Below are 41,989 nucleotides of genomic sequence, written 5' to 3' on the forward strand. Positions count from 1 at the left end.
CTGCCCGCCGAGCCAGCGTTCGAGATGGTCGAGGACCGCCCGGTCGGCTTCGTCGAGATCCTCGCGGGCCGCCTCTGCGGCATAGCGGAACACCTCGCGATCCTGCACCGAGCGACCGCAGGCCCCGGCGTAGGTACGGTAGACCGGAAAGCGCGCGAGCAACTGGAACAGCGCGCGGCGGATACCGCCCAGGGTCAGGTCGCGGCTGGCCAGGTCGGCCCGCGCCACCCGCAAAAGACCCTGGGCGAGGTTCTCCAGGTCACCGGCGAGGCTTCCCGCCAGGACCAGTTGGCGAGCCTGGTAGACCTCGTCGAGAAACGCCTCCGGGCGTCCGCTGACCCGCTGCCAGAGTTCGCGCAACGGTCGTTCGCCGCGCGGATCGTGCTGCAACAGGCTGACCTGGTTCATGAAGTCGTAGCCGGTGGTGCCGTCGCACAGCCAATCCTCGGGCAGGCGCTCCTCGCCACCGAGGATCTTCTCAACGTACAGCAGCATCGGCGCGCCGCCGCGACGGGCGCGGATCCGCTCGCTGCGGCGGCGCAGGCGTCGGCAATAGCCGCGCGGATCGGCCAGGCCGTCGACGTGATCGATGCGCAGGCCATCGAGCAGACCGTCCTCGAGCAACTGGAAGACCTTGCCGTGCACGGCCTCGAACACCTCGCCGCGCTCGACCCGCAGGCCGACCAGTTCGCTGATGTCGAAGAAACGGCGCCAGTTGATGTCGTCCGCCGCGGTGCGCCAGCTGGCCAGGCGGTAGTGCTGCGCCTCGAGCAGGCGGTGCAGGCGTTGGCGAGCCTCCTCGTGGCGTTCCTGGAGCTTGCCCAGCGTGCGCTCCAGGGCGGCGCGCGGAGCGCTCTCGGCGAGCGCAGCCGCCAGTCGACGCTGCATCTCGCGCAAGGCCTCGCGGTCCTGCCGGCACTCGCGGAAACCGCCGGCCAGGTCTGACAGGCGCGGCTCGCCGCTGTCTTCCAGCAGCTCCGGGTAGCTGCCCGGCCAGAGGGGGAAGCGCTGCTCGCCGTGGCTCGCCAGCAGGCGGCCGGCCTCGCGGTCCAGGCTCAGGCCGATCTCCCCGGCAGCCAGGACCTCGCCGTAGTCGCTGCGCAGGAACGGCAGCAGCACCTGGCCGCGCAACGCGGCGTCGTGGGATTCCCACTGGATGTCGAAGAAACTCGCGTAGGGACTCTCGCGCCCCCATTCGAGCACGTCCTGCCACCAGGGATTGGCGCCGCCGCCGATGCCCATGTGGTTCGGCACTATGTCCATGAGCAGGCCCATGCCGCGTTGCCGCAGCCCCTGGATCAGGCGCAGCAGCGCCGGCTCGCCGCCCAGTTCCGGATTGATCCGGGTCGGGTCGACCACGTCGTAGCCGTGGCTGGAGCCGGGCCGCGCGCGGAACAGCGGCGAGGCGTAGAGATGGCTGATGCCCAGGTCGGCGAAATAGTCCAGCCAGGGCAGGGCATCGTCGAGGGTGAAGCCGGCGTGGAATTGCAGGCGCAGGGTAGCGCGGGGCTCAATCATGGGCGGCCTCCTCGGCATCCCGGCGGCTGCGTTCGAGCAGGCGCAGGCGCCGGTCGACCTGCGGCGTTCCGAGCATCTGCGCGGCGTTTTCCGGCCAGCGCCGCCGCCAGTTCGGGTGGGCGTCGCCGGGGCCGGGCAGGTTCGGCTGCTCCAGGCTGCCCAGGGCGTCCTCCAGGGGCAGTAGCACCAACGGCGCGGGGGTTGCCCCGACATAGCCGATGCAGGCGTCCAGCGGCACGTCGGCGGCGGGGTCGGGATCGACCGGCGGTTCGAGGCTGGCGGCCAGCGCCCGGCGCTCCTCGGCGCGCAGTTCCAGGTCGGCCGCGCATTCCTCGGCGCTGCGGTGTCCGGCGCGGCCGCGCCAGTGGATGTCCTGGCCCCGCCACCAGCCGGACAGGCTCGGCAGGTCGTGGGTGCTGGTGGTGGCCATGGCGTCCGCCGGCCATTGCGCCGGGGGCACGAAGCGTTCGCCGCGCCGCTCGAAGAGCAGCACGCGGGTACCCAGCACCTGGCGGCGTGCCAGTTCCTCGCGCAGGCCTTCGGGCACGGTGCCGAGGTCCTCGCCGATGACCAGCGCCGAGGCGCGGCTGGCCTCCAGCGCCAGCAGGCGCAGCAGCTCGCGCTGCGGGTAGCGCAGGTAGGCGCCGGCGTGGGGCGGCTGGCCGCGCGGGATCAGCCAGAGACGTTGCAGGCCCATCGCATGATCGATGCGTAGCCCTCCGGGCCAGGCCAGGTTGGCCCGCAGCATCTCGCGGAATGCCCGGTAGCCGTGGCGGCGCAGGCCTTCGGGATTGAACGCGGAAACGCCCCAGTCCTGTCCGGACTGGTTGAGGATGTCCGGCGGCGCGCCGACATTCACTTCGGCGAGCAGCTCTTCCTGCCGCGACCAGGCCTGGCTGCCGCCGCCGTCGGCGCCCACCGCCAGGTCGGCGACCAGACCGATGGCCATCCCGGCCTCGCGCGCCTGGCGCTGGGCATGTTGCAGGCAGCGTTGGGTCAGCCACTGGCCGAAGGCGCGGAAGTCCACTTCCTCGGCGTGATCGGCGCAGAACGCGGCCACCGCCGGTTCGCCGGGGCGGCGCAGCGGCTCCGGCCAGCGTCGCCAGTCGGGGCCGGCGCCCAGGTGCGCCTGCAGGGTCTCGAAGCGGCAGTGGTGCAGCAGCGCCTCGCCGGCTTCGCGGCGGAATTCGGCGAGGTCGTGGCGCAAGGGACTGGCGCGCTCGATGAAGTCGCGGTGGAGTTGGCGCAGCAGGCGCATGCGCAGGTCCGCCGCCGCTGTCCAGTCGATCAGCTCCAGGCTCTCCAGGCGGGCCATCTCCGCGGCCAGGCCGGCGCGACGGATCGCCTGTTCCACCGCCGCCGCGCCGAGAATGGTCGCTGGCGCGGCGTGCAGGACATTGAAGAACAGCCGGCTGGACGGCGAGTAGGGGCTGTAGGCATGTCCGTTGGCCTCGGCCAGGGCGTGCAGCGGGCTGATCGCCAGCGCGTCGGCGCCATGCCGCGCGGCGCTGCGCAGCAGGTCCTCGAGGGCGGCGCTGTCGCCCAGGCCGCCGTCGCCGGGGCGGCGCAGGGCATAGACCTGGGCGGCCAGACCCCAGCGACGCGAGCGACCCGGGGCGAGGCTGGCCAGGGACGGACAGCTCGACGGCGCCATCGCCACCGCCCATTCCCGCTGCTCCAGCGACAGCTGCGCATAGCCGCTGCGGGCCTGCGCCGGCAGGCGGCCTTCGGCGTCCAGGCGCAGGGCGATCCGCGTGCCGTCCTCGTAGACCAGTTCGCCCGGGGTGCCGGCGGGGCCGAGCGCTTGCTCCAGCGGCTGGCCGCATTCGCCGACCAGCAGTCCGAGGTTGGCGCTGTCCTCGCGCAGCCGGGCCAGCGCGGCCAGGCTCTGTTCGATCTGTTGCGGACTCTGCGCCGGATAGCCGAGTGCTTCCAGCAGGCCGCGCTGGACCTCCGGGTCGACCCGCTGCGACCGTCCGTTGGCGTCCTGCCAGTCGAGTTGCAGGCCCACGGCGGCGGCCAGTTCGGCCAGGCGTGCGTCACTCATGGGCGGGCTCCAGGCTGACCGCGATGCTGCGGGGACTTAGGCGGCCGCGGCGATACTCGGCACAGGCGAGGTTGTCGAGGAACAGCACCTGGGTGGCGGCCGCCGGCGGCTCGACTTCCGCTTCGAGCGGAGAAGGGTTGAAGTCGATTCGCCAGTCACTGCCGTCACCGAGTCGCCAGCGCGCCGACAGCGCGGCGCCGGCGATGGTGGTCACGCCCAGCGAACGGGCGCCGCGCAGGCGCGGGATCAGGTGTTCGTGACGGATTTCCAGCAGTTGCCGGTAGAAGCCGCGCCAGGCCGGGTCGCAATCGGCCAGGCCGGGACGCGAGCGCTCGAAGGCCTCCACCGCGTTGGGATCGGGGAGCGAAGCCAGGGTGGCGCCCTCGCCGAAGCGGCCGAACTCGCCGAACTCCTTGCGTCGTCCCTCGCGGACCGCGTCCGCCAGTTCGCCCTGGTGATCGGTGAAATACAGGAACGGTTCGCGCGCGGCGCATTCCTCGCCCATGAACAGCAGCGGGATCATCGGCGCGAGCAGTTGCAGCGCTATCGCCAGGCGCAACGCCTGGGGTTCGGCGAGAACGCTGAGACGCTCGCCGAAGGCGCGGTTGCCGACCTGGTCGTGGTTTTGCAGGAACAGCACGAAGGCGTCCGGCGCCAGGTCGGCACTCGGTTCGCCGCGCGGCCGGCCGTGGCGGTTGGCTTCGCCCTGGTAGACGAAGCCTTCGGCCAGGCAGCGCGCCAGGCACCGCAGCGGCTCGGGGTAGTCCTGGTAGTAGCCGTCGCTCTCGCCGGTGAGCAGGACGTGCAGCGCATGGTGGCCATCGTCGTTCCACTGTGCGTCGTAGCCCTGGCGCAGCAGGCTGGCGCGGTTGTCGTCGTTCTCCAGGACCAGGTGCACATGGCGCTCGGGGCCGGCGGCGCCGCGCAGGCGGCGGGCCATCTCGACGAGGAACGCGCTATCGGGAATCGCGTGCACGGCATCGAAGCGCAGGCCGTCGACGCGATAGTCGAGCAGCCACATCAGGGCGTTCTCATAGAAGAACTCGCGGACTTCGCCGCGACGGAAATCGATGGCCTGGCCCCAGGGCGTCTGCCGGTCGTCGCGGAAGAACGCGGCGGCGTACTGGGCGAGGTAGTTGCCGTCCGGGCCGAAGTGGTTGTAGATCACGTCGACGAAGACCATCAGGCCCATGCCGTGAGCGCTGTCGATCAGATGCTTGAGTTGCTCGGGCGTGCCGTAGGCCGACGCCGGGGCGAACGGCAGCACGCCGTCGTAGCCCCAGTTGCGGCGACCGGGAAACTCGCCCAGCGGCATCAGCTCCACGGCGGTCACGCCCAGTTCCACCAGGCGCGGAAGGAAGCCCTCGACCTCGGCGTAGGAGCCGAACAGGCCGACGTGCAGCTCGTAGATCACCGCTTCGTGCCAAGGCCGCCCGCGCCACTCGTCGACGCGCCAGGCGTAGGCGTCATGGTCCAGCACCTGGCTGTGGCCATGCACGCCGTCGGGCTGGAACTGCGAGGCCGGGTCCGGCACCCCGGGGCGGCCATCGATGCGGTAGCGGTAGCGGGTGCCGGGCGGACAGGGCAGGGTCGCCTCGAACCAGCCGCTGTCGCTGCCTTCCAGCGGCCAGTCGCGGCCGTCGGCGGTCTCGACCCGGACCTCGCGGGCGTCCGGAGCCCAGAGGCCGAAGCAGGTTCGGCCGTTGCCTTGGAACTGGGCGCCGAAGCGGCGCCGGATCGCCATCATTGGCGTACCCCGCGCAGGGCCGGAGCGGTATTCCTCAACAGGCGCCGGTACAGGCGGTTGTAAGGCTCCACCGAGTCGCTCCAGAACATCGGCGCGGCCATCGCCTTGCAGCGCATGGCGTTGAGCAGTGAGGGACAGTGGTAGACGTTGATCGCGCGCATCACCGCGTCGAGGTAGCTCTGCGCGGTTTCCTCACGGAACAGGAAGCCGGTGACCCCGTCGACGATGGTATCGGCGAGGCCGCCGGTGCAGCGCGCGATCGGCAGCGAGCCGAAACATTGCGCATAGAGCTGACTGAGCCCGCAGGGCTCGTAACGCGAGGGCATGAGCAGGAAGTCGCTGCCGGCGTAGATACGGCGGGCCTCGGTCTCGTCGAAACCGATATGCACGCCGACCTGGCCGGGATGACGCCGGGCGAGCTCGAGCATGGCCTTCTCCAGGTTCGGCTCGCCACGGCCGATGCTGACCAGGCGGCCGCCGGCCTGGAGCAGGGCATCGCTGATCTCCAGGGTCAGGTCGATGCCTTTCTGCTGCACCAGGCGCGAGACCACCGCGAACAGCGGCCCCTTGCCCGGCTCCAGGCCGAAACGCTCCTCCACGTAGCGCGTGTTGGCGCGCTTGCCGGCCCATTGGCGGGCGCTGAAGCCGGCCACCAGGTGTGGATCGCAGTGCGGCTGCCAGCTATCGTCGATACCGTTGACGATGCCGCTGAGCTGACGCTTCTCGACCTTGCACTTGAGGATGCCGTGCAGGCCGCAGCCGTATTCCGGGGTAGTGATTTCCTGGGCGTAGGTCTCGCTCACCGTGGTGATGTGGTGGGCATGGGCGATGCCGGCCTTGAGGAACGACAGGCGCCCGTGGAATTCCATGCTTTCGTGGCTCAGCGCTTCGTCGGGAAGACCCAGCTCGGCGCTGCATTGCAGGTCGCAGAGGCCCTGGTAGGCGAGGTTGTGGATGGTGAACAGGCTCGGCGTGCGCACGCCGTTCCAGGCCATGTAGGCCGGGGTCAGCGCCGACGGCCAGTCATTGGCGTGCACCAGGCCCGGCTGCCAGCCCTGGGCGCCGCGGCCGCCGGCGATCTCGGCGGCGGCCAGGCACAGGCGGGCGAAGCGCAGGTGGTTGTCCGGCCAGTCATTGCCCTGGTCGTCCATGTATGGCGTGCCCTCGCGCTCGTAGAGCAGCGGGCAGAGCACCAGCATGACTTCCAGGCCGTCGTCGAGGGTCACCAGGCCGATCTCGCAGGGCGGGATCGCCGCCCGGCCGGGCAGGCTGCCGATGATCCGCAGGTCGCGGCAGCGCTCCAGCACCTGGCGGTAGCCGGGCAGCAGGACCCGCACCGAATGCTCGCGCTTGAGGACCCGCGGCAGCGCGGCGGAAAAGTCGCCGAGTCCGCCGACCTTGACGAAGTCGCTTAGCTCGGCGGTGACGAAGAGTATCCGATCCCTCTGTTGCGGCGGGTCCTGCGGGTGCAGCAGCGACGGAAAAGCGGTCAGTACCGCGGGTTCTTCCAGGCAAGCGCCTGCAACAGAATGTCCCATGTCATCCTCCGGTCGTACGTTGTCCTTGGCGTTGGTCGGTCGGACTCCGTCGCGCCGTGGCATGGGCGAAGTCCTTGCTAGGGGTGACCGGAGGGGAGCGGCGGAAGTTTAGTTTTTTTTACCGGCGGCTCGGCTTGCGAGAGGCCTCGCCAGGGGGTTGCAGGCGAGACGACGGGCGCGGCGGGTTGCCGAATGCAAGGCTTGCCGGGGGTTTTCTTGCAAAATGCAAATATCAATTCGCCGGCTTGTTTTTCAACTTATTGATTTATAAGAATTTTATTTTCCAGAGAAATTGGTACGCCTTCTGCTCGACAGAGATACGCCTGATTACCGGCGTCAAAGAATCTGATGAGACAGGAGGCCAGCAATGCTAGAGACCGATGAAAACCTGGTTGAGTACCTGGAAGAGCATTTCAAGGATGTGCGCGTCAGTTGCCAACCTCGGCCTGACGGCGCGTTGCTGGTGACCTTGCGTAACGACCAGGGCAAGCGCCTGGTGAGCCGGGCGATCTCCGGCCAGGAGCAGAGCAACCCGCTGTTGCTGAACCAGGTGCTGGAGCGCATCCGCCGGGACCTGATCATCGACCAGGGGCCGCTGCAGATCCGCGACAGCGACTATTTCCGCAAGCGTATCGACCTGCTCACGTTCCGCGATAGCGACAACCAGCATCTCACCCACCGCAAGGTCCTGGTCGCCGGCGGCAAGCTGCGCACCATGAGCCTGGCTCGCTGAGCCGGCTGTTTCAGCGCCGGGGCGGCCAGGCGCCGACCCGGCCTTCCGACGCATGGTCCGAACCAAATCCGCTCTCGTACCCTCCATCTAGAACTCATACCAACGATGGAGGCGGACATGCGTTTTTCCATTTCTGCATCATCGGGTGCGCCAGCGACGAGTCCACGCAACCCATCCGGGGACCCGGACGAATACCCGGTTCCTGACCACGAAAGCCACGTCCCCCAGGAGTTCCCGGAAGAAGTTCCGATGGAACGGCCCGACGAAGAGTCCCTCTCGCCCATACCGGAGCCCTGAACGCCGGGTCTCCATCCAGGAGGAGCGGAACATGAGCGCAGACCCTCGGCAGAGACTGGTGGTGGCCCATAGCGTCGATCCCGCGGCCGCCGAACATGAAGTGCAGGGCAACCTGGCCCTGGCGCGCTGGCTGGCGGAAGTCCAGAAGCTGGAGTTCGGCGGCCGCTACGAACCCGAATTGCACCAGCGAGGCCCCCTCTACCTGGTCCCGACCCGCACCCTGGTCGGCAGGGAGACCGCCGTGCGCCTGGGCGTGAACAGTGACGAAGATCTGCTCGGCGGTTTCGTCGAGCACGCGTTCATCGCCGGCAAGGCCATCGTCCATCCGCTGCCGCGCGGCGGCGTGGCGCCGGAAGGCTGGAACCCGCTGTTCGCGGAGAAGGTCCGCGACGTCGTGCTCAACGGCGTCAGCGTCTTCAGCCTGGCCGACGCACACCGCGCCGGCGCCCGCCTGCTCGCCGAAGGACCGGTGCGGGCCAAGCTGGCGGAGGCCTGTGGCGGCCTCGGCCAGTACGTGGCGCACGACCTCGACGAACTGGACGGCTGGCTCGGCGGGCTGGAGGAGCGCCAGTTGGCGCAGGGCCTGGTACTGGAAGCCAACCTGGACGGGGTCGTTACCCATAGCGTCGGCCAGCTCCGGGTCAACGGCTTCCTGCTGAGCTACCACGGTCAGCAGCACCAGACCCGCAACGCGCGCGGCGAACTGGTCTACGCCGGCTCCGACTTGCTGGTGGCGCGCGGTGGCTATGCCGAGCTGCTGACCCTGGACCTGGCCCGCGAGGTGCGCCAGGCCATCGAGTACGCGCGGATCTTCGACACCGCCGCGGCGATCTTCTTCCCCGGCTGCTTCGCCTCGCGGCGCAACTACGACATTGCCCAGGGCCGGGACGGCAACGGTCGGGAGCGCTTCGGCGTGCTCGAGCAGTCCTGGCGGGTCGGCGGCGCGAGCAGCGCCGAGATCGCCGCGCTGGAGGCCTTCCGCGCCGACCCGGGACTGCCCGCGGTGCGCGCCGCGTCGTTCGAGATCCACGAAGACAAGCGCCTGCCGGACAACAGCCGGGTGATCTATCGCGGCCCCGACGAACACGGCGACTTCCTGCTCAAATATGCGATGACGGGGGAGGCATGACGGCGAACAGCGAACGCATCCGCATCGGGGTCGGCGACGACCGGATCGAAGGCACCTTCCTCAGCCCCCGGGCGAAGGTCCCCGGCGTGCTCTTCGTGCACGGCTGGGGCGGCAGCCAGCAGCGCGACCTGAAGCGCGCCCAGGGCATCGCCGGGCTCGGCTGCGTGTGCCTGACCTTCGACCTGCGCGGCCACGGCGCGGAAAGCGGGCGCCAGGCGCTGGTGACGCGCGAGGACAACCTGCAGGACCTGCTCGCCGCCTACGACCGGCTGGTGGCCCACCCGGCCATCGACAGCCAGGCGATCGCGGTGGTCGGCACCAGCTATGGCGGCTACCTGGCGGCGATCCTCAGCCAGTTGCGCGCGGTGCGCTGGCTGGCCTTGCGGGTACCGGCGATCTACCGCGACGAGGACTGGCTGACGCCCAAGCTGCTGCTCGACCGCGAGGACCTCATCGAGTACCGCGGCAGCCTGATCCCGGCCGCCAGCAACCGAGCCCTGCAGGCCTGCGCGGGATTCCGCGGCGATGTGCTGCTGGTGGAGTCGGAGTTCGACAGCTATGTGCCGCACTCGACCATCATGAGTTTCCGCGCCGCCTTCCAGCAGACCCATTCGCTGACCCACCGGATCATCGACCACGCCGACCATGCGCTCAGCAGCGAGGCGGCGCAGGACGCCTATACCTCGATCCTGGTGGACTGGATCACCGAGATGGTGGTCGGCGAACGTCTCAGCATCACCCCGGCCTACGCCACCATCCATCCGGCTTTCTGAACGCTCCGCGACGGCGAGCCTCCCACCTTCCGTGGGCGCTGGTTGCTGCCCACGTTCCGTGCCGGCAGGCGCCGGCGCCGACAGACGCGAGAAATCCCGGACAGCTCCGGGCCAAGGAGAGCGAAATGAACCAGACCAACCTCGACGACACCCTCGACGTACTCAACGACCTGCTGCAAACCAGCAAGGATGGCGAGGCCGGCTTCCAGGCCTGCGCCGAAGACCTGCGCGATCCGCAGTTGAAGGCGGCGATGCTGGAGCAGAGCCGCGACTGCGCCGCGGCTGCCGACGAGCTGGAGCGGATCGTCCTGGAACTGGGTGGCAAACCCAAGGACAGCACCAGTTTCGCCGGTGACCTGCATCGGCGCTGGGTCGACCTGAAGTCACTGGTCACCGGCAAGGACGAAGAGGCGGTGCTCAACGAATGCGAGCGCGGCGAGGATGTCGCCAAGCAGCGTTACCAGGCGGCGCTGGAAAAACCGCTGCCGGCGGAGATCCACCAGGTGATCGAGCGCCAGTACCAGGGCGTGCTCCGTCACCACGACCGGGTCCGCGCCCTGCGCGACGCCCGCGCCTGAGGCCCGGTGCCGCGAGGGGAATGCCATGAGGCGGTCCCGGGCCTTGCTGCGCGACGGCCAGGAACCGCGCTCATTGCGGATCTCCGCGTTTCCGCTGATCGAGGCGACCGCCCGTCCTCGTGACTGAACTCGGCGGAGGAGCGCGCGCTCAGCCAGAGAGAGTGCCGGAGCACTCGGATAACAAACCGATGAGGAGCGACCATGAACGCCATCGAATTGCTGGTCCATGACCACGAGACCGTGAAGAAACTGCTCAACGAACTCAGCGAGACCACCGAACGGGCGCTGAAGAAGCGCAGCGAGCTGCTGGGCAGGCTGGAGCTGGAACTGGTGCTGCACACCGCCATCGAGGAAGACATCCTCTATCCGGCGATCAGGGACAGCGGCGGCAAGGAAGAGCTGAAGATGTACTACGAGGCCAAGGAGGAACACCGCACGGTGGACTCCCTGGTCCTTCCCGACCTCAAGCGCACCCGCCCGGACACCGTGCAGTTCGCCGGCCGGGTCAAGGTGCTCAAGGAACTCCTGGAGCACCACATCGAGGAGGAGGAGGGCGAGCTGTTCCCGCGCGCCCGGCAATTGCTCGACGCCGCCGCCCTCAAGCAACTCGGCCAGGCCATGCAGCAGCACAAGAAAGAGCTGAAGGCGCGCCTGGAAAAACGGGCGGCCTGAGGCATGCGCGAAGAAGACCGCGCCTTGCTCGAGGAACTCCTGCTGGCACGTGGCCCCGGTGGCCAGGAAGACGAGGTCAGGGCCATCTGCCAGCGGGAACTCGAGGGCTGTTGCGACGAGGTCGGCAGCGATGCCGCCGGCAACCTGGTCGCGCGCATCAGCCCGCCGCACCTGCCGCGCGAGCAGGCGCGGCGGGCCGCGGTGCGGCTGCTCGCGCACCTCGACGAGATCGCCATGATCGTCAAGCGCGTCGAGGCCGACGGTACCCTGCGCGTAGTGGCGCTCGGCGGCGCCCAGCCGGTGAGCTTCGGCGTCTGTCCGGTACAGATCCTGGCCGGCGAGGCGGTACTCGACGGCGTGCTGTCCTACGGCAGCATGCATGCTACCGGCGAGTCGCCGCAGGGCTCCGACGTGCTCTCGGGCGCGGTGCACTGGCGCGACGTACACGTGGTCACCCGGCGCAGCGCCGAGGAACTGGCGAACCTGGACGTGCGACCGGGTACCCGCGTGGTGCTCAACCGTCTGTGGCGGCGCCCGTTGTACTTCCAGGATTGCGTCGCCGCGCACTTCCTCGACGACCGCGCACCGCTGCTCGCCGTGCTCGGCGTGGCTCGCGAGATCGCCCGGCGCCGCGACGAGTTGCACGGCGACCTCTACCTGGTGCTCACCACCATGGAGGAGGAGAGTAACGCCGGCGCGCTGTTCGCCGCGCGCCGACTGCCGGGCGACATCAGCATCGCGGTGGAAGTCGGCCCAACGGTAGCCGAATACGGCACCCGGCTGTGCCGCGACCCGATCGTCAACAGCGGCGACTCCAAGGGTTATTACAGCCGCCATGTCACCGACCGCCTGTTGCGGGCCGCCGAACGCTGCCAGTACCAGCCGCAGGCGGCGCTGCTGGTGGACTTCGCCTCGGACGCCAGCGCCCTGCTGAGCCACGGCGAGGCCGCGCAGGTCGGCTGCATCGGCATTCCGACCGAGAACACCCACGGTTTCGAGATCGTCCTGGAAGAGGGCATCGAGGCTTGCCGGCGGACGCTGGTCGAGTTCCTCGTGCAACCGCCGGACGACGAAGCCTGACCGATAACCGAAGCAAGGAGAATTCCATGAACGAATACCTGCCGACTTCGACGGCCAATGGCCTGCCGCACAACCTGCAGCGCGGCGAGCGACTCGCTTCCATCGGCGCCGGACTGGTCCTGGCCGGCTTCGGCCTGGCCCGCGGTGGCTTGCCCGGCGCCTGCAAGGCGGTCGCCGGCGGCCTGCTGGTCAGCCGCGGGTTGAGTGGGCATTGCCATGTCAAGGGCCTGCTCAATGAACCGCGGGAAGAGTTGCAGTTGCTGCGCGAAGAGGTGCAGCACCTGACCCGCCGCCTGCAGCGCCTGCAGGAGCGCCAGCGCGACGACTCGCGGCAGGACGCTGCGCTGGACGCCGAGCTGCCGCCGAACCTGCCGTGATAGCCATGGGCCCTGCGCCTGGCGCAGGGCCCATCGAAGAGAGGAGGGCGAGACGATGGCCAGCCAGCTGTTCCTGATCAGCTACATCCTCGACGACCAGCCGATGACCTGCGAATTGCACAGCGAGGCGGAAACCCTCAGCCGCGAGGAGGCCCGCCGCCACTTGGAGGCACTGCATCGACCGCACGACGCCGAGGCGATCAGCGATATCCAGGTCAGCAAGGTGGAACGTACCCATGAACCGGGCACCACGCCGGGACACTACCAGCAGCCCTGACGGCGGGAGGGAAAAAGAAGGGGGAGGGGCTCAGCCGGTGCCGGTCTGGAGTTCCGCCTCGAACTCGCCGAAGCGCCTGATTTCCTCGCGCAGGTTGAGGATGAAGGCGCTGAGGTCGCTGAAGCTGCTGCTCTTCAGGAAGTCACTGTTGGGCACGATGTAGAGCGCGCCGTGGGGACCACCCACGCGGCAACTGATGGTCACCGTGAAGTCGGGGTTCAGTTGGCACTGGCAGTCGTGGTCGCGCAGTTCCTCCTCGAGGATCTTCTTCAGGTACAGGTAGGAAAGGTTCATCTGGCCAGCTCTCCCCGGTTTGCGCAACGCAAGAAAAAAATCCACTCCGTCCCTGGAGCGGGATTAGCCTGAATCAGAGAGAAACCGTCGATACGTGCCAACGGTACGGATAACTATAGGTGCCGCGAGGCCGAAATGCCGGCAACATCCAGAATCTGCGGGATAAGCTGCATCCCGCATGGCGCGCGGGATGCAGAATGCAAGAGATCGTGCAGAACGCTGATGCCGGAATGCAATCATCGCGGGTGAAAAGCCCGTTCGGCACTCCTTATAAGCATCTGGAAAATTCGCAACGCCATCGGGTTATATGTGTTTTCTCGATATCTCCGCTACGAACCTCGCCGATTCACCGGCGAAGAAGCCGATCTTTTTTGCCGGGTTTCCCGCATCGCCCGCCGCAATCCCCTTGCCACCCCGTAACCGAGCAGGCAGCCGAGCAGGGTAGCGCCGACCTGCAAGACCAACCCCAGGGCATTGGCCAGGCTCGGCGAGCGTGCGAGTACGCCGGCTTCGGGCCAGAACGCCAGCCATACCGCGACGAAGGCGAGCACCAGGTCGTACCAGGCGCCGCTGACCCCGCCCGGGCGGTAGCCGCGAACGAAAACGATGAAGGCGCTGAAGGCCAGGGCCAGCAGCAAGGTGCCGAAGGCCTGGCTGAGGGTATCGGGGCCGGACATGGCGGGTTCTCCTCAGGGCGCCAGGCGCAGGCACTGGCGCTTGTGCAGGCCGAGACGGACTTCGTCGAGCAGCGCTTCGGCGCAGGCGAATACCCTGGCGGCCTCCACTTCCGCGACGTCGCCGGCGCGGCTGAAATCGTCGATGCGCAGGCCGGCGGGCAGGCTCGGGACCTCCACCAGCGTCCAGTCCAGGCCGCTGACCGTGAGGCTGCGCTCGAGCCCGGCACCCAGTTGCTCCTCGCCGGCGTCGCGCGGCGCCACCAGCCATTGCCAATGGCCAAGCAGGAACAGGCGCGGTACCTCGGCGCGCAGGGCGCCATCGATCAGCGCGGCGCAGATCGGCGGCAAGGCTTCGGCGGCGTAGTCGGACAACGGCGCGAACAGCAGGTCGAGACCGGCAGCCGCCTGGCTGACCTCGATCGACGACGCCAGGCTGGCTGGCTTGCAGCGCAGCCCGGGGCGCGCCTGCAGGCTGTTGAGATCGGCTTGCAAGGCGCTGACTTCGATCTGTCGCTGCAAGGCGGCGGCGATCAGCGCCTGGCTCAGGCTGTCGTGGGGATGGAATATCCCCAGCTTCAGGGTTGCGGTTTCCAGATTGCGCATGGGAACTCCGGGGTCGGTGCGGTGGAAAGGAGATGTCCCTACCTGCATATCGAAAGCCATACTCCGCACAAGGTTCCGGCGAATGGAATTCGCCGGCCGCGCCGGGGTCTTCCGAAAGGTCGGCCAAGTTCCTGGGGCGAGCCAGCGAGCGGCCGGAAGACGTTCTTCGTACTACCTTGCTGGGTGTGCCTTGCAGCCCGGGTCGAGCAGCCGACGAGTGAACACGTCCATGAAAACCACAAGAAAACCGAAAGTCCCCTTGAACCAGGCCACGCGCAACCGCCTGCTCGACGAAGCGGTCGACGACTACGCGATCCACACGCTGGACAGCGCTGGCCGTATCGCCAGCTGGAGCGCCGGCGCGGCGCGCCTGTTCGGCCACGACGCGAGCGAGATCCTCGGCTGCGACTACGCCTGCTTTCATACCCGCAAGGACCGCGACGCCGGCGTTCCGCAACAGGCGCTGCGCCAGGCGGATGCCGAGGGCCGCTTCGAGACCGAGGGCTGGCGGGTGCGCAGCAACGGCAAGCGCTTCTGGGCGCAGGTGGTGATCGACGCCATCCGCGACAGCCAGGGCCAGTTGCTCGGCTTCGCCCAGCTGATCCACGACCTCAGCGAAGGGCGCGCGGCCAAGGAGGCGCTGCGGCGCAGCCAGGAGCAGTTCCGCCTGCTGGTGCAGAGCGTTACCGACTACGCCATCTACATGCTCGACCACCGCGGGCGGATCACCAACTGGAACCTCGGCGCCCAGCGGATCAAGGGCTACCTGCCGGAAGAGGTGATCGGCCGGCACTTCTCCTGCTTCTACACCCCCGAAGACCGCGAGGCCGGCGAACCGGCCCGCGGCCTGGCCGCCGCCGAACGCGAAGGGCGTTTCGAGAAGGAAGGCTGGCGGGTGCGCAAGGACGGCAGTCGCTTCTGGGCCAACGTGGTGATCGATCCGATCCGCGACAGCGATGGCCGGCTGATCGGCTTCGCCAAGGTAACCCGTGACATCACCCACCGGATCGAAGCCGAACGCGAACTGGAACGGGCCCGCCAGGAGCTGTTCCAGGCCCAGAAGATGGAGTCCCTGGGGCACCTCACCGGCGGCGTGGCCCACGACTTCAACAACCTGCTGACGGTGATCATCGGCAGCCTCGGGCTGCTGAAGAAACGCCTGCCCGGCGACCAGCGCACCGCCGACCTCTTGCAGAACGCCCTGGAGGCCGCCCAGCGCGGCGCCAACCTGACCCAGCGGATGCTTTCCTTCGCCCGCAAGCAGCGTCTCGATCCGCAGCCCTGCGCGATCCCCGACCTGCTGCGCGGGATGACCGACCTGCTGATCCATTCCCTGGGACCGAGCGTATCGATCGAGACGCGCTTTCCCCTGGATCTCGACCTCGGCCTGACCGACGCCAACCAGCTCGAACTATCCATCATCAACCTTGCCACCAACGCCCGCGACGCCATGCCCAACGGCGGGCGCATCGTCTTTTCCGCGAGCAACCAGCGGGTGCCGGCGGACAATCCCCATCGCCTCGCACCGGGCAACTATATCTGCCTGAGCATCAGCGACACCGGCAGCGGCATGGACGAGGAAACCCTGCGCCGTGCGGTGGAACCCTTCTACACCACCAAGGGGGTGGGGCGTGGCACCGGGCTGGGCCTGTCGATCGTCGACGGCCTCGCCGAGCAGCTCGGCGGCCGGCTCACCCTGGAGAGCCAGCCGGGCGTCGGCACCACCGCGAACATCTGGATACCCGCCGTCCCGCGAACCCCGGAAAGCGCCCGTACGGGCAATGGCGCGACGCCGCAGGCGCCCAGCGAAAGCGAGCGGGTGCGCTTGTCCTGTCGAGTACTGGTGGTGGACGACGACCCGCTGGTGTTGAACAACACCGCGGCGATGCTGGAGGACCTCGGTTGCTCGGTACTCAAGGCCGACTCCGGCAGCCTGGCCCTGGAGATTCTCACGGCGACGCCGGAACTGGACATCCTCCTGACCGACCAGGCGATGCCACGGATGAACGGCAGCCAGTTGGTGGAGCGGGTCATGGCCCAGGGCCGGCCGCTGAAGATGGCCCTGGCCACCGGCTTCGCGGAAAAGATCGAAGGCGCGGCGGCACAGTTGCCCAAGCTGGCCAAGCCGTTCGGCCAGGAAGAGTTGTACCTGTTCCTGACCGGCACACTGAAGGCCGGCTGAGCCTCAGCGCAGGTACTCGCCGCTGCCGGCCAGGCTTTGCCCCCAGAACTCGATGAAGATGAAGGCGGTGGTCAGCAGGGTCAGGAAGCCGACGCCGAGGATGCAGAAGGCGTAGAACAATGTCTGCCGCTCCTGCATGCGCATGAACAGCGGCAGGCCGGTGAACAGCAGGCGTACCGAGTAGGCGCAGGCAGCCGCCGCGGCCAGCAGCAGGAGGACCCGCCAGGGCACCAGGGCGACGATCCCGGCGAGCATCAAGGGCACGGCGATCGCCGTGGTGAAGGTCAGGCTGCCCGGTACGCTGGGACGCGACGGCGTGCGGAACAGCACCCAGCGTACGAAGAAGCCCATGATCACCACGCCGGCGACGAAGCCCAGGTAACACATCGTCGCCAGCAGCAGGGCGCTGCCGCTGGAGAGGTGTTGCACGCTGTCGTTGCCCGGCAGCGACCAGCCGACCTGCGTCGTGCCGATGAACAGGCAGGCCGCCGGCAGCAGCGGCAACAGCAACAGCGGAACGAGGAAGGCGAAAGGGTGATGGTCGTAGTCCTGGCGCAGACGAGGCCAGGCATTGGTGGGACTGATCAGTAGCCGAGCCATTTCGCGGGTCATGACGGGCACCTCTTTTCTGTGGCGTTCAGGAGTCTGGACCGGCCCGGCGCGAGGGGGTTCAGGTGGCGTGCCGGGCGGTCCGCGACCACCCATCCAGGGCCTTGAACCGGAAGACGCGGGGAGCGCCGAAAGACAAACGTCCCTGTCTTCCGGAGGAGCCCATGACCACCTACGAAATCCAGCACATGCGCGGCTGGCGGCGTTTCGCCCGCACCGTGCGCGCCGCCAGCCGGGCCGAGGCGGAACGCCTGTGCCTGCCCTGGGAGTGGGTGGATGGCGAGGTCCTCGCGGTGATTCCGGCCGAGGCCGAGGTGGCCGAGCGCTGGCAGCGCCTGAACGAGGACCTGGTGGAAGGCCTGGAGCGCCTCAGGCGCGACGAGTGACCCGCAGGCCGACCACGGCGATCCGCTCGGCTTCGCGGTAGGCGGGGCTGTCCAACTCTTCGGCGAACACGTCCGGGTCCAGTTCCTGGTAGTCCCACTCCCACTCCCGAGACGCCAGGCGTTCGCGGATGCGGGCGAGGAACGGATCGCCGCCTTCGACCATCGCCACGCCGGTATACAGCAGCAGGCTGCCGCCGGCTTCCAGGCGCTCGAGGGCGGCATCGACGATTGCCAGCGAGAGCCCGGCGCCGAGCATCCCGCCACCATGCCGGTAGGCGCGCTCCGAGGCATCCAGGAGATAGGGCGGGTTGGCCACGATCAGGTCGAAGCGACCGGGCGCCTGGCTCAGCAGGTCGCTACGCGCCAGGGTCAGGTTACCGACCCCCGCCAGCGCCGCGTTGACCCGCGCCAGGTCGAGCGCCGCCGGATTGATATCCAGCCCGTGTACTTCGGCGTCCGGGCAGGCCATGGCGATGCGGATCGCGCCGGGGCCGGCGCCGCAGCCGATATCCGCCGCACGGCGGATGCGTGCCGGATCGGACGATGCCAGGTGGCTGCGAATCAGCCGGTCGAAGCGGTAGGTGTCGGGGCCGAAGAACACCGCGTCGGCGGCCAGGGTAGGGAAGGCCGAATGGACGAACAGTTGCTCGCCGAGGCTGGAGACGCGCACCTGGCTGCGCCAGCCGTCCGCCTCGCGGCGGATCAGGTCGGCGCCGGCAAGAAGGGTCAGCCAGTCGGCCGGCAGGCTTTCCCCGGCGAATGCCCGGCTCCAGCCGAAGATGCCGGCCAGGTCCCGGGCCATGCGGTTTTCCGGGCGGGCGTTGACGCGCTCATGGGTAGCCGGGGTGACGGTGACGAAACGGTAGTCCTGGCCTCGCAACCAGTTGCCGAGGCTGACCAGGACGTCCAGGCGCGGATCATTCAGGCTGGGCATGGGCGGCCCTCCAGCGCTGGCTGAACATCCGCGTGGCAAGGAGACCGGCGGGTCCGTGGTGGCGGTGCGGGGCCATCAGTTCGAGAAGGCGTGCGACGCCCTGCTCGGGGGATAGCCGCAGCAGCTCGCGTCGCAGCGCGACCTGCTCGGCGTCCACGTCGCTGCCCGCCGTCGCCGGCTCCGCCAGCGGCGCAAGCGGGTCCCTGTCCGCCGGAGCGGGGGCTTGCCAGTCGCCAGCGATCCAGTCGTACAGCAACTGCTGCTCGTAGGGAGTGAAGACTCCGAACATCGCCGCCCGGTCGCCCTCGATCAGGTTCCAGAAGCGGCTACCGCGCGGATCGGCATGGCGCCGGATCCAGCCCTCTTCCTCCAGGCAGGCGAGAAACGCCGGGAACCGCCCGGGCACCGCCAGCCACTGGTTCACCGTGCGCCCGCCGATCCGGCAACGATCCGAATGCATACCGGCGGCGTAGGGGCGCTTGCGCTCGAACATGGCCAGCAATTCTTCCTCGAGATCGAAGCCGTCGATCACCTGCTCGGTGCTCAGGCCGACCTCGTTCAGGCGGTAGCCGTTCCTCACCCGTTCGAGGAAGGCCGCGCGCCCGCCAAGCTGCGGCAGGTTGTCGTAGAGCGCGCGCAGGGCCTTGCGCGCATGCCCGCTGGCGGCGTTGTCGATGGTCACGTGCAACTGGAAGTAGTAGGAGTCGAAGCCCAGCTCGCGCAGCTCCTGAGTGGTGATCAACAGGTGCAGCGGCGGTTGCTCGTAGCCGAGGTTGTAGCCGATCACTTCGGGCAGGTAGTCCGCGGCGAGGTGGCCGAGGGCGAGTTGCTGGGTGCCCTGCAGGTAGTGCAGGTCGCTGAGGCCTTCGACTTCCTCGCTGCCGATGCTGGCCAGCAGGCGCCGGTAGAGCAGGACGTGGTTGCGTGCCGGGACGCCGTCGCCGAGTTCTTCGAGGAAGGTCTCCAGCAGCGGCCGCAGGCGTTCCTCGCCATGATGCGGCAACAGCCCATAGAGCCAGGCGCCATCGACCAGCTTGGTCGGGGCCACGCTGCGAATGAAGTGCATCGCCTGGGAGGGAACCTGGAAGTAGCGTCGCCCTTCGCCGCGCCGACGTGCCCGGAGGTATTCGGCATGCGCCTCGGCGGTGCGCCGGGCCCCGGCATCGAGCCAGGCCGGCCAATCGGCGGGGTCCTCCGGCAGGTCGTCGTCATGGGTGGCGGCCAGGCTCAATTGCTGGTCGAGGAACTCGCCGGCGGCTTCGAGATGCTCGCGGGGCTCGTCGAGCAGGGCGTGGTACAGGTCGCGGACCCTGGGCGAAGGGCTTGCACTGGAGGCAGGGAGGGGCGAAGACAGGCTCATGTCGCGTTCCTTGTCGTGGGTTTGCGGGGGCGGCCGGGGCGACCACACATATGGGTGCGAGTGATACCAGGGGAAAAAGGTTTCACTGGCAGGATCGGTGGCGCGCCGGGGAACCTCACGGCGGAAAAAACGAACCTCGAGGGCACTCCGGCGTCTTCCCGAGACAAACCCCGGGAGCTGCGCCGATGACCCACGACCTGGCCGCCAGCGGCCTTCGCTTCGGCATCGAGGAAGAATTCTTCCTGCTCGATGCCTCCGACCTGGACATCGTCCGCTCCGCACCCGCCGGATTCGTCGCGGCCTGCCGCGACACGCTCGGCGAGCATTTCGCCGAGGAGATGTTCGAATGCCAGGTCGAGGTGGCCAGCCCGGTGTTCTCCACCCTGGCCGAGGCCGCGCGCTTCCACGGGCAGGCCCGGCAACGCCTGGCGCATCTGGCCATGGACTTCGGCCTGCGCTCGCTCTGCGTCGGCACCCATCCCTTCGCCGACTGGCGGCGGGCGCGAAGCAACCCGGCGGCGCACTTCGCCCGCCTGTTCGAGGACCAGGGGCGGGTGGCCCGGCGCAGCCTGGTCTGCGGCCTGCACGTGCATGTGGAGATACCGCCGAGCCACGACCGCATGGCCGTGCTCCAGCGCGTGTTGCCGTGGCTGCCGCTGCTGCTGGCGTTGAGCGCATCCTCGCCGTTCCGCGGCGGCCGGCGCAGCGGCCTGGCGAGCTATCGACGGGCGCTGTGCGGCGAGTGGCCGAGGATGAACATTCCTCCTGCCTTGCCCGACGAGGACGCCTATCGCCGCCACCTGGCGCTGCTGCGCGAGGCCGGCTGCATCCGCGAGGATGGCCAGGTCTGGTGGATGATCCGGCCGTCATCCCATGTGCCGACCCTGGAGCTGCGTATCTGCGACGCCTGCCCGCGCCTGGCCGACGCGCTGAGCCTGGCCGGGCTGTTCAGGGCGCTGGTGGGCGAAGCGCTAGGCGCGGGCCCGCGTACGTTGCCGGTCGCGCGCGACGCCTGCCTGGAGGAAAACTATTGGCAGGCGCTGCGTTACGGTTGCGCCGGCCGCTATCTCGTCGGCGGCCGCGCCGTAGGTGCCGGGGACTGGCTGGAAATGGCCTGGCGACAGTGCCGGCCGCAGGCCCGCCAGGGCAACGAATGGGCCTACGAGCATGCCCGTGGATTGCTCGGAGAGACCTCCGCCAGTCGCCAGTTGCGGCGCTACCAGACATTGCGCGCAGCGGGCCAGGAACGGCACGTGGCGCTGCGCCGGCTGGTGGAAGAACTGCTGGAGGAGAATCTCCAGCCGGCCTTGGCCGGTCCGGCCGGCAAGCGCGCCCACGAAGGCGGCCGGTCATTCCGTCCGGCCGCTGGAGCGCCGATGTCAATCCGCGGTCAGGAGTAGGGAGAACGTCACAGGGGGTTCGCCACCATGAGCTTTTCCCGATTCGCCCAACGCCTGTCCAACTGGAGCGGCCGGCCGCCGACCTTCGTCATCGCCCTCGGATTGATCCTGGCATGGGCGATCAGCGGGCCGTTCTTCGACTTCAACGATACCTGGCAACTGGTGATCAATACCTCGACCACCATCGTTACCTTCCTCATGGTCTTCCTCATCCAGAACACCCAGAACCGCGATACCGATGCGCTGCACATCAAGATCGACGAACTGCTGCGCAGCACCCGGCGCGCCCACAACGCGCTGCTCGGACTCGACGACCTGGACGCCGACACCTTGCGCGAACTGCGTGAGCGCTACCAGCGGATGGGTGAGCGGGATGGAGATACGCCGCAGGGCGTAGCCAGCGAAGAAGCCCGCGAATGCGCCTGCGAGGAACGACAGCGCGACGCCTGAAGCCTCCCTGCGTAAGGCAGCCGCGTGCTCATCGTGCCTGGTTCCTGGCCGGCACTGCCATTCGTCGCGCCGATGGCTCGCGGCGCAGGCGCGACAATCCTCTGTAGGGAAACCCGTGCAGACCGTCGAGGAACCGATACGGAAAGAGAGGCGAGCATGTCCAAGCAGCACATCATCCATTTCACCGGGCCGATCAATTCGTCCACCTGCGGCAATCTGATCAACACTTGCGCCAAGATCCTGCAACAGGAGGCCGAGGAGTTGCGGATCAACATCGCCACCATGGGCGGGGAATGCAGCTACGGCTTTACCCTGTACAACTTCCTGCGCGCGCTGCCGGTGCCGATACATACCCACAACCTGGGTACCGTCGAGTCGATGGGCAACATCCTGTTCCTCGCCGGCGAGCGACGCAGCGCCAGTGCCCACAGCAAGTTCCTGTTCCATCCTTTCCACTGGACCCTGCATGGCGCGGTGGACCATGCGCGGATGGCGGAATATGCGATGAGCCTCGACTACGACCTGGAGCTTTACGCCCGGATCGTCGCCGAGAACACCCGTGATGCGCCGGAACGCCTGGACATCCCGAGCTACCTGATGGCCTATCCGCGCATCCTCGGTCCGGAAGACGCCCTGGCTTGCGGACTGATCCATACGGTGGACGATTCGCCTATACCCGCTTCCGCCTGCCAGTGGAGTATCCATTCCTAGCTTCCCCGCGCCGCCCAGCATATTCCGGCAAGCGGAAGGCCTTGGACAGGCGGCAGGATGCCCATGCCGCCGGGGAAAGCGGGCTTTGCCAACGACCTTCGCGCATCAGACCTTACGTTGGAAAAGTCGAGCGCCTCCTGGAAGCTGGGCCGCAGCGGCACGTTCCAGTCGGGATGGGCGGTGAAGTGATAGCCGTTGCCCTTGATGCACTCGACCAGCAAGGAAAAGCTCTTCCGATCCGCCACCACGCAGACCTCATCGAAGCGAACGGACTCTTCTCCGAGCCGATGCTCCATGGCCCGGGGAAGGTAGAAGGTGGCCGGGAAGTTGTCACCCATATGGGAGCCTGGGTTGCCCGCATCGTCGCTGTGGTGAAACATCTCCCTGTGCTCCCCCCGGCCCAGGCAGTCATTGAGGGCGTCCACCAGTTGCCGCGTGCGCGGAGTGATGTTTCCCCTGGCCATATCCTCCCTGCCATAGAATCCGTCCTCGCTCAGGGGATCCTTTGCACCGAGGGGGGTGTATCTGACCGCGGTATTCCTTCTTGCATCGAGACCACCATTGCCATGCGCCTCGATCGAGGGCGCTACCAGGAAGAGGTCATAATCGGCGGTCATCGCCAGCCCGCAAGCCGGGCTGGCCAGTACCTGCACCGCTTCCGACCGCCCCAGGCGGCTGATCCTGTAGAGACCGTCCGGCTCCTGGCGGGCCTCGAACTCATAGCGTTTACCGCTGGGGCCCTGCGCGGTCAGGAGGCGAACCGGCCCGACACCGTCTGCCACCAGGCCGAAATTCCGCACCAGCTCCGCAAGGCGTTGCTGAGAGATACGCAGGTCGGTCTGGGTATAGGCTCCGCCATCCATTCCCTTCGCCACAGCCAGGTTCAGCTTGCGTATTTCCGCCGTGTCGCGGTTTTCCCGCTTGCTGAGATGCTGGTCGACACAGATGAACCCCGCCTGCGGACCCCAGTTCGAGCTTTTCCCCTTCACCGAGAAGCCCTTGGTCGGGAAACCCTCTTCGATCAGCGTAGTGACGATTCTTTCAACCGGGCGAATGCCAAAGACGGTATTCGTCTGCCTGGCCACCGCCTGCATGCGCAAGGCATGTTCGACGGGAACCCCCACCCCCTGCGCATCGAACAGGTCCTGTAGAGCCCGTGCCTGCATATCCGCAGGGCGCAGTAGCGGTCCGGGCTGTGCCGTTGCGTTAGAAACCACCTGACGATGACCGTCGATACGCATGGTTCGTTTTCCCGCATATGCCAAAGAAGGAGTCGAGAATAAGAATCCGGGCAGCGGCGAGATATCAGAAAACGCGGACAAATTTTTTGTTTTCCGCACGCTGCCCGCGCGAGCGCTAGGTAGATGGCTGCGACGCCGGGAAGAAGCAATTCAGGGAGAACCACATGGGGCCTCCACGGGTGAGCCGGCTTTGCTGCTTGGCACCCTGGGGTAGGCGCGGGTTCGACTTTTCCGCGCGAACACCTGCACCCCACCTACCAGAATTGGCAGGGGAAGATACCCACCTGTCATGGATCAATGTCCGCGCCCGGCCCGACTCCTAGTGTCGCCGGCTCCCGACTCTCTCTCACGGATGAAAGGGCAATGCACCTTCTTGAACGTCAACACGATATCCAGCCCCTCTCGCGGGCAGACATGACCATCCACCTCAATGGCCAGCCCGTCGCGGCGGCTGCCGGTGAGACCGTGCTCAACGTGCTCAATGCCGTGGGCCTGCGCCGGCTCGCGCGCAACGACCATGGCCAGGCCAGCGGCGCCTTCTGCGGCATGGGCGTATGCCACTGCTGCCTGGTCGCCATTGACGGCCGGCCCAAGCGCCGCGCCTGCCAGACCGTCGTCCGGCCGGGCATGCGGGTGGAAACCGAAAGCAACCGCTTCGACCGGGAGGAACGGCCATGAACCTGCGCCCGGTGATCGTCGGCGGCGGCTCGGCCGGCATGGCCGCAGCCATCGAGCTGGCCAGGCGCGGGGTCCCCTGCATCCTCTTCGACGAGGCCTCGCGTCCCGGCGGGGTGGTCTATCGCGGCCCCTTGCGGGCCGGCGTCGATCCGGCCTACCTCGGCGCGCGCTACACCCGGATGCTGGAAAAACTGCGGCGCGATTTCTCCGCCTGCGCCGGGCACATCGACCTGCGCCTGAACAGCCGCGTGGTCGGCGGCGACGGCCAGCGCCTGATGGTCCTCGACGAGGCGGAACGGCTGCACGAGGTGGAGTATTCGCACCTGCTCCTGGCCACCGGCTGCCATGAGCGCAGCGTGCCGTTCCCCGGCTGGACCCTGCCCGGGGTGATGCTCCTCGGCGGCCTGCAATTGCAGATCAAGAGCGGCGTGGTGAAGCCCCTGGGCGATACCCTGATCGCCGGCAGCGGCCCGCTGCTGCCACTGGTGGCCTGCCAGCTGCATGCGGCTGGGGTACGTGTCGCCGGGGTCTACGAGGCCTGCGCGTTCGGCCGCATGGCCAGGGAAAGCCTGGCGCTGCTGAACAAGCCGCAACTGTTCCTCGACGGCCTGAGCATGCTCGGCTATCTCAAGCTCAACGGCATTCCGCTGCACTATGGCTGGGGCGTGGTGGAGGCCAGCGGCGAGGGGGAACTGACGGAAGTGACGGTAGCGCCCTACGACGAAGAGTGGCGGCCCGACCTAGAAAACGCGCGACCGGTGAAGGCCAGCACCCTGGCGGTCGGCTATGGCTTCATCCCGCGCACCCAGCTCAGCCAGCAGTTGGGCCTGGAGCACGGCTTCAGCGACGACGGATACCTGCGCGCGGAATGCAACGTCTGGCAGCAGAGCAGCCAACCGCACATCCACCTGGCCGGCGACATGGCGGGTATCCGCGGCGGCGAGGCGGCGATGATCGGCGGGCGCATCGCGGCCTTGTCGATCCTCCTGCAACGCGAGGCCATCGCGCCCGCCGAGGCCATCGAACGCCGAGAATCCCATCTCGCCCGGCTGGAGGCGATCAAGCGCTTCCGCGCCGGAGTCGAGCGCTACACCCAGCGCGGCGCCCGCCAGGTCGAACTGGCGCGGGCCGATACGGTTATCTGCCGCTGCGAACAGGTCACCCGCGGCGACATCGAGCGCGCGCTCGAACAGGGCGTGCAGGACATCGCCGGGCTGAAGATGCGCACCCGCGCCGGCATGGGCGACTGCCAGGGGCGGATGTGCATCGGCTACTGCAGCGATCGCCTGCGCCGCGCCACCGGACGCCACGACGTCGGCTGGCTGCGACCGCGTTTCCCGATCGATCCGATCCCGTTTTCCGCATTCCAGAACCTCGGTACGGAAGCCTGAACATGAACAGAACCTATGACATCGTGATTGCCGGCGGCGGCGTGATCGGCGCGTCCTGCGCCTACCAACTGTCCAGGCGCGGCAACCTGCGCATCGCCGTGGTCGACGACAAGCGACCGGGCAACGCCACCCGCGCCTCGGCCGGCGGCCTCTGGGCCATCGGCGAATCGGTGGGGCTGGGCTGCGGGGTGATCTTCTTCCGCATGATGTCCTCCCGCAACCGGCGCGAGGCCCAGGGCGCGGCGGTGGCGGTGGACGCGAGCACGCCGCACATCCTGCCGCCGGCGTTCTTCGACCTCGCCCTGCAATCCAACGCGCTGTACCCGGAACTGCACCGAGAACTGATCGAACGCCACGGGATGGACTTCAAGTTCGAGCGCACCGGCCTGAAATACGTGATCCAGGACGACGAGGATCGCCAGTACGCCGAGCACATCGTGGCGCAGATCCCGCATCTGGCCGAGCAGGTACGCTGGCTGGACCGCGAGGAACTGCGTCGTGCCGAGCCGGCGGTCAGCCACGCGGCCCACGGCGCGCTGGAATTCCTCTGCGACCACCAGGTCAGCCCATTCCGCCTGGCCGACGCCTACCTGGAGGCGGCGCGCCAGAACGGCGTCGAGCTGTTGCTGGGAACCAACGTCACCGGCGTGCTGCGCCAGGGCCGGCGGATCAGCGGAGTGCGCACGGACAATGCCGGGGTACTGCATTGCCGCACCCTGATCAACGCCGCCGGCGCCTGGGCCGCCGAACTCAGCGAGCTGGCCACCGGCCGGCGCATCCCGGTGAAACCGGTGAAGGGCCAGATCGTCCTCACCGAGCGTATGCCGCGACTGCTGAACGGTTGCCTGACCACCAGCGACTGCTACATGGCGCAGAAGGACAACGGCGAGATCCTGATCGGCAGCACCACCGAGGACAAGGGCTTCGACGTCAGCAACACCTTCCCGGAAATCGCCGGCCTGGTGCAGGGCGCGGTGCGTTGCGTGCCGGAGCTGCAACAGGTCAACCTCAAGCGCACCTGGGCCGGCCTGCGCCCGGGCTCGCCGGACGAACTGCCGATTCTCGGTCCGGTGGCGGAGGTGGAGGGCTACCTGAACGCCTGCGGGCATTTCCGCACCGGTATCCTCACCTCGGCGGTCACCGGGGTGCTGCTCGACCGGCTGGTCCACGAAGAGACGCTGCCGCTGGACATCGCGCCGTTCCTCGCCGCGCGCTTCCAGCCGGAGCCTGCCGCCGTGGCGGTCGCGGCCTGCTAGGTCCGCGAGGGGTAAATCCGCGGAGCGGGGCGGGCGCCGGACCGGCGTCCGTTCCGCACGGTTCCCGACAGCGGCGCAGTTGCCGTCGGCGCTATACTCATGGCTCCGAATTATTTCTAGACGACTGGTCTAATTCAAGCTACCGTGCGCCCATGAAACCCAGCTACGACGACACCCGCCAGCATCTGCTCGATACCGGATACCGGATCATGGCGGTCAAAGGCTTCTCCGGCGTCGGCCTCAACGAAATCCTGCAGACCGCGGGCGTTCCCAAGGGCTCGTTCTACCATTACTTCAAATCCAAGGAACAGTTCGGCCAGGCCCTGCTGGAGGACTACTTCCGCGTCTACCTGGCGGACATGGACCAACGCTTCTCCGCGCCAGGGCTGAATGCCCGCGAACGACTGATGAGTTACTGGCAGAAGTGGCTGGACAACGCCTGCCCGCCCTGCGACGAGCAGCGCTGCCTGGTGGTCAAGCTCAGCGCCGAGGTCGCGGACCTTTCGGAAAGCATGCGCATCACCCTGCGCGACGGCTCCGACGGGATCATCGAACGCCTGGTCGGCTGCCTCGGGCAGGGCCGCGACGACGGCTCCCTCGCGCCCTGCGATGCCCGGCACATGGCCAGCGCGCTGTACCAGTTGTGGCTCGGCGCGAGCCTGCTGAGCAAGCTGCACCGCAGCCCGGGACCGCTGGAAACAGCCATGCAGACCACCCGCAGCCTGCTGGAAATCTGAGGTTCCGCCAGGAAATACCCGCCCCGCGAGAGGCGGGTATTTTTTCGGCCTGTTAGTAGTCGACTGGTCTAATTTATACCGCGCACGGTATGAACCGTTCGCCACATGCGTCAGACAGAGGAGTCTGGATATGTCCCAATCCACGCAGGTCAACCGCCGCATCGTCCTCGCCTCGCGCCCCCACGGCGCCCCGACCCGGGATAACTTCCGCATCGAGCAGGTTCCGCTTCCTGAGCCCGGCGCGGGCCAGGTGCTGCTGCGCACCGTCTACCTGTCGCTCGATCCCTACATGCGCGGACGGATGAGCGACGCGCCGTCCTACGCGCCGCCGGTGGAACTCGGCGCGGTCATGGTCGGCGGCACGGTCAGCCGGGTGGAAGCCTCGAACCATCCCGGGTTCAAGGTCGGCGACTGGGTACTCTCGGCCAACGGCTGGCAGGACTACGCGCTTTCCGACGGCAGCGGCCTGGCGCGCCTGGGCGAGTCGCCGGAGCATCCGTCCTACGCCCTGGGCCTGCTCGGCATGCCCGGCTTCACCGCCTACATGGGCCTGCTCGACATCGGCAAACCCCAGGCCGGCGAGACCCTGGTGGTGGGCGCCGCCACCGGGCCGGTCGGCGCCACCGTCGGACAGATCGGCAAGCTCAAGGGCTGCCGGGTGGTCGGCGTCGCCGGCGGTGCGGAAAAATGCCGCCACGCCGTGCAGGTGCTCGGCTTCGATGCCTGCCTCGACCACCATGCCGCGGACTTCGCCGAACGACTGGCCGAGGCCTGCCCGGACGGCATCGACATCTATTACGAGAACGTCGGCGGCAAGGTCTTCGACGCCGTCTTTCCGCTGCTCAACGCCAAGGCCCGGATCCCGGTCTGCGGTATCGTCGCCCACTACAACGACACCGACCTGCCGCCCGGGCCGGACCGCTTGCCGGCGCTGATGGGCACGATCCTGCGCAAGCGCATCAAGGTGCAGGGCTTCATCATCTTCGACGACTACGGCCATCGCTACGATGAATTCCAGCGCGACATGTCGAAGTGGTTCGCCGACGGCCTCATCCAGTACCGCGAAGAGCGGGTCGACGGCCTGGAGAATGCCCCCGAGGCCTTCTTCGGCCTGCTCCAGGGACGCAATTTCGGCAAGCTGGTGGTGCGCGTCGGAGCCGACGCATGAACCAGGCGATCCGCGTGGTAGCGCTGTTGCAGGCGCGCGAGGGCAGGGCGGCGGAGGTCGAGCGGCTGCTGCTGGCCTGCGTGCAGCCGTCGCGGGCCGAGGACGGCTGTCTGTCCTACGTCCTGCACCGGAGCCTCGACGAGGCCGGGCGCTTCGTCTTCGTCGAACGCTGGGCCGACCGCGACGCCATCGAGCGGCACCGACGGATGCCGCACTACAGGGCGATGGCCGATGCCGTCGCCGATCTCCTGGCGGACCGCCAGGTGTTCCTTCTCGAGGAACTGCCAGCGGCCAGCCTGTCTCCGGTAGATCCGGAACCTACAAGACCCCACGAGGAGTGAAACGGATGAAAGTCGGATTTCTGGGCCTGGGCGGCATGGGCGCCGCCATGGCCACCCGCCTGGTGCAGGCGGGGCTCGAAGTGACGCTGTGGAACCGTTCCGCGGCGGCCTGCGAGCCGCTGGTGGCGCTGGGCGCGACCAGGGCGGAGGAGGTCGGCGAGCTGTTCGGCCTCGACGTGGTCATCAGCATGCTGGCGGACGACCAGGCGATTCGCGCCGTGCTGCTCGACAGCGGTGCGCTCGAACGGGCGAGGCCGGGTCTCATCCACCTGAGCATGTCGACCCTGTCGCTCGATTGCGTCGAGGCGCTCGACCAGGCACACCAGCGCCAGGGCATCGCGTTCGTCGCCGCGCCGGTGTTCGGCCGCACCGACGTGGCCGAGGCCGGCAAGCTGAACATCGTCGTCGGCGGTCCGGAGGAAGCCATCGAGCAAGTCAAGGCACTGCTGGAAATTATGGGACAGAAGACATGGTTTTTCGGAAAAGACCCGCGCAGCGCAATGGCGGTGAAGATCTCTGGTAACTTCATGATCGCCAGCGCCATCGAAAGCATGGGCGAAAGCGTCGCCCTGGTGAAGCGCCTGGGCGTCGAGCCCGGCCGGTTCATGGAACTCATGTCCTCGACGCTTTTCGATGCGCCTGTCTATCGCAACTACGGCCCGCAGATCGTCGAGCAGCGTTTCACCCCGGCCAGGTTCCGCCTGGTCCTCGGGTTGAAGGACGTCGACCTGGCGCTGTCCGCCGGCAAGCGCCACAACGTGCCGCTGCCGCTGGCCAGCCTGTTGCACGACGTGTTGCTCGAAGCCATCGCCCATGGCGACGGGGAATCGGACTGGACGGCGCTGGCGAAGGTAGCGTTGTCACGATCGGGACAAATCTGAAAAGGTTCTGCGCACGGCCCGACAGGGCCCGTGAAGCTGTTCGGCAATCTGGCGTGCTTTCCATGAACTCTTTTGACGGGAAGAAGGTATGTCCGAGCGTGAAACGGCTGCCGCGGGCCGGATCAACTGGCGGCGGATCCTGCCGATACTGCTCACCACGTCGTTGGTGGGCGGTGTCTGCGGGATCTTCGTGATCAACGAACTGGATCGCCAGCACGACGGGGCGCACCTGGCGTCCTACACCGAAATGGCCCTGGAGCGGGCGCTGGAGATTTCCTCCGCGGCCGAGCAGATGCTCCACGAGATGAACGCCGGCGGCCCCGCGGCCTGCAGCGACCAGGACTTGGAGGCGCTGCGCGCCATCGTGCTCGAATCGCGCTTCATGAGCGACGTCGGCCGGGTCAGCGGCAATCGCATCGTCTGTACCGGCGTCCGCGGCCGGCTACGATCGCCGTGGGGGCTGGCTGCGCCCGACCGGATCGACGCCAGAGGCACCCGCTTCTGGTCGGAGGGCATGCCCTTGCCCCTGCAGATGCTGCCTTCCGGCCTGGTCGGGCGCGGCAACGCCATCCTCTTCATCGCCCCGCATGCCTACTTCGATGTCGACCACCCGGACCCGGGCATCTCGGCGGCGGCCGTCAGCCGCGGCGGCGACTACATCTACCACCGTTTCGCCTGGGACGACGACCAGCCCCTCGAGGCGCTCGGCCGGCCCGGCTGGCCGCGCTTCATCGGCGCCCGGCAGATAAGCCTGTGCGACCCGACGCAGGACATCTGCGTGGTCTCCCTTCTCCGTGAACGCGGCCTGCTTGGCACCGAGCCCGGACGCGCGGCCATGGCCGCGGCGCTCGGCGGCGGGCTGTTGTTCGGCGTCATGCTGCTGCTCAGCTACCTGTTCGGCTTCCTCAACGACGAAAAACTGCCAGCCAGGCTGCTGCGCGCGTTGAAGCGCGAGGCCCTGGAGGTGCACTACCAGCCCATCGTGCGCCTGGCCAGCGGCCGCTGCGCCGGGGTCGAGGCCCTGGCGCGCTGGACCGATAGCAGCCTGGGGCGGGTTTCCCCGGATGTCTTCATCGGCGCCCTGGAGGAGAGCGGCGACATCGAACTGCTGACCCGTTTCGTCTTCCGCCGCGCCCTGAAGCAGCTCGGGCCGTTGCTGAGGGAGCAGCGGAGCTTCTACGTCAGTGTCAACGTCACCGGCAAGGACATCGCCGACCCCGGTTTCATCGATTTCGCCATGCGCCAGATGGCCAGGGAAAGCGTGCGCCCGGAACAGGTCGCGCTGGAACTGACCGAGCGCACCACCGAGGCCCAGGGCTGCCTGCTGGCCGGGATGAACCGCCTGCGCGAACTCGGCCTGAAGATCTACGTGGACGATTTCGGCACCGGTCATTCGAACCTGGTCTACCTGGCCAACCTGCCGGTCGACGCGATCAAGATCGACAAGGTCTTCACCCAGTCCATCGGCGACAGCAGCGCCGTCGAACTGATCTTCGACAAGCTCTGCTCGATGGCCGAGCACCTGGAGATCGGCGTGGTCGTCGAAGGGATCGAGACACAGGCCCAGGCCGACCACGTGCTGCGCCGCTCGCCCGAGGCCCTCGGCCAGGGCTGGCATTTCGGCAAGGCACTGCCGCTGGAGGCCTTCCTCGGCTACTACCGGAACCAGCCGACGGGCCGCTAGGGCGGGCCTTTCGCAGGGGCGTCGCGCTGCGCTAGCATCGGCCGTCCATACCGGACGCGGCCTGGACGGCCGCACTCCGGATCGCACGGATCGGCCGGAAACGGCCGCGATCACCACAGGCCGCCATGCACGCATTCCCCCTCACCCTGGACAACCGACTCGCCGACGCCCTGCCGCTATGGCGCAACCTGGCCCGCACCGACCGGGCGCCGCGAAGGAACATCGACCTCGCCGACTGGAAAGCCGACTGGCGCGAACTGATCGCCGCGCTCGACAGGTTTTCCCGGAGCCACGGCTATCGCCAGCCGTTCACCGCGCAAGGGCACGCAGCCCTGGAAAACGCCTGGGCCTGGGGCCAGGCCGCGGAAAACGCCAGTACGCTGCTGCTCAAGGCCATCGACCGGGGCCTGGCCGGCGCCGAACTGCGTTCCATCTACCTGGAGACCGCCGCGCTGTGGCTGGACTACAGCCGGCTGCTCGGCGCCGCCCGCGACAGCCTGCGCGAGCAGGGCGAGGTCGACTTCGAGACGGCGCCGGCCCTGGCGCCGCGCACCGGCCAGTACCCGTTCGCGCTGCAACTGCTCGCCATGGGCGTGCTGCTCGACGCCCAGGAGCTAATCCCGGCGCTGGTCGAGGAGGTCCTGCAGTTCGATACCGACCGCCTGCTCGACTATCTCGGCGCGGCCGCCCTCGGCCTGACTTCCGCCAGCGAGGAAACCTTCCATCCACGGCCGTTCGGGCAGTTGCGGGCGTTCTTCGAAGAGGCGGACGGCAGCGACGCCCAGGCGCTGGCGCCTTACCTGCAAAGCCAGTACCGGGAGTTCTTCCAGCTTTCCCCCAAGGCGCAGAAGAAGACCCGCCGCCTGACCGGCCCCTACGCCTGGGGCTGGTGGGCCATGGAGGTGTCGGCGCTGGGCGTGCTCTACGGCTGGGACGATGGCGTCCTGCGCGCCTCGCCGCATTACCTCGGCGACCTGGTCGACTACGCGCGGGCGCGCGGCGACGCCTGAGCCACCGGCCGCCGCTCAGGCCCGCCGGCGGCGGGCGAGGAAAGCGGCGGCCAGGTCGAGGCTGGTGCAGAGCAGGAAGTAGAGCAGGGCGACGAACAGGAAGATCTCCGTCGGGTGGACCATCACCCGGTTGCTCACCTGGGTGGCGACGAAGGACAGTTCGCCGACGCCGATCACGTAGGCCAGGGAAGTGTCCTTGATCAGCGACACCCACTGGTTGAGGAAGGACGGCAGCATCACCGGCAGCGCCTGCGGCAGGATCACCAGGCGCAACACCTGCCACGGCCGCAGTCCGAGCGCGCGGGCGGCCGCCCACTGTCCGGCGGGGAGGCTGTGGATGCCGGCGTACACCGAGTGGGCGAGGTAGGCGCCGCCGATCAGCGACAGCGCGCAGACCACGGTGGCCAGCGCCGGTACGTCGACATGGAAGACGATCGGCAGCAGGAAGTAGGTCCAGAAGATCAGCATCAGCACCGGGATCGCACGGAAGAAGCCGAGCAACGTCACCAGCAGCAGGCGCGGCTTGCCGGGCAGCACCGCGAGGGCCACGCCGAGGACCAGGCCGAGCACCGCCGAAGCCAGTCCGGAGAGCGACGCCAGCAGCAGGGTCAGCGCCGCTCCGCCAAGCGGGCCGTCCGGGTAGGCGCCGAGCAGCAGGTAGGACAGGTTGTCCGAGATGACCGAGAAATCCATCTCAGGCACCTCCCTGGCGGTAGCGGCGGGTCTGCTGCAACGCCTGGCCGAAGGCTTCGATCAGGGCGATGGCGCCGATGTAGAGGAGGGTGGCGATGCCGAAGGCCTGGAAGGTCTTGAAGGTCTCGGTTTCCACCTGGCGCGAAGCGTAGGACAGCTCGGCCAGGCCGATGGCCATCGCCAGCGAGGAGTTCTTCAGCGCATTCATGTACTGCCCGAGCAGCGGCGGCAGGGCCGTGCGCAGGGCCTGCGGCAGCACCACCACGCGCCATACCTGGCGCTGGGTCAGCCCCAGGGCGAGGCCGGCGGCGCGCTGCTCGGGGCGTACCGAGGCGATGCCGGCGCGGAACTCCTCGGCGACGAAAGCCGAGGTATAGAGGGTCAGCCCCCAGGCACCGGCGAGGAACTCGAAGGACGGCCAGTCGAGCAAGGGCGTCTCGTGCGGCGTGTTCAGCCAGCTCACCAGCGCTTCCGGCAGCAGCGCGGGAACGCCGAAGTACCAGAAGAACAGCTGCACCAGCAGCGGGGTATTGCGGAACAGCGCCAGGTAGGCGCGCGCCGGCCAGGACAGCAGGCGTCGGCGCGACAGCCGGGCGATGGCCAGGGGGGCGCCGATCAGGGTGGCGAGCAGGCAACTGAGCAGGGCAAGGCCGAGGGTCAGCAGGAAGCCGTCGAGCAACCAGCGCAGGTACTGCGGGGCGAGAAGTTCGCCGAACATGTGCGGGATTCCGTCGGGTAGAACGAAAAACGCGCCTCAGCGAAGTGAGGCGCGCGGGTCGTGCGGGCGAAGCGGGCCGCTCAGCTCTTGTCGCCGATCTTGTACAGGCGCGCCAGCGGGGTCTTGGTCTGCGGACCGAACCAGGTGTCGTAGATCTTCTGCGCCTGACCGTCCTGCTCCAGCTCGCGCAGGCTCTTGTCGACGAACTCGGTCAGGGACTTCTCGCCCTTGGGAATACCGACGCCGATCAGGTCGTTGGAAATGGTGAAGGGCGGCACTTCGTACTTGTCGCGGTCGGGCACGTTGGCCAGCAGGCCGATCAGCTTCGGACCGTCCTGGGTGATGGCCTGGACCTGGCCGTTGCGCAGGGCGGTGAAAGCGAAGGGCGTGTCGTCGTAGGCGATGACCTTGGCGCCGGGGAACTTCTCGCGCAGCACGCCTTCGTTGACCGTGCCCTTGTCCACGCCGACCCGCCACTTGTTGAGGACTTCCGGCGAGGTCAGGGTGCCTTTCTTGACGATGAACTGCTGGCCGGAGGAGAAGTAGGGGATGCTGAAGTCCACCTGCTGCGCACGCTCCCGGGTGATGGTGAAGTTGGCCAGGACCAGGTCGACCTTGTTCGCCGTCAGCAGCGGGATGCGGTTGGCCGGGTTGGTCGGCAGCACTTGCAGCCGGACGCCCAGCTTGTCGGCCAGGGCCTTGGCATAGTCGACGTCGAGGCCTTCGATCTGCTTGCTCTTGGCGTCGACGAAGCCGAACGGCGGGTTGCTGTCGAAGGACGCGACGCGCAATACGCCGGCCTTGCGGATGTCCTCCAGGCGGTCGGCCTGGGCCAGGCCGGAGATCAGGGCGAGGGCGAGGGCGGTGATGGCGGGGAGTTTCTTCATGAAAGTTCCAGCTCCTTGTCGGCCGCGATCGACGATCAGGGCCTTGCAATGTGGGGCGGACATTCCGGATGGGAATGCCGCCATGTCGGCGCGGGGGTATCCCGTGGCGAAGGGAGTTTGGCAGGGGCCAAGGGTCGGGAGAAAAGAATGAATCGATCTATCTTATTTCCAGACGAAATAAGAGGTATGAAAACAAGGATTCAAGGAAATAAAAAACGATAGCGTAACGCCATGGTCCGCAGGGCTTCCGCGTCGGGGGTTCGTCGTCGAGAAGGAAGGCCGGGGCCCGGCGGCCCCGTCAGCGGCTGTCCCGGCAGTCGATCACGCTGGCGTTGGTGATGATGTCCCGGCTGTCGGTGTACAGGGTGATGCTGCAGAAATAGTCGAGGATGGTCTCGTTCTCGTAGTAGCCGGTCTTGCGATAGACCGCCTCGCTACTCACCGGCGCCATGCCGGCGACCCCCTGGCCACCGACGCCGACCCAGGTCTCGCGCTGGCCGACGTACTCGGTGCCGGTCTGTATGAAGACCTTGTCCGGCCCCATGTGGGTCCGCACGCGGTTCCAGGCGTAGAAGCCGCCGCTACCGTAGGACGAAGGGCCGAGGCCCTGGTCGGGCTTGCCGAACAGTTCGAAGGCCTTGCCGGCGGGCTGGCCGATGAGCTTCTGCGCGGCGACCTTGACCTCGTTGTCGCGATTCCCCGACTGACCGAGGGAGGCGCAGGCGCTGAGACCGAGGACGAGCAGGGCGAGACCGAAGGGCTTGATCGAGGGCATGGCATTCACTCCGTTGAAATGCCCGAGGATGTTAGAGGTCCAGCCGGCTCGCGGCTATTAGCTCATTTGTGCTAGTGCCGCTCACTTCGCCAGGTGCCGCGCCTGTTCGGCATGTACGCTGGCCATGAAGGTCTGCATGGCCGAGGAGTGGACCCGGTTGCGTCGGGTGATCAGGCCGTAGGGCGGCAGGCGCGGCTCCAGCTGGATCGGCAGGATCGCCAGCAGGTGCTTGCCCGGGTAGTCCTCGATCACCGAGCGCGGAGTGATGCCGATCATGTCGGTCTGTTGCAGCAGGGAGAGCAGGGTCATGATCGAGGTGGTCTCGACGATACTGCTCGGCAGGTCGATGCGCGCGTTGTGGAAGGCCTGGTTGACGATCCCGCGCATCGGGCTGGGGTGCTGCTGCAACACCCAGGTCAGCTCCTGCAACTCGCCCCAGTCCAGCTTGCGTGCCTGCGACAACGGGTTCTGCGCGCCGACCACCACGCAGAGTTCCTCCTCGCCGAGGCTGTCGAACACCAGGTCGTCGGTGCGCGCGCCGCTGGGGATGCGTCCGAGCACCACGTCCAACTGGTCCTGTTGCAGGGCCTGGACCAGCACGTCGCTGGTGTCCACCTGGATGCTCATCGACAGCCGTGGATGACTCTGCTTCAGGGTCGCGATGGTGCGCGTCAGCAGGCTCGAGGCCAGCGCCGGGATCGCTCCGACGGTGACCCGGCCGAGGTTGCCGGACTCCAGCGCGACCAGTTCCTCGCGCATCCCGGACAGCTCGGCGAAGATCATCCGCGAGTAATAGATCAGCGTCTCGCCGAAAGGCGTCGCGCGCATGCCGCGCGGCAAACGCTCGAACAACTCGACGCCGAGCAGGTCTTCGGCCTCGTGGAGCATCTTGGTCGCCGCCGGCTGGGTCATGCCGATCTCGTCGGCGGCGCGGCGCAGCGAGCCGAGTTCCTCCAGGGCCAGCATCAGGCGCAACTGGCGCAGGCGCAGGCGGCTGTGGATGATGCTGGCGTCGGGAATCCGGGACATGGCGTATCTCGCTGGCGGCGGGGAGACCCAGGGTGACAAGAAATCCACCCCGCCGCCAGACGCAGGCTCAGGCGGCATGCCGGAGACTCCGCCGGCCACGCCGGAACAGCGCCCCGGCGCAACGCGCCAGCAACGGCCAGAGCAGCATCGCCAGCGCCGCGCCGGTCAGGCTGGCCACCAGCGGGTTGGACCAGAACACCGAGAGTTGCCCGTCGGAGAACAGCATCGACTGGCGGAACGCGTCCTCGGCCTTGTCGCCGAGCACCGCGGCGAGCACCAGCGGGGCGATGGGGTAGCCGAGTTTCTTGAACAGGTAGCCGAGCGCGCCGAACAGCAGCATCAGGACCACGTCGAGCATGGCGTTGTGCACCGAGTAGGCCCCGATGGCGCAGACCATGACGATGATCGGCGCGACGATGGCGAACGGAATCCGCAGGATCGAGGCGAACAGCGGTACGGTCGCCAGTACCACGATCAGGCTGACCACGTTGCCCAGGTACATGCTGGCGATCAGGCCCCAGACGAAGTCGTGTTGTTCGACGAACAGCGTCGGCCCGGGATGCAGCCCCCAGATCATCAGGCCACCGAGCATCACCGCGGCGGTCGCCGAGCCGGGGATGCCGAGCGTCAGCATCGGCAGCAGGGCGCTGGTGCCGGCGCTGTGGTCGGCAGTCTCCGGAGCGATCACGCCTTCCACCTCGCCCTTGCCGAAGTTCTCGCGGTTCTTCGAGAAGCGCCGCGCCAGGCTGTAGCTCATGAACGAGGCTGCGGTGGGGCCGCCCGGAGTGACGCCCATCCAGCAGCCGACCAGCGCGCTGCGCAGCCAGGTCAGCCAGTAGCGCGGCAGCCTGGCCCAGGTACGCAGGATCACCATCGGCGTGATGCGTGCGCGCTCGCCGCGAAACACCAGGCCTTCCTCCACCGTGCAGAGGATCTCGCCGATGCCGAACAGGCCGATCACCGCCACCTCGAAACTCAGCCCGGAAAGCAGCCAGGGCTGGTCGAAGGTCAGGCGCAGGTCGCCGGACACGGTATCCATGCCCACGGCGGCCATGGCGAAGCCGATGGTCATCGCCACCAGGGTCTTCAATGGCGGGTTGCGGCTCATGCCGATGAAGGTGCAGAACGCCAGCAGGTAGACGGCGAAGAACTCGGGCGAGCTGAACGCCAGGGCGAAGCGAGCGATATGGGTGGACAGGAAGGTCAGCAGCAGCACGCCGACCAGCGCCCCGAGGAGCGCCGAGGTGAAGGCGGCGGTCAGCGCTTCGCCGGCCTGGCCGTTGCGCGCCATCGGGTAGCCGTCGAAGGTGGTGGCCACCGACGAGGGCTCGCCGGGGATGTTGAACAGGATCGAGGTGATCGAGCCACCGAACAACGCGCCCCAGTACATGCAGGAAAGCAGGATGATCGCCGACACCGGCGACATGCTGAAGGTCAGCGGCAGCAGCAGCGCCACCCCGTTCGGCGCACCGAGGCCCGGCAGCACGCCGACCAGGATGCCGAGCAGCACGCCGATCACCATCAGGCCGAGGTGATGGGCGCTGAGGACCAGGCTCATGCCCTGCATCAGGGAATCGAATTCGCTCATGGCCTGGCGCTCCCGACGAAGGCCGCGAGGTCGGCCAGTATTCCGGCATCCAGCGGCACCTTGAACCAGACGGCGAAGACCAGGTAGCTGGCCAGCGCCGCGCCGCAGGACAGCGTGACGATCAGCGGCACGCCGTAGGGTTTGTCGCGGCTGCGGTCGCGCCACATGAACCAGGCGATGAACAACGCGGAGGCGAGGTAGATCCCGGCGAACGGCATGGCCGCCACGTAGGCGGCGATCGGCAGGAACACCGCAAGCACCCGGCGAAAGGCCGCGCGGGCGACGAACGAGGTACCCAGCGCCCGCCAGCGGCACAGGGCCATGAGCAGGTTGCCGAGGCTGGCGGCGCTCAGCAGCAGGCCGATGTAGAAGGGGAAATAGCCGGCCTCGGGGCCGCTGTCGCCCCAGCCGATGCCGATATCCTGGCTGCCGTACATGACGATCGCGCCGAGCGCGGCGGTGAACAGCGCCAGGCCGATCTCCACCCAGCGGGTGGCGACCAGCGGCGCATTGGATGAGCTGGACATGTTCGTCTCCTGGTCGCGCTACGCGGGTTACTGGCGAAGCCAGCCGGCTTCCTGGAACAGCGGGATGACGCGCTGGCGGTCCTTCTCGATGTAGCTCACCAGGTCCTCGCCAGCGAGGAAGGTCGGCGCCAGCGCCGAGCGTTCGACATAGTCCCTGAACTCGGCGGTCTGGCTGACCTTGCGCATCAACTCGACGTAGAAGGCGCGCTGCTCGTCGCTGACTCCGCCGGGCAGGAACACGGTGCGCGGGAAGCGGTACTGGTCAATGCCCAGGCCCTGTTCGTGGCAGGTGGGGATGTCCGCCCAGGACTGCTCGGCAGCGACCTTGGCGGTGTAGATCATGCGCTCGTGGCTGAACACGCAGAGCGGCCGGACCTGGCCGCCGCGCCACTGGCTGAGGCTTTCCGCCGGGTTGTTGAGGTTGGCGGCGATGTGCCTGCCGGCCAACTGGATGGACGCCTCGCTGCCGCTCTTGAAGGGGATGTAGGTCAGCTTGCCGCCGACCTGCTTGCCGAGCAGCAGGCTTAGAGTCTGGTCGACGTCCTTCGACTGGCTGCCGCCGAAGCGCATGCCTGCCGCGTCCTTCTTCAGATCGGCGAGGAACGCCGCGGCGTCCGCCCACGGCGCCGCCTGGTAGGTCCAGAGGATGAAGTCGTCCTCGGCCACCGCCGCCACCGGCGTCAGGTCGGTCCATTGGTAGCCCAGCCGGGCCACCAGCGGCAACAGGTAGACATTGTTGGTGCCGATCACCAGCTTGTGCGCGTTGCCCTTGGCCAGCTTCAGGTCGAGGAAGGCTTCGGCGCCGTTGCCGCCGCCCTTGTTCAGCACCACGGTGTTGACCTCGAGCAGCTTGTTCTGGCTGATCGCCGACTGGACCAGGCGGGCGAGTTGGTCGGTGCCGCCACCGGGACCGCCGGCGACGACGATCTCCAGGTTCTCTTCGGGTTTCCAGGCAGCCGCCAGGGCGGGCAGGGCGGTGCAGCAGAGCAGGGCGCAAGCGGCCAGGAAGGAGGGGACGGAGCGCGCATATGCGGTACGCATGGAGGACCTCTGGTTGTCATTGTTGTTATGGGTAGAGCGGAGTGTGCGAAGCGCACCGATAAGCGTCCACTCAAAATAAGGCATACACCGATAGCCTGGGGTTATGAGTGGAAGCGGATGTCGGATACCTGGAGCGATAACCGTAGGAAATGGCCGTATGAGCAGCTTTGATTAGACGGTTATCGATGGAAAGCCGGATAGTGGGCCTGCCGGACCTGCCAACCCAGTTCCGCAGCACAAGAACAACAATAAAAGAGGTACGACCCATGGCTCAGGCACAGACCGCCGTGCTCCAGGCTGATCCTGCCCAGGACAAGGCCACTGCCGCAAAACCCAGCAACGTCCGCTGGCGCATCTTCGCCATCGTCTTCGCCCTGACGGTGATCAACCTGGTCGACCGGGTCTCGCTGTCCATCGCCATGCCCACCATCGCCGGTGAATTCCAGCTCACGCCGAGCATGCAGGGGCTGATCCTCAGCAGCTTCTTCTGGGCCTACGCGCTGTTGCAGATTCCCGGCGGCTGGCTGATCGACCGCTACGGCCCGCGCCGGGTGATCGGCTGGTCCACCGGCCTCTGGGGAGCCTTCCAGACCCTCGCTGCCTTCGCCAGCGGCGGCCTGTCGCTGATGTTCGCCCGGGTCGCCCTGGGCGCGGCGGAAGCGCCGCTGTTCCCCTCCGGCGGCAAGCTCAACTCGCTGTGGCTGGGCTCCAGCGAACGCAGCCGCGGCGCCGTGCTGATGGACTGCGGAGGGCCGCTGGGCGTCGCTCTCGGCGGACTGGTCATCGCCTACCTGATCGCCGTGCTCGGCTCCTGGCGCAGCGCCTTCTTCATCGCCGGCATCGCCACCCTGGCCATGGCCTGGCTGGCCTGGCACTACCTGCGCGACGACCCGGCCGAGCATCCCGGGGTCAACGCCGCCGAGCTGGACCGGATCAACGCCGACCGCTCCACCCCGCTCGCCGAAGCGGACTGCCAGGCCGGCGGAAGACTGGGCATCGCCGGCCGCTCCCTGGTCGGTATCGTCCTCGGCCGCGCCAGTTGGGCCATGGTGTTCTTCGGCCTGCTGACCTGGGGTCCTAGCTACCTGGCGCAGGCGCGCGGCTTCGATATCAAGGGTATCGGCGCCGCGACCTTCGTCATCTTCCTCTGCGGCGCCGTCGGTTCCCTGGTCGGCGGCTTCCTCTGCGACCTGCTGATCCGCAAGGGCGTGCGCCGCGGCCTGGCGGCCAAGGGCCTGCTGACGGTCTCGGGCCTCGCGGCGCTGGTCGCCTTCCTGCTGTTGCCGAGCCTGGAAGATGCCTATGCCGCCGTGACCCTGCTGGCGCTGACCGCCTTCTTCCTGATGTGGGGCAGCCTGTACTGGAGCTTTCCGGCCTTGCTCGCCGCTCCGGCCCGGGTCGGCCTGGTCGGCGGGGTGATGAACATGGCCGGCAGCCTCGGCGGCATCGCCGTGCCGATCCTGGTCGGGCTGCTGCTGCAACACCTGGGCGGATATGCCGCGGTGCTGGGCTTCTTCGCCCTCTGCTCGGCAGCCTTCATCGCCGGCACCCTGCTGATTTCCCTGGACAAGACCGAGGCAAAGCATGGCTGAGCTGTACGACGGGCCGATCGTCGACGCCCATCATCATTTCTGGGACCCGCAGGCGAACTACCACCCCTGGCTCGCGGAGGACGCCAAGATTCCGTTCCGCTACGGCGACTACAGCGCGATCAAGCGCCGCTACCTGCCGGCGGACTACTTCGGCGACGTCGGCGCACACAGGGTGGTCGAGACGGTCTACGTGGAAACCGAGTGGGACCCGCGCGATCCGCTCGGCGAAACCCGCTTCGTGCATCACCTCGCCGAACGCCATGGCGCGCCCCACGCAGTGGTGGCGCAGGCCTGGCTGGACGCGCCGGACGCCGCCGAGGTGCTGGCGGCGCAGGCGGGCTTCGCACGGGTCCGCAGCGTCCGCCACAAGCCCGGCGGTC

42 protein-coding genes and 1 pseudogene are annotated in these 41,989 nt (G+C 67.9%); 24 read left to right on the forward strand and 19 right to left on the reverse strand.

What is annotated here, in order from left to right; genetic code table 11:
• The 4 genes from treY to glgA all read right to left on the reverse strand — a co-directional run.
• Window positions 1-1,518 (reverse strand): malto-oligosyltrehalose synthase (treY, locus tag HMPREF2581_RS17950; protein ID WP_070867354.1); only part of this gene is annotated, 1,518 nt, incomplete at its 3' end.
• Window positions 1,511-3,565 carry a 4-alpha-glucanotransferase gene (gene malQ / locus HMPREF2581_RS17955; protein ID WP_003139558.1) on the reverse strand — a complete coding sequence of 685 codons (2,055 nt, stop codon included), beginning with the start codon at window positions 3,563-3,565 and terminating at the stop codon, window positions 1,511-1,513. The genes malQ and treY, both read right to left, overlap by 8 nt.
• The gene (treZ, locus tag HMPREF2581_RS17960; RefSeq protein WP_011666678.1) at window positions 3,558-5,309 is read right to left on the reverse strand and encodes a malto-oligosyltrehalose trehalohydrolase; all 1,752 of its coding nucleotides are present in this window, start codon (window positions 5,307-5,309) and stop codon (window positions 3,558-3,560) included. Before treZ ends, malQ begins: the two co-directional genes overlap by 8 nt.
• Window positions 5,309-6,850: a glycogen synthase GlgA gene (glgA, locus tag HMPREF2581_RS17965; RefSeq protein ID WP_009877798.1), complete on the reverse strand. Its 1,542-nt coding sequence runs from the start codon at window positions 6,848-6,850 to the stop codon at window positions 5,309-5,311. Before glgA ends, treZ begins: the two co-directional genes overlap by 1 nt.
• A 367-nt stretch (window positions 6,851-7,217) precedes the next feature.
• On the opposite strand from glgA, the gene HMPREF2581_RS17970 reads away from it, so the two are divergent.
• The 8 genes from HMPREF2581_RS17970 to HMPREF2581_RS18005 all read left to right on the forward strand — a co-directional run bounded on the left by HMPREF2581_RS17970 (window position 7,218) and on the right by HMPREF2581_RS18005 (window position 12,766).
• Window positions 7,218-7,583: a DUF3509 domain-containing protein gene (locus HMPREF2581_RS17970; RefSeq protein WP_003110773.1), complete on the forward strand. Its 366-nt coding sequence runs from the start codon at window positions 7,218-7,220 to the stop codon at window positions 7,581-7,583.
• Window positions 7,584-7,911: 328 nt separating this feature from the next.
• Window positions 7,912-9,009: a DUF3182 family protein gene (locus tag HMPREF2581_RS17975; protein ID WP_003132135.1), complete on the forward strand. Its 1,098-nt coding sequence runs from the start codon at window positions 7,912-7,914 to the stop codon at window positions 9,007-9,009.
• Window positions 9,006-9,782, forward strand: coding sequence for an alpha/beta hydrolase family protein (locus tag HMPREF2581_RS17980; protein WP_003110771.1), 777 nt, complete (start codon window positions 9,006-9,008; stop codon window positions 9,780-9,782). The genes HMPREF2581_RS17975 and HMPREF2581_RS17980 overlap by 4 nt, the downstream gene beginning before the upstream one ends.
• A 125-nt stretch (window positions 9,783-9,907) precedes the next feature.
• Complete coding sequence (locus HMPREF2581_RS17985; RefSeq protein ID WP_003088965.1) at window positions 9,908-10,360, forward strand: ferritin-like domain-containing protein; 453 nt, start codon at window positions 9,908-9,910, stop codon at window positions 10,358-10,360.
• 201 nt (window positions 10,361-10,561) lie between these two features.
• Entirely contained in the window at window positions 10,562-11,032 is a 471-nt protein-coding gene (locus HMPREF2581_RS17990; RefSeq protein WP_003088967.1) for a hemerythrin domain-containing protein, read from the forward strand.
• A gap of 3 nt (window positions 11,033-11,035) precedes the next feature.
• Window positions 11,036-12,112 carry a zinc-binding metallopeptidase family protein gene (locus HMPREF2581_RS17995; protein WP_011666677.1) on the forward strand — a complete coding sequence of 359 codons (1,077 nt, stop codon included), beginning with the start codon at window positions 11,036-11,038 and terminating at the stop codon, window positions 12,110-12,112.
• Window positions 12,113-12,138: 26 nt separating this feature from the next.
• Window positions 12,139-12,489 carry a YgaP family membrane protein gene (locus HMPREF2581_RS18000; protein WP_003088973.1) on the forward strand — a complete coding sequence of 117 codons (351 nt, stop codon included), beginning with the start codon at window positions 12,139-12,141 and terminating at the stop codon, window positions 12,487-12,489.
• 55 nt (window positions 12,490-12,544) lie between these two features.
• Entirely contained in the window at window positions 12,545-12,766 is a 222-nt protein-coding gene (locus HMPREF2581_RS18005) for a hypothetical protein (RefSeq protein WP_003088976.1), read from the forward strand.
• Between the two features lie 30 nt (window positions 12,767-12,796).
• Here HMPREF2581_RS18005 and HMPREF2581_RS18010 read toward each other — a convergent pair whose 3' ends face one another.
• The 3 genes from HMPREF2581_RS18010 to HMPREF2581_RS18020 form a co-directional block, all read right to left on the reverse strand.
• Window positions 12,797-13,105 carry a hypothetical protein gene (locus HMPREF2581_RS18010; protein WP_003132124.1) on the reverse strand — a complete coding sequence of 103 codons (309 nt, stop codon included), beginning with the start codon at window positions 13,103-13,105 and terminating at the stop codon, window positions 12,797-12,799.
• A 284-nt stretch (window positions 13,106-13,389) separates the two neighbouring features.
• Window positions 13,390-13,737 (reverse strand): hypothetical protein, encoded by a 348-nt coding sequence (locus tag HMPREF2581_RS18015; protein ID WP_003110770.1) that lies wholly within the window; start codon window positions 13,735-13,737, stop codon window positions 13,390-13,392.
• 12 nt (window positions 13,738-13,749) lie between these two features.
• On the reverse strand, window positions 13,750-14,340 hold the full coding sequence (locus tag HMPREF2581_RS18020; RefSeq protein ID WP_003088985.1) for an NAD(P)-dependent oxidoreductase: 591 nt from the start codon (window positions 14,338-14,340) through the stop codon (window positions 13,750-13,752).
• Window positions 14,341-14,569: 229 nt separating this feature from the next.
• Here HMPREF2581_RS18020 and HMPREF2581_RS18025 point away from each other — a divergent pair, with 229 nt between their 5' ends.
• Entirely contained in the window at window positions 14,570-16,522 is a 1,953-nt protein-coding gene (locus HMPREF2581_RS18025) for a hybrid sensor histidine kinase/response regulator (protein WP_016254172.1), read from the forward strand.
• Between the two features lie 3 nt (window positions 16,523-16,525).
• Here the strand turns inward: HMPREF2581_RS18025 and HMPREF2581_RS18030 are convergent, their stop codons facing one another.
• Window positions 16,526-17,134: a Yip1 family protein gene (locus tag HMPREF2581_RS18030; protein WP_003110768.1), complete on the reverse strand. Its 609-nt coding sequence runs from the start codon at window positions 17,132-17,134 to the stop codon at window positions 16,526-16,528.
• 161 nt (window positions 17,135-17,295) lie between these two features.
• Between HMPREF2581_RS18030 and HMPREF2581_RS18035 the strand changes: the two genes are divergently transcribed.
• Window positions 17,296-17,517, forward strand: coding sequence for a hypothetical protein (locus tag HMPREF2581_RS18035; RefSeq protein WP_009876384.1), 222 nt, complete (start codon window positions 17,296-17,298; stop codon window positions 17,515-17,517).
• On the opposite strand, the gene HMPREF2581_RS18040 is transcribed toward HMPREF2581_RS18035, so the two are convergent.
• Together HMPREF2581_RS18040 and HMPREF2581_RS18045 are read right to left on the reverse strand one after the other, a co-directional pair.
• The gene (locus tag HMPREF2581_RS18040; protein WP_003132117.1) at window positions 17,501-18,451 is read right to left on the reverse strand and encodes a methyltransferase; all 951 of its coding nucleotides are present in this window, start codon (window positions 18,449-18,451) and stop codon (window positions 17,501-17,503) included. The two genes, HMPREF2581_RS18035 and HMPREF2581_RS18040, sit on opposite strands and share 17 nt — an antisense overlap.
• On the reverse strand, window positions 18,435-19,811 hold the full coding sequence (locus HMPREF2581_RS18045; protein WP_016254173.1) for an iron-containing redox enzyme family protein: 1,377 nt from the start codon (window positions 19,809-19,811) through the stop codon (window positions 18,435-18,437). The genes HMPREF2581_RS18040 and HMPREF2581_RS18045 overlap by 17 nt, the downstream gene beginning before the upstream one ends.
• 185 nt (window positions 19,812-19,996) lie before the next feature.
• Here HMPREF2581_RS18045 and HMPREF2581_RS18050 point away from each other — a divergent pair, with 185 nt between their 5' ends.
• The 3 genes from HMPREF2581_RS18050 (at window position 19,997) to HMPREF2581_RS18060 (ending at window position 22,372) form a co-directional block, all read left to right on the forward strand.
• The gene (locus tag HMPREF2581_RS18050) at window positions 19,997-21,211 is read left to right on the forward strand and encodes a carboxylate-amine ligase (protein WP_009315730.1); all 1,215 of its coding nucleotides are present in this window, start codon (window positions 19,997-19,999) and stop codon (window positions 21,209-21,211) included.
• A 27-nt stretch (window positions 21,212-21,238) separates the two neighbouring features.
• Window positions 21,239-21,661 carry a low affinity iron permease family protein gene (locus HMPREF2581_RS18055; protein ID WP_003089012.1) on the forward strand — a complete coding sequence of 141 codons (423 nt, stop codon included), beginning with the start codon at window positions 21,239-21,241 and terminating at the stop codon, window positions 21,659-21,661.
• Window positions 21,662-21,817: 156 nt separating this feature from the next.
• A complete protein-coding gene (locus HMPREF2581_RS18060; protein WP_009315731.1) occupies window positions 21,818-22,372 on the forward strand; it encodes a ClpP family protease in 555 nt (184 codons plus the stop codon).
• Between the two features lie 105 nt (window positions 22,373-22,477).
• Here the strand turns inward: HMPREF2581_RS18060 and exoY are convergent.
• Window positions 22,478-23,613 (reverse strand): annotated as a pseudogene (gene exoY / locus HMPREF2581_RS18065) (type III secretion system adenylate cyclase effector ExoY).
• A gap of 363 nt (window positions 23,614-23,976) precedes the next feature.
• On the opposite strand from exoY, the gene hcnA reads away from it, so the two are divergent.
• From hcnA to HMPREF2581_RS18110, 9 genes are all read left to right on the forward strand, one after another.
• Window positions 23,977-24,291: a cyanide-forming glycine dehydrogenase subunit HcnA gene (gene hcnA / locus HMPREF2581_RS18070; RefSeq protein ID WP_003089025.1), complete on the forward strand. Its 315-nt coding sequence runs from the start codon at window positions 23,977-23,979 to the stop codon at window positions 24,289-24,291.
• On the forward strand, window positions 24,288-25,682 hold the full coding sequence (hcnB, locus tag HMPREF2581_RS18075) for a cyanide-forming glycine dehydrogenase subunit HcnB (RefSeq protein WP_009315733.1): 1,395 nt from the start codon (window positions 24,288-24,290) through the stop codon (window positions 25,680-25,682). Before hcnA ends, hcnB begins: the two co-directional genes overlap by 4 nt.
• A gap of 2 nt (window positions 25,683-25,684) precedes the next feature.
• A complete protein-coding gene (gene hcnC / locus HMPREF2581_RS18080; protein ID WP_011666673.1) occupies window positions 25,685-26,938 on the forward strand; it encodes a cyanide-forming glycine dehydrogenase subunit HcnC in 1,254 nt (417 codons plus the stop codon).
• A gap of 152 nt (window positions 26,939-27,090) precedes the next feature.
• On the forward strand, window positions 27,091-27,675 hold the full coding sequence (locus HMPREF2581_RS18085) for a TetR/AcrR family transcriptional regulator (RefSeq protein WP_011666672.1): 585 nt from the start codon (window positions 27,091-27,093) through the stop codon (window positions 27,673-27,675).
• 130 nt (window positions 27,676-27,805) lie between these two features.
• Window positions 27,806-28,843, forward strand: coding sequence for an NADP-dependent oxidoreductase (locus HMPREF2581_RS18090; RefSeq protein WP_003132100.1), 1,038 nt, complete (start codon window positions 27,806-27,808; stop codon window positions 28,841-28,843).
• Window positions 28,840-29,184, forward strand: coding sequence for a putative quinol monooxygenase (locus tag HMPREF2581_RS18095; RefSeq protein WP_003089035.1), 345 nt, complete (start codon window positions 28,840-28,842; stop codon window positions 29,182-29,184). Before HMPREF2581_RS18090 ends, HMPREF2581_RS18095 begins: the two co-directional genes overlap by 4 nt.
• 5 nt (window positions 29,185-29,189) lie before the next feature.
• Entirely contained in the window at window positions 29,190-30,065 is an 876-nt protein-coding gene (locus tag HMPREF2581_RS18100) for an NAD(P)-dependent oxidoreductase (RefSeq protein WP_003089038.1), read from the forward strand.
• Window positions 30,066-30,153: 88 nt separating this feature from the next.
• Window positions 30,154-31,749, forward strand: coding sequence for an EAL domain-containing protein (locus HMPREF2581_RS18105; RefSeq protein ID WP_011666671.1), 1,596 nt, complete (start codon window positions 30,154-30,156; stop codon window positions 31,747-31,749).
• A gap of 125 nt (window positions 31,750-31,874) precedes the next feature.
• Window positions 31,875-32,759, forward strand: coding sequence for a DUF1911 domain-containing protein (locus HMPREF2581_RS18110; RefSeq protein WP_009315738.1), 885 nt, complete (start codon window positions 31,875-31,877; stop codon window positions 32,757-32,759).
• Window positions 32,760-32,774: 15 nt separating this feature from the next.
• Here the strand turns inward: HMPREF2581_RS18110 and HMPREF2581_RS18115 are convergent, their stop codons facing one another.
• The 8 genes from HMPREF2581_RS18115 to HMPREF2581_RS18150 all read right to left on the reverse strand — a co-directional run bounded on the left by HMPREF2581_RS18115 (window position 32,775) and on the right by HMPREF2581_RS18150 (window position 40,017).
• Complete coding sequence (locus HMPREF2581_RS18115) at window positions 32,775-33,452, reverse strand: amino acid ABC transporter permease (protein ID WP_003089043.1); 678 nt, start codon at window positions 33,450-33,452, stop codon at window positions 32,775-32,777.
• Window position 33,453: 1 nt separating this feature from the next.
• Window positions 33,454-34,170 carry an amino acid ABC transporter permease gene (locus HMPREF2581_RS18120; RefSeq protein WP_003089046.1) on the reverse strand — a complete coding sequence of 239 codons (717 nt, stop codon included), beginning with the start codon at window positions 34,168-34,170 and terminating at the stop codon, window positions 33,454-33,456.
• Window positions 34,171-34,250: 80 nt separating this feature from the next.
• Window positions 34,251-35,057: an ABC transporter substrate-binding protein gene (locus HMPREF2581_RS18125; protein ID WP_011666670.1), complete on the reverse strand. Its 807-nt coding sequence runs from the start codon at window positions 35,055-35,057 to the stop codon at window positions 34,251-34,253.
• A gap of 298 nt (window positions 35,058-35,355) precedes the next feature.
• Complete coding sequence (locus HMPREF2581_RS18130; RefSeq protein ID WP_003089049.1) at window positions 35,356-35,832, reverse strand: hypothetical protein; 477 nt, start codon at window positions 35,830-35,832, stop codon at window positions 35,356-35,358.
• A gap of 81 nt (window positions 35,833-35,913) precedes the next feature.
• Window positions 35,914-36,861, reverse strand: coding sequence for a LysR family transcriptional regulator (locus HMPREF2581_RS18135; RefSeq protein WP_003089050.1), 948 nt, complete (start codon window positions 36,859-36,861; stop codon window positions 35,914-35,916).
• Window positions 36,862-36,928: 67 nt separating this feature from the next.
• Window positions 36,929-38,449, reverse strand: a complete 1,521-nt coding sequence (locus HMPREF2581_RS18140) for a tripartite tricarboxylate transporter permease (protein ID WP_003089051.1) — start codon at window positions 38,447-38,449, stop codon at window positions 36,929-36,931.
• A complete protein-coding gene (locus HMPREF2581_RS18145; RefSeq protein WP_003110999.1) occupies window positions 38,446-38,976 on the reverse strand; it encodes a tripartite tricarboxylate transporter TctB family protein in 531 nt (176 codons plus the stop codon). The genes HMPREF2581_RS18140 and HMPREF2581_RS18145 overlap by 4 nt, the downstream gene beginning before the upstream one ends.
• Before the next feature lie 27 nt (window positions 38,977-39,003).
• A complete protein-coding gene (locus tag HMPREF2581_RS18150) occupies window positions 39,004-40,017 on the reverse strand; it encodes a Bug family tripartite tricarboxylate transporter substrate binding protein (RefSeq protein ID WP_016254174.1) in 1,014 nt (337 codons plus the stop codon).
• A 266-nt stretch (window positions 40,018-40,283) separates the two neighbouring features.
• Here HMPREF2581_RS18150 and HMPREF2581_RS18155 point away from each other — a divergent pair, with 266 nt between their 5' ends.
• A complete protein-coding gene (locus tag HMPREF2581_RS18155; RefSeq protein ID WP_009315749.1) occupies window positions 40,284-41,609 on the forward strand; it encodes an MFS transporter in 1,326 nt (441 codons plus the stop codon).
• On the forward strand, window positions 41,602-41,989 hold a 388-nt coding region (locus tag HMPREF2581_RS18160; RefSeq protein WP_371914914.1), incomplete at its 3' end, for an amidohydrolase family protein. The genes HMPREF2581_RS18155 and HMPREF2581_RS18160, both read left to right, overlap by 8 nt.

This window comes from Pseudomonas sp. HMSC057H01 (assembly GCF_001836405.1).
In the GTDB taxonomy this organism is placed as follows: Bacteria; Pseudomonadota; Gammaproteobacteria; order Pseudomonadales; family Pseudomonadaceae; genus Pseudomonas; species Pseudomonas aeruginosa.

Bases quoted from the DNA above. Each gene is read 5' to 3' on its own strand.
- hcnA (WP_003089025.1), top strand. From the start codon at position 23,977: ATGCACCTTCTTGAACGTCAACACGATATCCAGCCCCTCTCGCGGGCA.
- HMPREF2581_RS18055 (WP_003089012.1), top strand. From the start codon at position 21,239: ATGAGCTTTTCCCGATTCGCCCAACGCCTGTCCAACTGGAGCGGCCGG.
- HMPREF2581_RS18125 (WP_011666670.1), bottom strand. From the start codon at position 35,057: ATGAAGAAACTCCCCGCCATCACCGCCCTCGCCCTCGCCCTGATCTCC.
- HMPREF2581_RS18145 (WP_003110999.1), bottom strand. From the start codon at position 38,976: ATGTCCAGCTCATCCAATGCGCCGCTGGTCGCCACCCGCTGGGTGGAG.
- HMPREF2581_RS18035 (WP_009876384.1), top strand. From the start codon at position 17,296: ATGACCACCTACGAAATCCAGCACATGCGCGGCTGGCGGCGTTTCGCC.
- HMPREF2581_RS18155 (WP_009315749.1), top strand. From the start codon at position 40,284: ATGGCTCAGGCACAGACCGCCGTGCTCCAGGCTGATCCTGCCCAGGAC.
- HMPREF2581_RS18135 (WP_003089050.1), bottom strand. From the start codon at position 36,861: ATGTCCCGGATTCCCGACGCCAGCATCATCCACAGCCGCCTGCGCCTG.
- HMPREF2581_RS18105 (WP_011666671.1), top strand. From the start codon at position 30,154: ATGTCCGAGCGTGAAACGGCTGCCGCGGGCCGGATCAACTGGCGGCGG.
- HMPREF2581_RS18100 (WP_003089038.1), top strand. From the start codon at position 29,190: ATGAAAGTCGGATTTCTGGGCCTGGGCGGCATGGGCGCCGCCATGGCC.
- HMPREF2581_RS18115 (WP_003089043.1), bottom strand. From the start codon at position 33,452: ATGGATTTCTCGGTCATCTCGGACAACCTGTCCTACCTGCTGCTCGGC.
- HMPREF2581_RS18000 (WP_003088973.1), top strand. From the start codon at position 12,139: ATGAACGAATACCTGCCGACTTCGACGGCCAATGGCCTGCCGCACAAC.
- HMPREF2581_RS18045 (WP_016254173.1), bottom strand. From the start codon at position 19,811: ATGAGCCTGTCTTCGCCCCTCCCTGCCTCCAGTGCAAGCCCTTCGCCC.
- HMPREF2581_RS18140 (WP_003089051.1), bottom strand. From the start codon at position 38,449: ATGAGCGAATTCGATTCCCTGATGCAGGGCATGAGCCTGGTCCTCAGC.
- HMPREF2581_RS18090 (WP_003132100.1), top strand. From the start codon at position 27,806: ATGTCCCAATCCACGCAGGTCAACCGCCGCATCGTCCTCGCCTCGCGC.
- HMPREF2581_RS18130 (WP_003089049.1), bottom strand. From the start codon at position 35,832: ATGCCCTCGATCAAGCCCTTCGGTCTCGCCCTGCTCGTCCTCGGTCTC.
- hcnB (WP_009315733.1), top strand. From the start codon at position 24,288: ATGAACCTGCGCCCGGTGATCGTCGGCGGCGGCTCGGCCGGCATGGCC.
- HMPREF2581_RS18020 (WP_003088985.1), bottom strand. From the start codon at position 14,340: ATGCGCAATCTGGAAACCGCAACCCTGAAGCTGGGGATATTCCATCCC.
- HMPREF2581_RS18015 (WP_003110770.1), bottom strand. From the start codon at position 13,737: ATGTCCGGCCCCGATACCCTCAGCCAGGCCTTCGGCACCTTGCTGCTG.
- HMPREF2581_RS18025 (WP_016254172.1), top strand. From the start codon at position 14,570: ATGAAAACCACAAGAAAACCGAAAGTCCCCTTGAACCAGGCCACGCGC.
- HMPREF2581_RS17980 (WP_003110771.1), top strand. From the start codon at position 9,006: ATGACGGCGAACAGCGAACGCATCCGCATCGGGGTCGGCGACGACCGG.
- HMPREF2581_RS18110 (WP_009315738.1), top strand. From the start codon at position 31,875: ATGCACGCATTCCCCCTCACCCTGGACAACCGACTCGCCGACGCCCTG.
- HMPREF2581_RS17970 (WP_003110773.1), top strand. From the start codon at position 7,218: ATGCTAGAGACCGATGAAAACCTGGTTGAGTACCTGGAAGAGCATTTC.
- HMPREF2581_RS17990 (WP_003088967.1), top strand. From the start codon at position 10,562: ATGAACGCCATCGAATTGCTGGTCCATGACCACGAGACCGTGAAGAAA.
- HMPREF2581_RS18005 (WP_003088976.1), top strand. From the start codon at position 12,545: ATGGCCAGCCAGCTGTTCCTGATCAGCTACATCCTCGACGACCAGCCG.
- glgA (WP_009877798.1), bottom strand. From the start codon at position 6,850: ATGGGACATTCTGTTGCAGGCGCTTGCCTGGAAGAACCCGCGGTACTG.
- HMPREF2581_RS17975 (WP_003132135.1), top strand. From the start codon at position 7,912: ATGAGCGCAGACCCTCGGCAGAGACTGGTGGTGGCCCATAGCGTCGAT.
- hcnC (WP_011666673.1), top strand. From the start codon at position 25,685: ATGAACAGAACCTATGACATCGTGATTGCCGGCGGCGGCGTGATCGGC.
- HMPREF2581_RS18120 (WP_003089046.1), bottom strand. From the start codon at position 34,170: ATGTTCGGCGAACTTCTCGCCCCGCAGTACCTGCGCTGGTTGCTCGAC.
- HMPREF2581_RS18085 (WP_011666672.1), top strand. From the start codon at position 27,091: ATGAAACCCAGCTACGACGACACCCGCCAGCATCTGCTCGATACCGGA.
- HMPREF2581_RS17995 (WP_011666677.1), top strand. From the start codon at position 11,036: ATGCGCGAAGAAGACCGCGCCTTGCTCGAGGAACTCCTGCTGGCACGT.
- HMPREF2581_RS18050 (WP_009315730.1), top strand. From the start codon at position 19,997: ATGACCCACGACCTGGCCGCCAGCGGCCTTCGCTTCGGCATCGAGGAA.
- HMPREF2581_RS18095 (WP_003089035.1), top strand. From the start codon at position 28,840: ATGAACCAGGCGATCCGCGTGGTAGCGCTGTTGCAGGCGCGCGAGGGC.
- malQ (WP_003139558.1), bottom strand. From the start codon at position 3,565: ATGAGTGACGCACGCCTGGCCGAACTGGCCGCCGCCGTGGGCCTGCAA.
- HMPREF2581_RS18060 (WP_009315731.1), top strand. From the start codon at position 21,818: ATGTCCAAGCAGCACATCATCCATTTCACCGGGCCGATCAATTCGTCC.
- HMPREF2581_RS18030 (WP_003110768.1), bottom strand. From the start codon at position 17,134: ATGACCCGCGAAATGGCTCGGCTACTGATCAGTCCCACCAATGCCTGG.
- HMPREF2581_RS18150 (WP_016254174.1), bottom strand. From the start codon at position 40,017: ATGCGTACCGCATATGCGCGCTCCGTCCCCTCCTTCCTGGCCGCTTGC.
- treZ (WP_011666678.1), bottom strand. From the start codon at position 5,309: ATGGCGATCCGGCGCCGCTTCGGCGCCCAGTTCCAAGGCAACGGCCGA.
- HMPREF2581_RS18040 (WP_003132117.1), bottom strand. From the start codon at position 18,451: ATGCCCAGCCTGAATGATCCGCGCCTGGACGTCCTGGTCAGCCTCGGC.
- HMPREF2581_RS17985 (WP_003088965.1), top strand. From the start codon at position 9,908: ATGAACCAGACCAACCTCGACGACACCCTCGACGTACTCAACGACCTG.